General features: G+C 71.6%; 43 protein-coding genes, 1 tRNA gene and 4 pseudogenes (1 of these 48 running past the window's edge). 21 read left to right on the top strand and 27 right to left on the bottom strand.

What is annotated here, in order from left to right:
- Together ACWDUZ_RS05700 and ACWDUZ_RS05695 are read right to left on the bottom strand one after the other, a co-directional pair.
- Positions 1-544, bottom strand: partial view of a DeoR/GlpR family DNA-binding transcription regulator gene (locus tag ACWDUZ_RS05700; RefSeq protein WP_451630519.1) — the 5' portion only. It extends 218 nt beyond the left edge of the window; the window shows 544 of its 762 coding nt (coding positions 1-544); its start codon is at positions 542-544; its stop codon lies beyond the left edge, outside the window.
- Between the two features lie 300 nt (positions 545-844).
- Positions 845-2,377 carry an MFS transporter gene (locus ACWDUZ_RS05695; RefSeq protein WP_451630518.1) on the bottom strand — a complete coding sequence of 511 codons (1,533 nt, stop codon included), beginning with the start codon at positions 2,375-2,377 and terminating at the stop codon, positions 845-847.
- A 63-nt stretch (positions 2,378-2,440) separates the two neighbouring features.
- Here ACWDUZ_RS05695 and ACWDUZ_RS05690 point away from each other — a divergent pair, with 63 nt between their 5' ends.
- Positions 2,441-3,421, top strand: a complete 981-nt coding sequence (locus ACWDUZ_RS05690; RefSeq protein WP_451630517.1) for a helix-turn-helix transcriptional regulator — start codon at positions 2,441-2,443, stop codon at positions 3,419-3,421.
- A gap of 327 nt (positions 3,422-3,748) precedes the next feature.
- On the opposite strand, the pseudogene ACWDUZ_RS05685 reads toward ACWDUZ_RS05690, so the two are convergent.
- The 3 genes and pseudogenes from ACWDUZ_RS05685 to ACWDUZ_RS05675 form a co-directional block, all read right to left on the bottom strand.
- Positions 3,749-4,339, bottom strand: a pseudogene (locus ACWDUZ_RS05685) (TetR/AcrR family transcriptional regulator); the annotation flags it as partial.
- Between the two features lie 673 nt (positions 4,340-5,012).
- Positions 5,013-6,011: a sigma-70 family RNA polymerase sigma factor gene (locus ACWDUZ_RS05680; protein WP_451630516.1), complete on the bottom strand. Its 999-nt coding sequence runs from the start codon at positions 6,009-6,011 to the stop codon at positions 5,013-5,015.
- A gap of 593 nt (positions 6,012-6,604) precedes the next feature.
- On the bottom strand, positions 6,605-7,396 hold the full coding sequence (locus ACWDUZ_RS05675; protein ID WP_451630515.1) for a dioxygenase family protein: 792 nt from the start codon (positions 7,394-7,396) through the stop codon (positions 6,605-6,607).
- A 98-nt stretch (positions 7,397-7,494) separates the two neighbouring features.
- Between ACWDUZ_RS05675 and ACWDUZ_RS05670 the strand changes: the two genes are divergently transcribed.
- The gene (locus ACWDUZ_RS05670) at positions 7,495-8,040 is read left to right on the top strand and encodes a MarR family winged helix-turn-helix transcriptional regulator (protein ID WP_451630514.1); all 546 of its coding nucleotides are present in this window, start codon (positions 7,495-7,497) and stop codon (positions 8,038-8,040) included.
- Between the two features lie 25 nt (positions 8,041-8,065).
- Here ACWDUZ_RS05670 and ACWDUZ_RS05665 read toward each other — a convergent pair whose 3' ends face one another.
- A complete protein-coding gene (locus ACWDUZ_RS05665) occupies positions 8,066-9,628 on the bottom strand; it encodes an MFS transporter (protein WP_451630513.1) in 1,563 nt (520 codons plus the stop codon).
- Positions 9,629-9,830: 202 nt separating this feature from the next.
- Positions 9,831-10,508, bottom strand: a complete 678-nt coding sequence (locus ACWDUZ_RS05660; protein WP_451630512.1) for a TetR/AcrR family transcriptional regulator — start codon at positions 10,506-10,508, stop codon at positions 9,831-9,833.
- 345 nt (positions 10,509-10,853) lie between these two features.
- Here ACWDUZ_RS05660 and ACWDUZ_RS05655 point away from each other — a divergent pair, with 345 nt between their 5' ends.
- The 3 genes from ACWDUZ_RS05655 to ACWDUZ_RS05645 all read left to right on the top strand — a co-directional run bounded on the left by ACWDUZ_RS05655 (position 10,854) and on the right by ACWDUZ_RS05645 (position 14,205).
- A complete protein-coding gene (locus ACWDUZ_RS05655) occupies positions 10,854-12,137 on the top strand; it encodes a M6 family metalloprotease domain-containing protein (protein ID WP_451630511.1) in 1,284 nt (427 codons plus the stop codon).
- Positions 12,138-12,422: 285 nt separating this feature from the next.
- Entirely contained in the window at positions 12,423-14,057 is a 1,635-nt protein-coding gene (locus ACWDUZ_RS05650) for an IclR family transcriptional regulator domain-containing protein (protein ID WP_451630510.1), read from the top strand.
- Positions 14,058-14,132: 75 nt separating this feature from the next.
- A tRNA-Arg gene (locus ACWDUZ_RS05645) sits at positions 14,133-14,205 on the top strand.
- A gap of 90 nt (positions 14,206-14,295) precedes the next feature.
- Here ACWDUZ_RS05645 and ACWDUZ_RS05640 read toward each other — a convergent pair.
- The 4 genes and pseudogenes from ACWDUZ_RS05640 to ACWDUZ_RS05625 all read right to left on the bottom strand — a co-directional run.
- Positions 14,296-14,457, bottom strand: a pseudogene (locus ACWDUZ_RS05640) (tyrosine-type recombinase/integrase); the annotation flags it as partial.
- A 223-nt stretch (positions 14,458-14,680) separates the two neighbouring features.
- Positions 14,681-15,298, bottom strand: a complete 618-nt coding sequence (locus ACWDUZ_RS05635) for a hypothetical protein (protein WP_451630509.1) — start codon at positions 15,296-15,298, stop codon at positions 14,681-14,683.
- A gap of 751 nt (positions 15,299-16,049) precedes the next feature.
- On the bottom strand, positions 16,050-16,586 hold the full coding sequence (locus ACWDUZ_RS05630) for a hypothetical protein (protein WP_451630508.1): 537 nt from the start codon (positions 16,584-16,586) through the stop codon (positions 16,050-16,052).
- A gap of 269 nt (positions 16,587-16,855) precedes the next feature.
- Positions 16,856-17,584 (bottom strand): annotated as a pseudogene (locus ACWDUZ_RS05625) (tyrosine-type recombinase/integrase); the annotation flags it as partial.
- 47 nt (positions 17,585-17,631) lie between these two features.
- Between ACWDUZ_RS05625 and ACWDUZ_RS05620 the strand changes: the two are divergent.
- Positions 17,632-17,940: a hypothetical protein gene (locus ACWDUZ_RS05620; protein WP_451630507.1), complete on the top strand. Its 309-nt coding sequence runs from the start codon at positions 17,632-17,634 to the stop codon at positions 17,938-17,940.
- Between the two features lie 7 nt (positions 17,941-17,947).
- Here the strand turns inward: ACWDUZ_RS05620 and ACWDUZ_RS05615 are convergent, their stop codons facing one another.
- Positions 17,948-19,183 carry an FG-GAP-like repeat-containing protein gene (locus ACWDUZ_RS05615; RefSeq protein ID WP_451630506.1) on the bottom strand — a complete coding sequence of 412 codons (1,236 nt, stop codon included), beginning with the start codon at positions 19,181-19,183 and terminating at the stop codon, positions 17,948-17,950.
- Positions 19,184-20,028: 845 nt separating this feature from the next.
- Complete coding sequence (locus ACWDUZ_RS05610; protein ID WP_451630505.1) at positions 20,029-20,313, bottom strand: hypothetical protein; 285 nt, start codon at positions 20,311-20,313, stop codon at positions 20,029-20,031.
- Positions 20,314-20,473: 160 nt separating this feature from the next.
- Between ACWDUZ_RS05610 and ACWDUZ_RS05605 the strand changes: the two genes are divergently transcribed.
- Positions 20,474-21,133 (top strand): Type 1 glutamine amidotransferase-like domain-containing protein, encoded by a 660-nt coding sequence (locus ACWDUZ_RS05605; protein ID WP_451630504.1) that lies wholly within the window; start codon positions 20,474-20,476, stop codon positions 21,131-21,133.
- 129 nt (positions 21,134-21,262) lie between these two features.
- Here ACWDUZ_RS05605 and ACWDUZ_RS05600 read toward each other — a convergent pair whose 3' ends face one another.
- Positions 21,263-21,613: a hypothetical protein gene (locus tag ACWDUZ_RS05600; RefSeq protein WP_451630503.1), complete on the bottom strand. Its 351-nt coding sequence runs from the start codon at positions 21,611-21,613 to the stop codon at positions 21,263-21,265.
- 366 nt (positions 21,614-21,979) lie between these two features.
- Here ACWDUZ_RS05600 and ACWDUZ_RS05595 point away from each other — a divergent pair, with 366 nt between their 5' ends.
- Together ACWDUZ_RS05595 and ACWDUZ_RS05590 are read left to right on the top strand one after the other, a co-directional pair.
- On the top strand, positions 21,980-22,456 hold the full coding sequence (locus ACWDUZ_RS05595; RefSeq protein ID WP_451630502.1) for a hypothetical protein: 477 nt from the start codon (positions 21,980-21,982) through the stop codon (positions 22,454-22,456).
- Positions 22,457-22,518: 62 nt separating this feature from the next.
- Positions 22,519-23,949 carry a selenium-binding protein SBP56-related protein gene (locus tag ACWDUZ_RS05590; protein ID WP_451630501.1) on the top strand — a complete coding sequence of 477 codons (1,431 nt, stop codon included), beginning with the start codon at positions 22,519-22,521 and terminating at the stop codon, positions 23,947-23,949.
- 583 nt (positions 23,950-24,532) lie between these two features.
- On the opposite strand, the gene ACWDUZ_RS05585 is transcribed toward ACWDUZ_RS05590, so the two are convergent.
- The 4 genes from ACWDUZ_RS05585 to ACWDUZ_RS05570 all read right to left on the bottom strand — a co-directional run bounded on the left by ACWDUZ_RS05585 (position 24,533) and on the right by ACWDUZ_RS05570 (position 27,802).
- Positions 24,533-24,865 carry a DUF952 domain-containing protein gene (locus ACWDUZ_RS05585; RefSeq protein WP_451630500.1) on the bottom strand — a complete coding sequence of 111 codons (333 nt, stop codon included), beginning with the start codon at positions 24,863-24,865 and terminating at the stop codon, positions 24,533-24,535.
- 132 nt (positions 24,866-24,997) lie between these two features.
- Entirely contained in the window at positions 24,998-25,450 is a 453-nt protein-coding gene (locus tag ACWDUZ_RS05580; protein ID WP_451630499.1) for a DUF7144 family membrane protein, read from the bottom strand.
- Between the two features lie 208 nt (positions 25,451-25,658).
- Positions 25,659-26,471: a ferritin-like domain-containing protein gene (locus ACWDUZ_RS05575; RefSeq protein WP_451630498.1), complete on the bottom strand. Its 813-nt coding sequence runs from the start codon at positions 26,469-26,471 to the stop codon at positions 25,659-25,661.
- Between the two features lie 104 nt (positions 26,472-26,575).
- On the bottom strand, positions 26,576-27,802 hold the full coding sequence (locus ACWDUZ_RS05570; RefSeq protein WP_451630497.1) for an MFS transporter: 1,227 nt from the start codon (positions 27,800-27,802) through the stop codon (positions 26,576-26,578).
- 133 nt (positions 27,803-27,935) lie between these two features.
- Between ACWDUZ_RS05570 and ACWDUZ_RS05565 the strand changes: the two genes are divergently transcribed.
- From ACWDUZ_RS05565 to ACWDUZ_RS05555, 3 genes and pseudogenes are all read left to right on the top strand, one after another.
- A complete protein-coding gene (locus ACWDUZ_RS05565; protein WP_451630496.1) occupies positions 27,936-28,925 on the top strand; it encodes an ArsR family transcriptional regulator in 990 nt (329 codons plus the stop codon).
- A 9-nt stretch (positions 28,926-28,934) separates the two neighbouring features.
- Positions 28,935-29,447: a glutathione peroxidase gene (locus ACWDUZ_RS05560; protein ID WP_451630495.1), complete on the top strand. Its 513-nt coding sequence runs from the start codon at positions 28,935-28,937 to the stop codon at positions 29,445-29,447.
- Positions 29,448-30,140, top strand: a pseudogene (locus tag ACWDUZ_RS05555) (MerR family transcriptional regulator); the annotation flags it as partial.
- A gap of 103 nt (positions 30,141-30,243) precedes the next feature.
- Here the strand turns inward: ACWDUZ_RS05555 and ACWDUZ_RS05550 are convergent.
- Together ACWDUZ_RS05550 and ACWDUZ_RS05545 are read right to left on the bottom strand one after the other, a co-directional pair.
- Positions 30,244-32,070 carry an MFS transporter gene (locus ACWDUZ_RS05550; protein ID WP_451630494.1) on the bottom strand — a complete coding sequence of 609 codons (1,827 nt, stop codon included), beginning with the start codon at positions 32,068-32,070 and terminating at the stop codon, positions 30,244-30,246.
- Between the two features lie 177 nt (positions 32,071-32,247).
- Positions 32,248-34,773: a D-alanyl-D-alanine carboxypeptidase gene (locus ACWDUZ_RS05545; RefSeq protein WP_451630493.1), complete on the bottom strand. Its 2,526-nt coding sequence runs from the start codon at positions 34,771-34,773 to the stop codon at positions 32,248-32,250.
- A gap of 184 nt (positions 34,774-34,957) precedes the next feature.
- Between ACWDUZ_RS05545 and ACWDUZ_RS05540 the strand changes: the two genes are divergently transcribed.
- The 4 genes from ACWDUZ_RS05540 to ACWDUZ_RS05525 all read left to right on the top strand — a co-directional run bounded on the left by ACWDUZ_RS05540 (position 34,958) and on the right by ACWDUZ_RS05525 (position 39,431).
- Positions 34,958-35,710 carry a GOLPH3/VPS74 family protein gene (locus tag ACWDUZ_RS05540; protein WP_451630492.1) on the top strand — a complete coding sequence of 251 codons (753 nt, stop codon included), beginning with the start codon at positions 34,958-34,960 and terminating at the stop codon, positions 35,708-35,710.
- A 373-nt stretch (positions 35,711-36,083) separates the two neighbouring features.
- Positions 36,084-36,950, top strand: a complete 867-nt coding sequence (locus ACWDUZ_RS05535) for a helix-turn-helix domain-containing protein (RefSeq protein ID WP_451630491.1) — start codon at positions 36,084-36,086, stop codon at positions 36,948-36,950.
- 230 nt (positions 36,951-37,180) lie between these two features.
- Positions 37,181-37,372, top strand: coding sequence for a DUF397 domain-containing protein (locus ACWDUZ_RS05530; RefSeq protein ID WP_451630490.1), 192 nt, complete (start codon positions 37,181-37,183; stop codon positions 37,370-37,372).
- Positions 37,373-37,847: 475 nt separating this feature from the next.
- Positions 37,848-39,431, top strand: a complete 1,584-nt coding sequence (locus ACWDUZ_RS05525; RefSeq protein ID WP_451630489.1) for a sodium:solute symporter family protein — start codon at positions 37,848-37,850, stop codon at positions 39,429-39,431.
- Positions 39,432-39,436: 5 nt separating this feature from the next.
- Here ACWDUZ_RS05525 and ACWDUZ_RS05520 read toward each other — a convergent pair whose 3' ends face one another.
- The 4 genes from ACWDUZ_RS05520 to ACWDUZ_RS05505 form a co-directional block, all read right to left on the bottom strand.
- The gene (locus ACWDUZ_RS05520; RefSeq protein WP_451630488.1) at positions 39,437-40,582 is read right to left on the bottom strand and encodes an ADP-ribosylglycohydrolase family protein; all 1,146 of its coding nucleotides are present in this window, start codon (positions 40,580-40,582) and stop codon (positions 39,437-39,439) included.
- Between the two features lie 109 nt (positions 40,583-40,691).
- Positions 40,692-43,985: a tetratricopeptide repeat protein gene (locus ACWDUZ_RS05515; protein ID WP_451630487.1), complete on the bottom strand. Its 3,294-nt coding sequence runs from the start codon at positions 43,983-43,985 to the stop codon at positions 40,692-40,694.
- 115 nt (positions 43,986-44,100) lie between these two features.
- On the bottom strand, positions 44,101-44,673 hold the full coding sequence (locus tag ACWDUZ_RS05510; protein WP_451630486.1) for a hypothetical protein: 573 nt from the start codon (positions 44,671-44,673) through the stop codon (positions 44,101-44,103).
- Positions 44,674-44,765: 92 nt separating this feature from the next.
- Positions 44,766-47,351, bottom strand: a complete 2,586-nt coding sequence (locus ACWDUZ_RS05505) for a bifunctional FO biosynthesis protein CofGH (RefSeq protein ID WP_451630485.1) — start codon at positions 47,349-47,351, stop codon at positions 44,766-44,768.
- A gap of 66 nt (positions 47,352-47,417) precedes the next feature.
- Between ACWDUZ_RS05505 and ACWDUZ_RS05500 the strand changes: the two genes are divergently transcribed.
- From ACWDUZ_RS05500 to ACWDUZ_RS05485, 4 genes are all read left to right on the top strand, one after another.
- Complete coding sequence (locus ACWDUZ_RS05500) at positions 47,418-48,965, top strand: CehA/McbA family metallohydrolase (RefSeq protein ID WP_451630484.1); 1,548 nt, start codon at positions 47,418-47,420, stop codon at positions 48,963-48,965.
- A 91-nt stretch (positions 48,966-49,056) separates the two neighbouring features.
- Positions 49,057-51,999: a BTAD domain-containing putative transcriptional regulator gene (locus ACWDUZ_RS05495; RefSeq protein ID WP_451630483.1), complete on the top strand. Its 2,943-nt coding sequence runs from the start codon at positions 49,057-49,059 to the stop codon at positions 51,997-51,999.
- A 203-nt stretch (positions 52,000-52,202) separates the two neighbouring features.
- On the top strand, positions 52,203-52,370 hold the full coding sequence (locus ACWDUZ_RS05490; protein WP_451630711.1) for a hypothetical protein: 168 nt from the start codon (positions 52,203-52,205) through the stop codon (positions 52,368-52,370).
- Entirely contained in the window at positions 52,367-52,603 is a 237-nt protein-coding gene (locus ACWDUZ_RS05485; RefSeq protein WP_451630697.1) for a DUF397 domain-containing protein, read from the top strand. The genes ACWDUZ_RS05490 and ACWDUZ_RS05485 overlap by 4 nt, the downstream gene beginning before the upstream one ends.
- A 21-nt stretch (positions 52,604-52,624) precedes the next feature.
- Here ACWDUZ_RS05485 and ACWDUZ_RS05480 read toward each other — a convergent pair whose 3' ends face one another.
- The 3 genes from ACWDUZ_RS05480 to ACWDUZ_RS05470 all read right to left on the bottom strand — a co-directional run bounded on the left by ACWDUZ_RS05480 (position 52,625) and on the right by ACWDUZ_RS05470 (position 56,818).
- Positions 52,625-53,266, bottom strand: coding sequence for a hypothetical protein (locus ACWDUZ_RS05480; RefSeq protein ID WP_451630482.1), 642 nt, complete (start codon positions 53,264-53,266; stop codon positions 52,625-52,627).
- Between the two features lie 202 nt (positions 53,267-53,468).
- Complete coding sequence (locus ACWDUZ_RS05475) at positions 53,469-55,856, bottom strand: outer membrane protein assembly factor BamB family protein (RefSeq protein ID WP_451630481.1); 2,388 nt, start codon at positions 55,854-55,856, stop codon at positions 53,469-53,471.
- Between the two features lie 233 nt (positions 55,857-56,089).
- Positions 56,090-56,818 (bottom strand): VOC family protein, encoded by a 729-nt coding sequence (locus ACWDUZ_RS05470; RefSeq protein WP_451630480.1) that lies wholly within the window; start codon positions 56,816-56,818, stop codon positions 56,090-56,092.
- A 135-nt stretch (positions 56,819-56,953) separates the two neighbouring features.
- On the opposite strand from ACWDUZ_RS05470, the gene ACWDUZ_RS05465 reads away from it, so the two are divergent.
- Positions 56,954-57,589 (top strand): TetR family transcriptional regulator, encoded by a 636-nt coding sequence (locus ACWDUZ_RS05465; RefSeq protein ID WP_451630696.1) that lies wholly within the window; start codon positions 56,954-56,956, stop codon positions 57,587-57,589.
- The last annotated feature ends 82 nt before the right edge of the window (positions 57,590-57,671 follow it).

Here is a 57,671-nt window from a genome sequence, read left to right as displayed (position 1 = left end):
GACCGTGTTCGGCGGAGTAGCCGTTGGCGGCGACGAACAGCACGTCGGCGCGGATCTCGCCGTAGGCCCGCAGCGCCCAGGCGTCCACGGCGGCCCGCGTACGGTGCCGTACGCGCCCGCCGACCAGGTGGAGCTGGAGGCCGGGGTGGTCGGCGAGGCGGGCCGCGATGGGCAGCGAGTGCGTGACGACGGTGAGCTCGGCGTCCAGGGGCAGGGCGGCGGCCAGGCGGGCCACCGTGGTGCCGGCGTCGAGGATCAGCGTGCCCTCGGTGGGCAGCTCGGCCAGGGCCGCCCTGGCGATGCGGTCCTTCTCGTCGGCCGCGGTGGACTCCCGCTCGGTGAGGTCCGGCTCGAAGTCGAGGCGGCCGGCCGGAATGGCACCGCCGTGCACCCGGCGCAGCAGACCGGCACGGTCCAGGGCCTTCAGGTCGCGGCGGATCGTCTCCGCCGTCACCTGGAACTCCTCGGCGAGCGACACGACGTCCACCCGGCCGCCCTCTCGGGCCAGCCGGAGGATCTCCTGCTGCCGCTCGGGTGCGTACATGTCCGTTTACCTCCGGCCGATGCCCGAACTTGTGGTTTCGGCGTGAGGCTACGCCCGCACATCCGGAAAGTAAACAGGCTCGGGCGTCGGTCGGACGCGATCGGACTTCCGGTCGGTGTCGTCGCTGTCGTCGCCGTGGTCGGCTTGATCGATCAGCCCGTTCCGCCAGGCGACCCGGTCGGCCCGGCCCGTCCGGTCGGCCCGATCAGCCCCCGAACGTGGCTCGGCTCCCGCGGGGGACGGCAAGGAGCCCGGTGCCCCGATCGCTCGATCGGTACCGGGCTCCCCCACCGGATGGGCTCAGCCGACGAGCTCCCGCTCCGCCCGCGACTCCCGGGCCTGCTCCACGGACTGCTCACCGGCGCCTTCCGCATGCTGGGCCGGGCGCTTTGGCAGCGCGGACATCAGGGCGAAGATGACGACCAGCACCGCGGCCACCCAGAGCAGCGCGTGCCGGAAGGCGTCGACGAAGGCCGGGCCGACCTGGGCCGGGGTCAGCCGGTCCCCGATCTCACCGAAGAACACCACCGACACCAGGCCGAGCCCCAGCGCGTTGCCCATCTGCTGCACGGTGTTGATCAGGCCGGAGGCCGAACCGGCGTGCTCGCGGGGCACCTCCGACAGCACCGCGTCCGTCAGCGGGGCGACGATCAGGCCCATGCCGGCGCCCATCACCACCAGCGGAAGCGCCATCTGCCAGGGAGCGATGTCCTGGCCGTACCGCCCGGACTCCCAGACGTAGATCAGCACGCCGGCCGCCATCAGCAGCGCGCCCGCCTGGAGCACCTTCCGGCCGAAGCGCGGGACCAGCTTCTGCACCGACATCCCGGCCGCCACGGACACCGCGATCGAGAACGGCACCCCGGTCAGACCCGCCCGCAGCGGGCTCCAGCCCAGACCGACCTGCATGTACAGCGTCCACACCAGGAAGAACACGCCCAGCGCGATCCCGAAGACGGTCTGCACCGCGATGCCCGCCGCGAAGCTCTTCACCCGGAACAGCGACAGCTCGACCAGCGGGGAGCCGTCCCGCGCCGCCTTCCGGCGCTCGTACGCCACCAGCGCCGCGAAGACCACCAGCGCGCCCGCCATCGACGCATACCCCCACAGCGGCCAGCCCAGTTCGCGGCCCCGGGTCAGCGGGTAGAGCAGCATCAGCAGCCCGAGCGTCACGAGCGCGACCCCGACCAGGTCCAGTTTCAGCGCGCGCGGCGCCTTCGACTCGCTGATGAAGCGGCTGCCGAGCAGGAACGCCACCACGCCGACCGGCAGATTGATCAGGAAGATCGGCCTCCATTCGAGGCCGAACAGGTTCCACTCGGTGAGCAGCGCACCGAGCAGCGGGCCGGAGACCGCGCCCAGGCCGACGATGGCGCCGAACAGGCCGAAGACCTTGCCACGCTCGTGCGCCGGGAACGTGGCGTGCACGATCGACAGCACCTGCGGGACCATCATCGCCGCCATGCCGCCCTGGAGGATCCGGGAGGCGACCAGCATCTCGGGGTTCGCGGCGAAGCCACACAGAGCGGAGGCGAGGGTGAAGCCGCCGATGCCGACGAGGAACAGCCGCTTGCGGCCGTGGATGTCGCCGAGCCGGCCGCCGGTGATCAGGCCGGCCGCGAAGGCGAGCGCGTAACCGGCGGTGATCCACTGGATCTGGCTGAAGGACGCGCCCGCGTCCCGCTGTATCGAGGGGATCGCGATGTTGACGATCGTGACGTCCACGAGGTCCATGAAGGCCGCGGTCATCACGATCGCCAGCGCGAACCAGCGACGGCGGTCGACCGTCTGCGCCACGCTGTCGGAGGTGGTTGTGGTTCCGGAGGAGGTCATGGGCCACAAGCTAGGACCCCTCTAGGTCAGATCATGTCCTAGAGGTGCGGCATCCTCGTATCCATGACGACGGACACTCCGGCCCGGTTGTTCCAGCTTCTCTCGCTGCTTCAGACGCCCCGCGAGTGGCCCGGCGGTGAGCTCGCCGAGCGGCTCGGGGTGTCCCGGCGCACGGTGCGCCGGGACGTCGACCGACTGCGCGAACTGGGCTACCCGGTGCAGGCGACCAGGGGCTCCGACGGCGGGTACCGGCTGGTCGCGGGCAAGGCGATGCCGCCGCTGGTGCTCGACGACGAGGAAGCGGTGGCGATCGCGGTCGGGCTGCGGGCCGGGGCCGGGCATGCGATCGAGGGCGTGGACGAGGCCTCGGTGTGGGCGCTGGCGAAGCTGGAGCAGGTGCTGCCGGCCCGGCTGCGCCACCGCGTCTCCGTCCTCCAGGCCGCGACGACCCCGCTGACCAGCGGTGACGGCGCTAGTGTCGCTCCGGAGACGCTGACCGTCATGGCGTCGGCGATCGCGGGCCGGGAGCGGCTGCGGTTCGCCTACCGGGCCGGCGACGGCACCGCGACGCGCCGGCTGACCGAGCCGTACCGGCTGGTGTCGACCGGGCGGCGCTGGTACCTGGTGGCGTACGACGTGGACCGGGCGGACTGGCGGACGTTCCGCGTCGACCGGGTGAGCGAGCCGTTCGCGACCGGCGCGCGCTTCGACCCGCGCGAGCTGCCGACCGGGAACGCGGCCGAGTACCTGCGGCAGTCGGTGCAGCGGCGGCAGGAGACGTACGCCTTCACGGTGGACTTCGAGGCGTCCGCCGAGGTGGTCGCGGGGCGGCTGCCCGCGTGGCTGGGCACCCCGGAGCCACTGGCGGACGGCGGGTGCCGGCTGCGGGCCACGGTCGGGGACTCGGTCGAGTGGCTGGCGGTCCGGCTGGCCATGCTCGGCCACCCGTTCACGGTGCGGGAGCCGACGGAACTGGTGGAGTGCGTACGGTCGTTGGGAACCCGGCTGACACGGGCGGCGGACGGCGCCCCGCGGCGGACGTGACAGCAGATCAGACGTCTGGACCGGCGGCGGGTCAGCGGTCCGGACCAGCGGCGGTCCGCGGTCTGGACCGGCGGCAGGTCAGACGCCTGGACCGGCGGCAGTGCCGGGGTGCGGGCCGGGGTCGAGGCCCGCGTCCGGGTAGAGGTCGAGGCCCGCGTCCGGGCAGAGGTCGAGGCCCGCGTCCGGGCCGGGGTCGAGGCCCGCGTCCGGGCAGAGGTTGGAGCCCGGGCCGAGGTCTGGCCCGGCGCCGGGTCCGGGATCCGGGTCGGGGCCGGGTCCGGAATCTGGGTCGGGGCCGTTCTCCCAGGCGAAGTCGCGCAGGGCCGCGAGGTTGCGCAGGGCCGGCGCTGCCGGGCCCTCCGGGCCGTTCGCGGACGCGTCTCCGGCGGCCCAGGCCTCCACGGCCACCCGTACGGCGGCGCTCGCGACGGCGGCGGAGAAACGCAGCCCCTGGAGGGTGGCCCCCGCCGCGTCACCGGCCGTGTCATGGGCGGCGGCCTCGGTGCCGTGGTCCCGGGCGCCGGTCCGGGTCGCCAGCACCTCCGCCAGTTCCCGTTCCGCGTCACGGCAGACGTCGGCCCAGATCTTGCGCACCTCCGGGCTGGTCCCGGCCAGGCGGATGAGGGTGCGGACCCACTCCCAGGAGGCGGCCGAGACACCGGTGCCGGGGGTCAGGGTGTGGCGTACCGCGTGCGCCAGGGCCTCGGGCACGGGGAGTTCGGCCGGGGCCACGCGCACCGCGTCCGTCCACCGCCGTGCGCCCGCCGCGTAGAGCGGAGCCACGGCCTCCTCCTTCGTGGCGAAGTAGCGGTAGAAGGTGCGCGGGGCGATGCCGGCGGCCCGGGCGATGTCCTCGGCTCGGGTGGCGCGCAGGCCCTGGGTCACGAAGAGGCGGGCCGCCGCTCGGGCGATCTCCATGCGGGTGGCGGCCTTGCGGCGCTCGGTCAGGGAGGAGGGGGTGCGGGGAGCGGGGGTGGAGCTGAACACGTCGGCAGGCTATGCCCGTGTGGCAGAATCTGCCACTGGGCGGGTCACCCCGGGGTTCAGGTTCGGGGTGCCCCGCCTCTTCGGCGTACCCGCACCCGCTGCCCCGGGACCTGGCCGGGACCCTCACCCAACTGCCGATCAACGCACCCGCCCATCAGCCCTCGCCCCCATCCCCTCGGACAGAAGTAGAGCCGGGCTCCGGCGCCCGGGGGGAGGGCACCGGAGCCCGGCTCAGGGAAGGTCCCGGCGCCGGGGGGGGAGTGCGTCGGGACGTGGCTCATGTGTCAGTACTCATGCGTCCGAACGGGCCGAGCGGCCGACCGGACATTCAAAGCGTTCGAACCGTCAGGGACGTGCGGGCGGGCATGACGTTCAGTCGTGGTCGCCACCGGCCGAGAGGCCTTGTGGCAACCGAACGGCTGTGCTCGGGAGGGTTGTTCCCGGGGCGCATCCCGTTGAAGCGACGGTACACAGCCATGTTTGCGCTGTCTTTCGCCACCGGGCGTACGCGGTCACGCCCGTCTGCGACGAACGCCCCGTCGCACGCCCACCGCTCGTCTCATCGGCCCGTCCGGCACCGCGGCGGCACCGCGCCGCGGCGTCGTCACGCCGCGGCGTCGAAGCCTGTGTCGCGGGCCAGCTTCTTCAGCTCCAGCAGCGCGTGCTTCTCGATCTGGCGGATGCGCTCGCGGGTCAGGCCGTGCTCCTTGCCGACCTCGGTCAGCGTGCGCTCACGGCCGTCCTCGATGCCGTACCGCATCTTGATGATGGACGCCGTGCGCTGGTCGAGGCGGCCGATCAGATCGTCGAGCTCCTCGCTGCGCAGCAGGGTCATCACCGACTGCTCGGGCGACACCGCGGAGGTGTCCTCCAGGAGGTCGCCGAACTGGGTCTCGCCCTCGTCGTCCACCGACATGTTCAGCGAGACCGGGTCGCGGGCCCAGTCGAGCACGTCGGAGACGCGCTCGGGCGTGGCGCCCAGCTCCGCGGCGATCTCCGCGGGCTCCGGGTCGCGCCCGTGCTCCCGGTTGAACTCGCGCTGCACACGGCGGATGCGGCCCAGCTCCTCCACGAGGTGGACGGGGAGCCGGATGGTGCGGGACTGGTCCGCGATCGAGCGCGTGATCGCCTGGCGTATCCACCAGGTGGCGTAGGTCGAGAACTTGAAGCCCTTGCGGTAGTCGAACTTCTCCACCGCGCGCACCAGACCGGCGTTGCCCTCCTGGATCAGGTCCAGGAGCGGCAGGCCGCTGCGCGGGTACCGGCGGGCCACCGCGACGACCAGGCGCAGGTTGGAGCGGATGAAGACGTCCTTGGCCCGCTCGCCCTCGGCCACCAGGGCCTCGAGCTCCTCGCGGGTGGCATCCGTCCGGGACTCCTCGTACCCGTCGAGGATCTGCCGCGCGAACACACCCGCCTCGATGACCTGGGACAGCTCGACCTCCTTGGCGGCGTCGAGCAGCGGTGTGCGCGCGATCTCGTCGAGGTACATGCCGACCAGGTCGCGGTCGGCGATCTCGCCGCCGTGGGCGCGAACACTGCTTGCCGCGTCGGCCGTCTCGCCGGTGGCGGACTGACGACGGGCGACGGCACGGGTTGCCATGCGTGCTCCCTTGCGATGATGGGTCAGCGGGTGGTCCTTGGAACGCTTGGCACTGTCTTCGGAACTCTCCTCGGGTGCCCGGCATCCGATGGGAACAACGACTTGAAACCGGACAGAATTCCCAACCCACCCCCCAATTTTTCTGATCATGCAGTACCCTGCGGCGCCACACCCGCCGAGCGCCTCACCGGCGTGTACGAGCCCCAGGTCAGGGCGGGGTCCAGAAGATCCCCGCGGGTTCCGGAGAGCCCACCGGTCCGCCCCTGCGCGAGGCGCCCGTCACACGGATGCCGCAGTCCGCGGCGCGCCGGCCGCGACCCCGACAGCGGGATCACCGCAGCCCACGCCACTGCCACCGCGTCCGCGCGCCGGCACGTACCGCTCGGCGTCCGCCGCCTGCCGCCCGCCGCGGAGAGCGGCGCCTTCGACGCCCTCCACCCTGATGGACGGCCCGTGGCGGCGGAAGGTTGCCGCAAACCCGGACTCTCAGGAGATTCCCAGACTCTCCACACCATGGTTGTACGCGGGCGGGGCGCGCACGTTTCAGCCATCCCGCGGACAACCTCCGGGTGGAGCGGCGGCGAGCCCTCCTGTCAGCCGAACTGAACCGACCGCTTGGCCATTCCCATCCAGAAGCCGTCGATCACCGACTTCTGCGCGTCCAGCTCACCGCCCGCCTCCGCCGCGCCCATGGTCACGAACAGCGGGGCGAAGTGCTCGGTGCGCGGGTGGGCGTAGCGGCCCGCCGGGGCCTTGTCGAGGAAGTTCAGCAGTCCGTCCCAGTCGCGGGCCTCCAAGGCGCGCCGGCCCCAGTCGTCGAACTCGGACGACCAGCTCGGCACCCCCTTGTCGGCATGGCGCAGCGCGGCCAGGTTGTGGGTGAAGAAGCCGGAGCCGACGATCAGCACGCCCTCGTCGCGCAGCGGCGCGAGTCTGCGCCCGATGTCCATGAGGCGCTCGGGGTCGAGGGTCGGCATGGACACCTGGAGGACGGGGATGTCGGCGGCGGGGAACATCTCGACGAGCGGGACGTAGGCGCCGTGGTCCAGGCCGCGGTCCGGAACGTCCTGCACGGGCACGCCGGGGGCGCGCAGCAGTTTGCGCACGCTCTCGGCGAGCTCGGGGGCGCCGGGGGCGGCGTACGTCACCTCGTAGTAGCGCTCCGGGAAGCCCCAGAAGTCGTAGACCAGGGGGACCGTCTCGGTGGCGCCGAGGGCGAGCGGGGCCTCCTCCCAGTGCGCGGAGACCACGAGGATCGCCTTGGGGCGGGGCAGATCGGCGGACCAGGCGGCGAGCTGGCCGGGCCAGAGGGCGTCGTCGGCGAGCGGCGGGGCGCCATGGCTGAGGTAGAGGGCGGGCATGCGCTCCCGGGCGATGGCGGACATGGCGGCGACTCCCTGTACGTTACTTGAACTCTAAATCTTTCACAGAAGCCTACTCCTTGGTAGTTCAACATTCAAGGAACTCGCCGTAGAGTGAATCCATGAACACGGCACCTTCCCCCGGCTCCGCCCCCGCGTCGGCCCCCGGACAGCCCGTCCCCGCCGCTGCGCGCTGGCTCACGGCCGACGAACAGCACGTCTGGCGTGCCTACCTGCACGCCACCACCCTCCTCGAGGACCATCTCGACCGGCAGTTGCAGCGCGACGCCGGCATGCCGCACATCTACTACGGCCTGCTGGTCAAGCTCGCCGAGGCCCCGCGTCGCCGCCTGCGGATGACCGAGCTGGCCATGGACGCCAAGATCACCCGCTCCCGCCTCTCCCACGCCGTCGCCCGGCTGGAGAAGAACGGCTGGGTGCGCCGCGAGGACTGTTCCTCCGACAAGCGGGGTCAGTTCGCCGTGCTGACCGACGAGGGCCGGGACGTGCTGCGGCGCACCGCGCCGGGCCATGTGGACGCCGTACGCCAGGCGCTGTTCGACCGGCTGACCCCCGAACAGCAGAAGTCCCTCGGCGAGATCATGCAGATCGTCGCCGAGGGACTTCAGCCGAACGAAGCGGGTGCCGACCTGCCCTGGCTCCGCTGAGGGTGCCTGGACAGGGGTGAGGGCGTCAGTGGGCGATGACCGGAACCGTCACCTCGTCCTCGACGTCCTCGCCGGAGGCCGAGCGCGAACCGGAGCCGGCCACCCGGGTGCTGCCCGGCCGGCCCGCGTTGACGAAGGTCAGCGCGATGACACCGGCCACGGCCAGGATGCCGACGGCGAACCAGATCGCGTTGGTGTAGCCGTGCACCAGGCCCTTCAGCTGGACCAGCTGCTGGGCGGGCCGCGCCGCACCGGCCGCCGCGATGTGGTCCTTGACGTAGGCGGCCGTCGCGGAGGACGCGATCGTGTTCAGCAGCGCCGTGCCGATGGCGCCGCCCACCTGCTGCGAGGTGTTGACCATCGCGGAGGCGACACCGGCGTCACGCGGCTGGACACCCTGGGTGGCCAGGGACATGGCCGGCATGAACGCCGTACCCATGCCGAGGCCGAGCAGCAGCATCGCGGGCAGCAGCAGGGCCGGGTAGGAGGAGTCGACCTTCAGCTGGGTCAGCAGCAGCATGCCGACAGCGGCGACCAGGAAGCCGGGACCCATCAGCAGCCGGGCCGGGACCCGGGTCATCAGCCGCGTGCCGATCTGGGTGGAACCGGTGATCATGCCCGCGATCATCGGGAGGAAGGCGAAACCGGTCTTGACCGGCGTGTAGCCCTTCACGATCTGGAGGTAGTAGGTCAGGAAGAGGAACAGGCCGAACATGCCGATGATCGCCAGGCCGAGCGAGAGGTAGATGCCACCCCGGTTGCGCTCGGTGACCACGCGCAGCGGCAGCAGCGGGGCCCGGACCTTGGACTCCACCAGCGCGAACGCGGTGAGCAGCACGACGGACGCGACGAACATGGCGACCGTCAGGGCGTCGCCCCAGCCGTCGGACTCGGCGCGCGTGAAGCCGTACACCAGCGCGACCAGGCCGAGGGTGGACAGGATCACACCGGGGATGTCGAGCGGCGAACGGTTGCGGCCGCCGGCCGGCTCACGGATGACGAAGTAGGCACCGGCCGCGGCGAGCACGGCAAACGGGATGTTCACGAAGAACGTCCAGCGCCAGTCCAGGTACTCGGTGAGGAAGCCGCCCAGGATCAGGCCGACGGCGCCGCCACCACCGGCGATCGCACCGTAGATGCCGAACGCCTTGGCCCGCTCCTTGGCGTCGGTGAAGGTCACCGCGAGCAGGGAGAGCGCGGCCGGCGCCAGCATCGCGCCGAACGCGCCCTGCAGCGCGCGGGCGCCGAACATCATCGCGCCGGTCGTGGCCGCGCCGCCGAGCGCCGAGGCCGCGGCGAAACCGGTCAGACCGATCACGAAGGCGCGCTTGCGGCCCCACAGGTCGGCGATGCGGCCGCCGAAGAGCAGCAGTCCGCCGAAGGCGAGGGCGTAGGCGGTGACGACCCACTGCCGGTTGCCGTCGGAGATGCCCAGGTCGGTCTGGGCGGAGGGCAGGGCGATGTTCACGATGGTCGCGTCGAGGACGACCATCAGCTGGGCGAGCGCGATGAAGACGAGCGCTTTCCAGCGGTTGGCGTCGCCGGACTTCTCCAGGACGCCGGGAGCCTTTGCGGCTGTTTCGGACATGGGGGTACCCACTTCAGGACTTCGTGACGGAAAAAGGGTGGCGTGAGGTGACGGCCCGCCCTCAGGGACGGCCGGAGGCTCGGTATCGGAAAGTCGTTGGCGGAAGGTCGTTGACGAAAAGTCGCTCGGTCGGGAAGTCGTTGACGGAAGGTCGTTCGGCAGAAGGTCGGTTACGAGTGACGACCGGGCGACGGCGCGGAACTCATCGGCCCGCAGGGCCCCGATCACAGGCCTGGCGGAGTTCCTCCAGGCTCGTCGCCGTACCCGGCAGGACGGATCGGGCCGGGGCCCGCAGTCCGTCCAGGAACAGCTGCAGATGACGGTGCACGAAGCGGTCGAGGCTCAGGCAGGCGGTACCGGCCGGCGGACGGCTGAGCTGGGCCGCGGCGACCATCAGGTCACTGACGGTCACGTCGTCGCGCAGCTGCCCGGCCGTCCTGGCCCGGTCCATGAGCTCCTGGATGAGGCGTACGACCCGTTCGCGCGAGGCTTCCAGGTCGGGGTGGTACTTGTCGAAGGTGCTGGTGACCATCGGGCACAGCGCGCTGATCCGCTCGGCGGCGGCGGCGTGCACGAAGCGCGACAGCGCCTCGAAGGCGTCGCCGGTCTCCGCGAGCGCCTGCTCGGCCGCGAGCGCCGTACGCTCCATGACGCAGCAGACGACCTCCCGGACGAGGGCGTCGCGGTCCGGGAAGTTGCGGTACAGCGTGGCGTTGCCGACGCCTGCCCGGCGGGCGATCTCGTCGAGCGGCACGTCGGGCCCGTGCTCGACGAACATCTCGCGGGCGGCGGTGACGATGCGCTCCCGGTTGCGCAGGGCGTCGGCGCGCGGCCGGGTCACCTTGCGCGGTACGGGGTTCGCGGTCGTCGCGGCCTGCACGGCGTGCTCCTCGGGTCGGTGGATGCGGCGATCCGGGGACGTGTTCCCCGTTTCGCGCGGACACAGGTCCAAACGGGGAAACGGTCCCCGGTTATTTCCCACCCCCGAAAAGATTCCAAGTGACCTGCACCACAGCCGTCGGACCCGAATCCCCACTCCACGGCCGGACCGCACCCCCGGCCGAGCGCTCCACCCCTACCACCTGGCTCTGACCGGGCCCATGTCCCACGACCGGACCGCTCCAGCGCGCGCCTGCCGTCCCCGCGACACAGGGTGAGCGAAAGGGTGCAGCCGAGACCGGTGCCTCGGGCGAACCGGTGGCTGCCTGGAGCGAAAGGTCCATGCATGCAGCCGCCGCCCCGCCGCCGGATACGCAAGCGCCGAGCCGTCGCCCTCGCGTCCGTCACCGCACTGACCCTGGCGGTCAGCACCTCGGCGGGCACCGCCCACCTCACCCCGGACGCCCGGGCGACCGGACCCGGCGCCGGTTCCCTGGCCTTCACCCCCGCACTCGCCCCCTGCATGATCAGCGGCCCCACGACCGTACAGATGACGGAAGGCGTGCCGACGGCCCGCGGCTACGCCCGCTCCACCGGCGTCGTACACGCCCTGACCGTGATGATCGACTTCTCGGACGCCCGCGGCGAGGGCAGCGCGCTCGACCGCTTCCACGAGTTCTTCCCGCAGACCCAGGAGTGGTTCCGCACCGCTTCCTACGGCCGCCTCGACTACCGTCCCGAGACCCCGATACCCCGGTGGCTGCGCATGCCCAAGCCCTTCAAGGCGTACGGCATAGAACGCGGCGCCCCCTTCGACCCCGGCTACCGCGATCTCATCAGGGACATCGTGGCGGCGGCCGACCCGGCGGTGGACTTCCGGGACTACGACCTGCTCAACGTGCTGATGACCCCCAACGCCGGCCCCTCCGCCCTGGACACCGTCCTGTCCGTGACCTTCGCCGGCAACACCGAGGCACCGTCCGCCGACGGCATACCCGTAGCGAACGCCTCCTTCGTCTACTCCCGCCAGGACGACGGCTCCGGCTCCTACGACCGCACCGGCTTCCGCGTCCTCCCCCACGAGAACGGCCACGTCTTCGGCCTGCCCGACCTCTACACCCACGAGGGCGGCGGCGCGGTCGGCCACTGGGACATCATGAGCGAGGACTGGGGCGCCAACAACGACCTGCTCGGCTGGCACAAGTGGAAACTGGGCTGGCTGGACGCGAACCAGGTGAGCTGCGCGGCGAAGCGGGGCACGGCCGAGTACACCCTGACCCCGCTGGAGCGCCCGGGCGGCCCCAAACTGGTCTTCATACCCCTGGACGGCGGCACCGTCTACGTCGTCGAGCTGCGCACGCGCGAGGGCAACGACGAGGCGGTGTGCCGGCCGGGCGTCCTGATCTACAAGGTCGACGCGGACGTCGACACCGGCCAGGGCCCCATCACCGTGTACGACGCACACCACGAGTCCGGCGGCTGCACCAGCAGCCCCAACGTCCACGCCGAACTCTCCGACGCCCCCTTCGCCCCCGGCCAGACCTTCAAGGACCCCAAGGTCAAGATCCGCATCGACGTGGCCGCGGCGGACCTGAAAGGGAACTACCAGATCCGGGTGACCCGGCAGTGACGCCTCCAGCCCCGGGAACGGGGACGCCATGAGCGAACCTGTCACAGACGTACGTGAGGCGGCCTCGCAGCCGAACGTGAGGCGGCCTCGCAGCCGTACGTGAGGCGGCCTCACGGACGCCCGCCGGGACGGGACCAGCTGCAGGCACCCGCCGGAACGGGACCAGCCGGAACCACCGCAGGCACCCGCCGGGACTACCGTAGGCGTCCTGCATCCGCCGCACCCGCGGCACCGCCGCACCGCCGCTACCCTCGGCACCGCCGTCCCGGAGAACCGACCGAACCGATGCCCGCACCCCCGCACACGACGCCAGACCCCCAGCGGACCGCAGTGCCGGAGCCTGCCGGGGACGCCCCCGCCGAGGCGGTCACGCCGCTGATCCGGGGAGTCGCTGTGCTCCGGCGGCTGACGGAGGCCGGCGGGACGCTGAGCCCGAGCGGCCTGGAACGCGCCACGGGCCTGGCCCGTTCCACGGTGGACCGCATCACGGCGACGCTCGCCCGCATGGGATACGTACGCCTGGAGGGCCGTGACGGCAGGGACGTCGTCCTCACCCCGCGCCTGATGGAACTGGGCAACGCCTACCTGGCCGCCCTCCGCCTGCCCGCGCTGCTCGACGCGCGCGCCGACGCCCTCGCCGACGAACTGGACGAGTCGGTGTCACTGGCGGTCGGCGACCGGGACGGCATCCGATTCATCCACCAGGCGACCAGGCGCCGCGCGATGTCCCTGAGCTTCCGCATCGGGGACCTGCTGCCGGCCGAACGCACGGCTCCCGGCCCGCTGTTCGCGACCGAGTGGACACGGCAGGAGTGGCGGAACTGGCGGGAGCGCCGCGCGAGGGACCCGCAGGACACAGGCTTCCCGGCGATCCCGCCGAGGCGGCACACGGCGCCGGACGACTTCGCCGAGCGCACCGCGCGAGCGGCGCGCGAGGGCTGGTCGCTGGACGACCAGTTGATCGAGCCGGGCCTGGTGGCGGTCTCGGTGCCGGTGCGGGACCCGGCGACGGGCCGGATCGCGTGCGTGGCGAGCGTGGTGAGCCACACCAGCCGCCACTCGGCGGACGACCTGCGTACGACCCTGCTGCCGCGCCTGCGGGAGACGGTGGCGGCGATGGAGCACGACCTCCGGCAACCGCCGCCTCCGCGGCCCACGCCGATCCCCTCGGACCTGGCGACCTGGACGGCGGCGTCGAAACAGGAACTGGGCCGGGAGTTCGTGGAATCTCTGGCCCGCGGCCTGACGGTCCTGACCGCCTTCGGCGAGGACAGACCGGCGCTGACCCTGACGGAGGCGGCGAAGGCGACGGGCCTGGCGAGGGCCACGGCACGCAGAGCGCTGATCACCTACGAGCACCTGGGCCTGGTGAGGCACGCACCGGACACCCACACCTTCACCCTCACCCCCCGGGTCCTCTCCCTGGGCTTCCCGCCCCTGTCCCGCACCTCGCTCGCCCGCATCGCCCAGCCCCACCTGGAGGACCTGGCGGCCGAGGTCCAGGAGTCGGCGTCCCTCGCGGTCCTGACCCCCTCCGCCGAGGAGATCCAGTACACGGCCCGAGCCGCCGCGACCCGCATCATGAGCGTGGACATCACGGTCGGCACCCGCCTCCCGGCCCACGCCACGGCCCTGGGCCGGGCCTTGCTGACCAACGCACCGGACACACCGGGCGACGCGTCACCCCGCCCCTACTCCCTGGTCGACGCCGAACTGGAAGCGGGCCTGCGCGCGATCGCCGTCCCGATCCGCGACCGCACGGGCCACACGGTCGCCGCGGCCGACATCGCCACCCACGCCGCCCGCCACACCCCCGAGGAGTGCGTCGACCTCCTCCTCCCACCCCTGCGCGAAACGGCCGCCCGCATAGAAGCAGACCTCCACACGGCCTCCCGCTTCACCCGCGTACCCCCGACCTGACCAGCCCCGAACGGGGACCTTCCCCCGCCGGACCCCTCATCCGCTACGCTAGTCGCGGATCTCACGGAGATCCCCGCCTTCGTAGCTCAGGGGATAGAGCACCGCTCTCCTAAAGCGGGTGTCGCAGGTTCGAATCCTGCCGGGGGCACACGATGAAGGGCCAGTTCAGAGGCTTGATCCTCTCGAACTGGCCCTTCGCTGTGATCACGGCCGTGCCACTCCCGTGCCACAAAGTCCGCTAAGAGTCCGCATCGCCCCGTTCCTTGCGGATCATCGAGCCGAGTCGATCGGCGATCTCGCGATCACGGCCGTTGCCCATGTGCTGATAGATCAGCGCGGCGCGGGGGGTGCTGTGACCCATCCTGGTCATCAGTTCACGGAGACTGGCACCGGACGCAGCAAGCACCCGTCGTCGCTTCGCTCCTCCGGGCGGGCGCGGGCAATCGGCCGCGCCCACGCTCATGCCTCCGTCCCGCTCGGCGCCGCCGGCCGCCCGCTCCCGCCCAAGAGGCACGCACACGGAGCATGAGGTCAGAGCACGTCGTGGCTGGGGCGGTCGGCTCCGCCCGCCAGGTTGCGCGCCATGACGACAACGAAGTGAGTACCCAGTTTTCGATCTAAGGTCAGGGTTCGTAGCAAGGCTCGACGCCGATCGGGAAGCCGTAGATCCCTGGGGCGTTGACGGCGCTGTCCGGGATGTCGAGGGGGCAGATGCTCCAGTTCCGGGCGATTTGCATTACATGGTCTTCTCGGGGCATGGCGGCCAACCAGGCGTCCCATTCGGGTTCCTGCCAGCTCTGCCATCCCTCTTCAAGCCGGCGGTACCCCACGCCGAGTTCGCCTTCGATATCCGTGGGATCGCCGATGTGCAGGGGGACGGCGGCGTCACCGTAGTAGTAGGCGCGAGTGAGCTTGCCGTTGGTAGCGCGGGCCCAGCCGTGGTGGTCACCGATCCGGTCGGTCGTGAAGAGCTGGACCTCGCCGAGTTTCGCGCTCAGTTGGCGGATCCAGTCGGGGAAACGCGGGTCTGATGCCTCGAAGGCCCCAGGCATGTGGATGCGGCCGTGGGCCAGGGTCCAGGACACGGCCGGCCGGGCGACGAACACGCCCTGCCGGTAGGCAGCGCTGGTGCCGCCTGTCCAGTCCACGATCCGTCGGTGTCGCAGGCCAAGGGCGTCGGCGACCTCCTCCGGCACGGCATCCTGCACAGCGAGCCACGATGTCTTGTAGCCGATGCCCATGATCCCTCCCACCGGGGTGACTCAGTCATCATCGCAGGCGGTGCCGACATCCCTTTGGGCCGTCTTGGGGCCGCGGAAGGGCGATCAACGATGACCAACGTTGACAACCGTCAACAGCTCGACAGCAGATCAGAACGTTGATCAAACGGAGAACCTCAGGTCAGCTAGGAGCCCCATCACTTCCAGAAGAACTGATCGAGTGCCGCATGCGCCCTTGACTCGGTCATTGAAACTCCCGGCCAAAGTCGCTACGCCGACCGCTCTGTAGAGTCCTGGCAGGGGGTTCAGTGACTGACAAAGACTCGGTACAGAGCAGGCTTCAGGAGGCCAGTAGCCGTTTTGGGTGGACACTCATGGTGATCCTCCTGTTGATCACCGTCGTAGCACTCGCCCTCATGGGCGTCCTGAGCCTCCTGCTCCCGCTGCTTCTCCTCCTGGGCGGCACCATGAATCATTGATCGAGCCGTAGGCGTTGACGCGATCTTCCACACGGAGTTGCCAGAGTGAGCGCACTTGTCAAGGCCGCGTCCTGCAGCTGACACCAACAGGAGCGGACAGCAGCGGTCAGCGCCGAAGCTCAGCGAACGATCAGCCGAGAACACCGGCCGGTTGACCGACGTCGACGACTCCCCGTGATCGACCTGATAAGGATGAGGCCACAGGTTCAAATCCCTGTCAGCCACACCAGCGAAAACGCCCCCAACCGATCATGGTTTGGGGGCCACGCAACGGTTCGGCGCTACCGGCCCAGTCACATGAACCGGAGCAGCACCATCAGGACAATCGGCATGGGAACCACAGCACGTACCACGCGCCACCGGACGTCCTCGCGCATGACCCGTGCCAGGAACGCGAGTGGGTACGGAGCCGCCAGCGGAATCGCCGAGATCAGCCCTACGGTCGGCGACACGTGATTACCGAAGACCAATATCGCCCGCAGGGCGACCCACCCGGCCGTCCCGGCCGTAAGGACCTGAATCGTGAGCCACGAGCGGTGGGTCCGTCCTGTGGTCACGCGGGAATCGGCAATCGTCTCGCGGACGATCATGACGCCCGTCCACGCGAAGAGCGTTCCGACGGCCAGGATGATGAGCAGTCCCAGCGCGGCAAGTCCACCGTCGCCGAGGATCGAGTCCGGGTGCCAGAAGATCTCGATGAAGACCCAGTCAGGAACGCCCAGAATCATGCCTGCAGCCCATATGGAGAGGATCTCCTTGCCCAGACGGTCAGACCACCAGCCTTGCAGGGCCCGCCCCCATAGCGTGATCTTGCGCAGGCTCTCGCCCATATCCCGGCTCTCCCCAGTCTGCTCGGCAGTCTAGGCCGACCTCAGAGAGCGTGGCATACGCCGGGGCACCACCAGCTATGCGCCCCCGGCCAGAAGCCGTCGCCGTATGAGCGCTGGACCGTCCCTGGGCGCACGAGGTCAGCCGACGCCGACCAACAACGGTGGTAGGGCTCGCCGGTGGGTCAGGCTGCGCCCAGCAAAACGGCCGTGCCAGACAAGTGCCGGATCGTGTGGGGAACCACGGGGAATGATGGGGACCAGGCCGCCCGTCAGCCAGGCCCCGCGCACGCTCCGCCGCAGTTCAGCCAGGCAACCTCCCACCGAGAACCCAAGCTTCCCAAGCTGCGAGCGCGAGTTCGATTCTCGTCACCCGCTCCAGGAAGAAGGCCCAGGTCAGAAACCCGGGCCTCGTCGGAGTGCTGGTAGATCAGCGCGGCTTTCTCGGAGGACTGCCCGGCGCGCATCATCGTGTCCTTGAGAGTGGCACCGGACGGCGTGGACAGCGTGTGCCCCGTGTGGCGGAGGTCGTAGAACCGGAAGCCCTCGGGCATACCGACGACCTCCCGCGCCCTTCGCCACTTCCGCCCGAAGGTGCTGCGCCGAAACGGAGCCCCCTTCTCGCCGACGAAGATCAGCCCGTCCGGCCCCGGCTCGGCGTAGCTCTCCAGGTGCCAGCGGAGCTCCCGGCGGAGGAACGCGGGAAGAATCACAGTCCGGGTACCTGCCTCGGTTTTGGTGTCGCCCTGGACTCGCCGCCCGTTCATCCGTTCCGGCTCGGCAAGACGGACGCGGATGCGCAGGTTGTCGAGGTCGACATCCCGACGACGGAGGCCGGCCAGTTCCTCCGGACGCATCGGACCCTACGCGCCGAGGTAGACCATGAGCCGCCACCGCATCCCCACGGCGTCGGCCAACGCGTCGCCCTGGGCGACGATCGCGATGCGCCGCTCAGCCGCCCTCTCCTTTCCCGCGCCCTTGATCCGACACGGGTTGTCACGACGAGACCACAGCCCCCGCCGGTGAACTGCGCGACCGGATCCAGCACTTGGCCGCCGCCCTGGCCGAGACCGAAGCGCGACTCGCGGACCTGGCCACCACCCAAAGGGTCATCGCCGAACTCGCACCGGGTTCAGGCCAACCCGCACCGCCCGAGACGAACACCGCCTACCAGGCCATCGTGAACACCTTCAACCAGCACCCCGACCAAGAGTTCCAAGCCCGTGAGCTGCACGAGCTCCTCGGCACGCCCACCGACGAGAGCATCGTCAACGTCACCCGCAGCCGTCTCGAACGCCTCGCCCGCCAAGGCTTCCTCACCCAGCCCGGACGAGGCTCCTACCGGAAACGGACGTGACGTCCACTCAGAAGGCACCGTTGAGGAGGTGCCAGTCGTCGGCTCCTTCTTCGCCCGGGTACAGCCCGCCGGTTCCGCGACCCCGATAGGTGAGCATGCAGCCGACACCCCTGCAGCTTTCGCCGATGTAGGTGCTCTTCGTGGTGGTCACGAGGTCGAGGAGGCCGTCGCCGCTGACGTCGCCCAGGCCCAGGAGGTTGTCCATGACGTTCCAGCCGCCGGTGCCGATCAGCACGCGGGACCCGAGATATCCGGCCTTGCCAGGGTAGAGCCACAGCTTCCCGGTGGAGGCCTCGCGGCCGATCAGGTCGGCACGGCCGTCACCGTTCATGTCGCCCGCCCCGACCAGGCCGTTCATGCCGTTCCAGCCGCCGGTGCCCACCAGCTTGCGCGAGCCCAGGCCGCCTGTCGAGGTGCCCGGGTACAGCCACAGCTTTCCCGTGGACTTCTCGACGGCCAGCAGGTCCGCGCGGCCGTCGCCGGAGAGGTCCCCGAACGCGACCAGCCGGCCCATGGCGTTCCAGCCGCCGGTGCCGATGAGCTTGCGTGCACCGAGGCCGCCGGTGCCCGTGCCGGGGTACAGCCACAGCTTCCCGGTGGACGCCTCGCGGGCGATCACGTCTTCGCGGCCGTCACGGCTGAAGTCACCGTGCCGGACGAGGGCGCTCATGGCGTTCCAGCCGCCGGTGCCGACCAGTTGCCCGGTGTTGTCGCCGCGCAGGAACCACAGACGGCCCGCCCTGTCCCGGACGAGGACATCGGCTCGGCGGTCGGCGTTCAGGTCACCGAAGCCGGCCGCCTGGGGAGCGGCCCACGAGTACCACCGTGGGTAGGCTTCGTAGTTGCACTCTCGCTCGGTACGGACGAACCGCACCGAGCTGACGTAGCCGTCCCCCTTGTAGTCGGCGCCGTTGCCCCACTCGGTACCAGCGAGGTCGGGCCTCCACACCTGGACGAAGCCGGTCTTGCCGTAGTTCGGGTCGTCGTGCAGGCAGACGTACCTGGACGAATGGTTTACGACCGCCTTGAACGAGTTGTCCCAATCCCCGAGCGTCGCCCTGTCGATGCTCGTCTTGAACATGGTGCCTGTGCGGTCGTAGTTCTTCCAGGCACAGAAATAGCCCGACGGGCAGTCGCTGACCGCGGCCTGCGCGGGTGCCGCGCCCGCGCCGAGCAGCCCAAGCGAGGTGAGCCCCAATGTCGTGGCCAGCGCGGCCAGGCGCCGAAGCAGTGATATGCGCATGTCTTCCCTCCCTGAAGCGGCACGGAAAGATCTCGACGCGCCACGAGAGGAAGATATCTTGCCCCTGGGATCACGTCATCGCGCGGGTTTGTACTCGCCGAGCCCGGCCGCCCCGCAGCGGGAGGCCGGGCTCGGCAAGGTGCGCGGGCCCGGCTCAGCCGAAGGCCTTCACCGTGCTCCAGTCCACGGACAGAACGGCTTTCGCAGCCTGATTCGTGTTGGTCCGCGGCCACTACAAACGACGCGGACACAGCCCCTGACCTGGCCATCGGTCACGGTAAGCACCATTACAGTACTAAGAGTCCAGGCGGCCCGACCCATTGCGCTGGGATACCAGCGCACCACAACCGCACCAGATCCAGCGGGGAACAGCGGGGAACCACGGTGAAAGCAACCGGGCCCGGCGAACCTGGATCACAGCCGTTCGTCCGGGTCAGTGCACGAACCCGCCTCAAATGCTCGCAGCTTCCCAAGCTGATGGTCTGCCGCCGGTGATCAGTCAATTCCGCCCCTGCCGCGCCTGATCTCAACATGTGGGCTCTGATCTTAGGACCGATTCCGCCGGGGTGTGCCACACACGTGTCCTGCCCATAGTTCGCATCGAAGGTGCCCAAGGCACGGTCGCGTGGCCGTGCCACTCTCGTGCCAGAACGGACGGGGACTCACGGGGAACCGTGGTCCGCAAGGACCTGCTCAGAGGCACTTCAAGCCGCACCACGCAGCTGGTGAGTTCGTAGTCGTCGCAGCCGGGTCGCCGAGTCGTGCCGGCCCGCACGATCTGGCCGACGCCCAAGGACAGCAGGCTCTCGTCGATACAAACCATGGGGTGCACGGGCAACACCCTGTCATTCGCTCCCCCATTCCGTGTCCGGTGTCCGGCCCGCGAGCCGTTCTGTGGCCGTTGCCGGCGCAGGGCCGAACAGACGGACCTCCTCCGCATTCCACACCCCGCTCTTGTCCGGCCCCCGATAGCCCGCCTCAGTGACGATCACCGTTCCTGCCGGGCCGATGACGACCGTCGCCCCACCGAACGTGAGGCGCTCGGTGTCTTCAGCATCACCGACCAGCGCAAAGGCCTGCGCCTCGCCGGTCAGCACACCCAGCGGCAACGCAGGAACCTGCTCAACCATGCCGGTACCTTCCCCGGCCTCCGCAACTGCCGGCGGGCAGCCCCAGCAGACCGGCTGTCAGGCACGCCGCGGTGAATCGGTTGCCTGAACCGCGATGAATTCAGGCACGTTCACAAGTCTTCACGTACATCCACCTTCCGCGCGTGACTTTGGAGGCTCCTTGAAGCTCTTGCTGACGTCAGGCGGCGTCACGAATCCGAGCATCCGGTCGGCACTCGTGCAGCTTCTCGGCAAGCCGATCTCCCAGTGCCATGCCCTCTGCGTCCCGACAGCGCAGTGGGGTCACCCGATGTGCGGTCCGACATCGGTGCGGGGCCTCGTGGCCGCCGAGCCCACGTGGCAGCACCTGTCGGGCCTGGGCTGGGCGTCACTCGGTGTCCTCGAACTCACCGCACTGCCCACCATCGGCGCCGAGCGATACGTCCCCTGGATCCGGGAGACCGACGTGCTCCTGGTCGACGGCGGCGACGCGACCTATCTGTGCCACTGGATGCGGGAGTCCGGGCTGGCCGATCTGCTGCCGTCGCTCCCTGACACGGTCTGGGTGGGAGTGAGTGCCGGAAGCATGGTGATGACACCCCGGATCGGAGCGTATTTCGTCGAGTGGCCCTCCGCACCGGACGACCGCACCCTGGGAGTCGTCGACTTCTCGATCTTCCCGCACCTGAACGCTTTCCCGCAGAACACCCTGGCCGACGCGGAGCGATGGGCCGTCGACATCGGCGTCCCGGCCTACGCCATCGACGAGCAGACGGCCATCAAGGTCGTCGACGGCTCCGTCGAGGTGGTTTCCGAAGGGCAGTGGACGAAGTTCGGGTGATGGTCGCCCGGTGAGCGCCTGCAGCAGCGATCCGGACCTGATCGTCAGTGACACCGCCGGCAACGGCATCGAGGTGGGTGTAGCAACGGACCTGCTCAACGGCACTGTGCGACCGTCAGTGCTGTGGACTCAGCCTGGCGGGCCTTGCGATCTCACCGCGTCGAAGAGGGGCCAACCGTCCAACTCCACGATCCCTGTGGTGGGAAACAGCCCGCGGACCAAGGCCTGGTCGAGCAACGCGCGCACGCTGCCCGGCTCGTGGAGATTCAGGTACTCCCGGTCAGAGAGGCGCACCACCGCGCCCTCGTCGAAGTAGCCGTCGGCGATGGCACGGTCGGATGCCGGCTGAAACAGCAGACGTAGGCAGGCCCGGTTCCCGGCACGCCACAGGGTCAGCGTGCTGCTGCACCCGGCATAGCCCTGCGCCCGATCGTGCCGGTGCCCGAAGGACCACCCGTACACCGTGCCGCCCACCACCATGCGGCGGACCCTGCGCCTGCTCCCCATGACGGCACTCTAGAGCGGTTGCAGCGAGGCCTGCCGCGTTCGTGGGGCTCGGCAGCCGGCGCGGCTGACGGGTGTACCGCACGTCAGGACGCGGAGGAGGTCGCGGCCGTCCCCGGCGCACAGGCTGATCACCTTCAGCAGCCCGCCGGGGCGGCGTTCGGGGCAGCCCGGATCTGTGCTTGAACGGTCCGCAGCCGCCGTGCCGTCCACGAGTGCGCTGCGTCGTACCTGTCATTCCAGGCGCTCCAGTCCATTGCCGCACCCTACGGCTGACCACAAGCCGCAGACGATCAAATATCGAGCCCGGTATGACCACCAACCGTCGCTTTGCACAGAGCGGTGGATCAGAAGGTCAGCGTGGCGTGCGAGCATCCGCGCCTGCTCAGGCGCCTGCTCGCGATGGCTGTGCAGAAGGTCGGCAGCAGCCAGTCGCGTGTTCTGTTCGACGGCAGCCCGGTCATCCGGCCAGTCTTCCCAGTTGCTCCACAGCCCGCAGGGAAGGTGCTGGGCAGCGTTGCCGCCCCTGCCGCACCTCAGGTCCAGAATGCGGCCGCCTGTGCCGGCCTCAGGAGTTCCGAGCCGGGGGCCATGGGCGGGTTGTCACGTCCAGTCGGACGAGGTCGTCTCGCCGCGGGCGTTCGACGATCGGGTCCGGGCCGCTACCGTGCGTATGTGTCCCGGGTGATCCCTGTGTCGGTCACGGCCATCAGCCGCGCTGCCGCCTTGGCAGCGGTCCAGGGCTGTGAAACGCTCGATTTACGGCATATCGACCTGCCGTGTCCGTTCCTCGTCCGCACGTCGATCCCGATCGAATGAGCCCGCCTCTGTGGCGGCAGTCCATCCGGTACCAGGCTCCCGTTCGGGAGTAAGGAACAGCCATGAGGAACACCGATCACGTTCACGATCGCGACGGCCACAGTGACCCCACCCTGTACCGCACCCCCGCGGATGCCGTGGCCGCACCCCCGGAGCAGCTCGCCTACGTCGTCGGATTCGACCCGGCCGCACAGCGCGCGGACGCGTTGTTCACCGTCGGCACCGATCCCGAGTCCCCCGCGTACGGCCGTGTGATCTCGCAAGCCGAGCTGCCCGGCCTGGGGGACGAGCTGCACCACTTCGGGTGGAACGCCTGCTCCAGCGCGCTGGCGCACGCCGGTCATCACCACGCTGCTCGCCGGTACCTCATCGTCCCGGGGCTGCGCTCGTCCCGGCTGCACGTGTTCGACACCACCCCTGATCCCTCCCGTCCCCGCCTGGTCAAGGTGGTCGCGCCCGAGGAGCTGGCCGCCAAGGCCGGGTATTCACGCCCGCACACACTGCACTGCGGTCCCGACGGGGTCTTCCTGTCGTGCCTGGGCGGCGCGGACGGTGCGGACGGGCCCGGCGGGGTCGCGCTCCTGGACCACGAGAGCTTCGACGTCCTGCGTGCCTGGGAGAGCGACCGCGGGCCGCAGTGGCTCGCCTACGACGTGTGGTGGCATCTGCGCCAGAACATCGCGGTGACGAGTGAGTGGGGCACCCCTTCGATGATCGAGCACGGCCTTGTCCCCGAACTGCTGCTGGGCCGCCGATACGGCCACTCCCTGCACTTCTGGGAGCTCGACTCCGGCCGGCACCTGCAGCGCGTCGATCTGGGGGACGAGAACCAGATGGTGCTGGAACTGCGCCCCGCGCACGACCCCGAGGCGACGTGGGGGTTCGCCGGCACCGTGGTCGACGTGGAGGACCTGTCCGCATCGGTGTGGTTGTGGAATCGGGAGGGCGAGGACTTCGTGGTCCGCAAGGTGATCACCGTCCCCGCCGAGCCCGTGCGGACGGAGGACCTGCCTAAGGCGCTGCAGCCGTTCGGTGCCGTGCCCCCGTTGATCACCGACATCGACCTGTCCGTGGACGATCAGTGGCTGTACGTGTCCGCGTGGGGGACCGGCGACCTGCTCCAGTACGACGTGAGCGACCCGTTCCATCCGAGGCGGACCGCGGCCGTGCGCTTGGGCGGCATCGTCGGCGGGCAGCCGCACCCCGCGGACCCGGACGTCCCGCTGACGGGCGGATCGCAGATGGTCGAGCTCAGCCGCGACGGGCGGCGCGTGTACCTGACCAACTCGCTGTACGCCGCCTGGGACGAACAGATCTACCCCGCCGGCATCGACCCGTGGATGATCAAACTCGACGCGGACACCTCGCACGGGGGGCTCTCGGTCGACCGCCGCTTCTTCCCGCACGGCACGGACTTCGCCGGCCTGCGCGTGCACCAGATTCGTTTGCAGGGCGGCGACGCCTCCTCGGATTCGTACTGCTACCGCCGCTGACGGAGCTGTCGGACGCATGCCAGAGGTGTGCGGAGCCGGGGGCTACGACAGTCTCCTGCCGGCCATCAGGTCGTCTCGACGGCGGGAGCGAGCCGGGCGATCCAGCGCTCTTTCTCGTCCGGTTCCACGATCCGGTCGAGGCGGAGGGTCGAGTTATGTGCTCGAACACGCGCCCATCGCCCAGGCCGTAGGTGCCGTTCGGCGGGTGCAGCACGAGGACACGGATGCCGTCGAGGGGTTGTATGTCGGCCGGCCTGCCGTCCGGGCTGATGTGGTTCCTCGGCCGTCGAAGAGGCGGAAACATCGGATCGCCGGGTCGTCGCGGCCGAGGTGGGGGTCGCCGCTGGTCGCTGCCTCGACCCAGGAGGGTGCGGGGCGATCCCCGGCGACCATGCCTCGTCCGGGATCCCCTACGAGCCGGTCCGCCAAGAGGATGTGCGACTGGCCGTTGTCCCCGACAGCACCCCTCGTGAGGGCGTGACCCCGGCGTGCGCCACGGTCGATGACGACCAGCGGCTCGTCGTCGAGGACGTCGGCCGGCGCGCCGGCCCGTTCCCCGAGCGACGGCGCCCTCCCTGTTTTCTCACCCCCAGGACTCGACGGCCACCACCGCCTCGACGGGCACGGCCCCGTACACGTGCGGGAACTCCTCGCCGTCCGGGGGCATGGCCTCGTACTTCAGCGGGACATCGAGCCGGGCCGGGTCCACGACCAGCACCACCAACTCGTCGGGACCCTCGTAGTCGCCGTAGAGGAAGGCCGCGATGCGCGGGAGTTGGTCGCGGGTGGAGAAGTGGACGAACCCCTCCTGCTGGAGTGTGCGGCCACGGGTGGACATCTCGTAGGTGCCGGACTCACGGGCGGCCTCCCACAGGGTGCGCTCGGTGATGTGGACGATGCGCTGAGGTTTCGGCATGCGGCCACGCTACGGACCTGCCGACCCGTGAGGCGACCCTGGACACCCCGCCGTCCGCTCGCTGAACGCCTCCCGCGTCGCCCTGGCATCGGTCCGGCACAGGTGGCCTCTACGACTGCGCGGTGCCCGGAGTCACAAGGCCTCCGAGCGTGAGGAGCGGTGGGCGGTCAGGGCCCAGATGACCCAGACGTCCAGGGCGATGGAGATGATGGCCCACAGGGGGAGGTGGGGGAGCCAGAGAAAGTTGGCGACCAGGCTGAGGGAAGCCATGAACACGCCCAGTACGCGGGCCCACAGTGCGTCCGTGAGGAGGCCGAGGCCGGTGATGACGGCGATCGCGCCCAGGATCACGAGGACCCAGCCCCATCCGGTCAGATTGAACCGGTAGACGTAGTTGTTGATGCGGGCGTAGATGTCGTCGGACGCGACGGCGGAGATGCCCTTGAGTATGTTCAGCAGGCCGTCCACCAGGAGTACGACTCCGGCGAACACCGTGCCGCCGGCCGCCCACGGGCTGGGGGCGCCCTTCGCGCCGGCATGGGCGTCAGGGGGAAGGTGTTGGGGCGTTGTCGGCTGCTGCGTCATGGTGTCGTCCTCCCTCGGGTCGGATGCGTCCACCGTGTGCGCGGAAGGATCACGTCACCAGCGGGAGGCGACCGGACGGGTGAACTTCGGCGTCCCTGTCGGCGTGGCATCCGCGCCAGGACGGCGTGCCGTGCCGGCGCGGTGTGGCACGTGTCAGGGCTCGTTGGGGCACGTCCCGGCCGTCGCCGGGTCAGGGCGGCGCCCCGTGTCAGACCGCGCTGCCGGCCGTGTCCGGGCGGGGGGTCAGTACCGCCCGGGTCACCGTGGCGGACGAGCCGACGACGTCGGTCAGGAATCGCAGGCGGCCGACGCCCAGTCGGCGCAGGGCCCGGCCGTGGTCGGCGACGACGACGAGGCAGACCGCCGACAGCAGAAGCCGCCACAGCAGCATCACCGGACGGCGCAAGGGGCGCGGCAACGACACGAGGGAGACGTGCAGGCGCTCGCAGTGGAAGGGGACGTGGCGCTCCTCGTCGGCCAGGATCCGGCCCGCCACGTCCGAGGTGAGTGCGTCGGTGGTGCCGTCGCGCAGGGCCCGGTAGTAGCGCAGCGCGACCACTTCCGCGATCAGCAGCACCAGCAGTTCCAGCCGCAGGCCCATCAGGCGCCGCAGCCGCACGAAGACCGTGTCGCTCCAGTGGCCGGTCAGCGTCGGGGTGCCGCCCGCGGCCAGGAGGCGGGCGAGCAGACGAGCGTGGTTCTGTTCCTCGGCGACGAACAGCCGCACCGCCCGCGCGTAGTCGCCGTCCCCGGCCTCGTCCGCCTTCGCGACCAGGTTGGCGCCGTCGCCGTCCTCCCCCACCTGGAAGCGCTGCACGCTCGCCCACACCGCCGGGTGCAGGGTGGCGCCCCGGTTCCAGTCCGGATCGCCCTGGGCGCGTCTTCGGTCGCGTTCGTCCTCGAACCGGCGTACCCACTTGCCGAAATCGCTCGCCTGCACGTGGTCTCGTTTCTCTTCGGGGCCGGGGTCGGGGCCCGAGGGGGCCAGGGGGCCGAGGGGGCCGAGGGGCGCATCCGGCATGACCCCACGTGCACATCAGACGTCTCCCCGCGCCTCGCCGGTTTCCTGCGGTGGCCGCCGGCCTCCTGCGGCCCCCTTTCAGGCGTCTACGGCACTCGCGACGCCTACGGCACCTGCGGCGCCGGCCGGGGTGCCGTGACCTTCGCCCGGCGTGCGGCGCCGACCAGCGACAGGGTCACCCCGGCCGACGCCAGCGCCATCACCGTCATCGCCACCGCGGGCGAGGTGAGTTGAGCCACCGAGCCCGCCAGTGACGCGCTCACGCCCTGGAGGGTGAGCATGCCCGCGGAGTGCAACCCGAGGGCGTGGCCGCTCAGTTCGCCGGGGGTCAGCTTCATCAGCCGCTCCTGCTGGACCAGGCTCGCGCCGAAGCCGGCGGAGGCCAGCGCCACCAGGCAGGCCGCCACCGGCACCGGCGGGTGGAGGGCGAAGAGCAGATACGGCCCGGCCAGCAGCAACAGCAGAGGGGTGGCCGCCCGGCGGCGTACGGCGGGCGGCAGCAGGCGGCCCACCGTCAGGTCGCCCGCCAGCATCCCCAGGGCCGCGCAGGCGAACAGCGTGCCGGCCGCGCTCGGGGCGTACGACACGTACAGCGACTCGCAGCCGACGACCAAACCGTTGGGGAGCCACAGGCCCAGGTACGTCAGCCGGCGCGAACGATCGGACCACAGGCGGGCGTTGGTGCGCCAGGTCGCCGAGACGGACGGGCGGCCCGAGGAGCGGGGCGGGCGGCGGCTCAGGCCCAGGCGGACGACGGCCGCCGCCACCGCGAACAGCACCGCCGCGAGCAGCAGCGAGACGCGCGGTGACAGCATCGCCACCAGCACGCCGCCCGTCGCGTATCCGGTGATCTGCATGATGCCGCTCATCATGTTGAACACCGAGCGGCCGAGCAGATAGCCGTCGCCACCGCCGTCCCCGCCCCCGTCGACGCCGGTGCCGGAAAGCACCTCGTTCAGCAAGCCCCACCGCACCCCGCCGCCCAAGGACGCGACCAGCCCCTGGGCGAGGACGACGGCGAAGATCGCCCACATCGGCAGGCCGGGCAGCGCCGGCACCGCCGTACCGGCCGCGAAGACGAGGGCGATGCCCGCCAGTGCCCGGCGCGGCGGCAGCCGGTCCGCGCCCGAGAGGAAGAGGGTCGCGCCCAGCACCTGGGCGATCGAGGGACCGAACATGCTCATCGCGGACAGCAGCGGCGACTCCGTGGCCCGGTACACCAGTGTGCCGAGCGCCAGTCCGCTCACCGTCTGGGCCACGGTCTGGGCGGCGGCGGACAGGAAGAGCGGGGTGAACTCCGGGGTGCGGAACAGGTCCTGGTAGCTGCGCATGCGCCGGAGTCTCGGACCGGCCGGCACCGGTCGTTATTGTTTCGCGCACGCGCGAAAGGCTGGTGGTCGCTTCGCGCATCGGCGAAAGGTACGAAGCCGTCCGGAAGACGGGAGCCGCCCGGAGGGAGGACGTGTGGGCTGGTGGCAGGTGAACGCCGACACGCTCGCCGGGAGCCGGTTCGTGCTCTCGCCGCTCGCCGAGACCTTCGCGAGCCTGAAACTGCTGCACGCGGGCGTGGGCGGGCATCCGGGCGAGCAGGCCTGGCTGCGTAGCCATCTGCCGGCCTTCCGGCAGCACCTCGCGGCCGATCCGGTGACCGCGCTGCTGGTGCGGGCCGGCCTCGGCCGTGACTGGATCGCCGACTTCCTCACGCCCACGCCACGGGACGACGAGAGCTTCGAGGACGGGGTCGCCCGGGTGCGCGCGGCCCATCCGGCCGAGGCCCGCGCGCATCTGCGGATGTCGCTCGCCGGGCCGCTGCCGGCCGCGCTGGAGCGGGACGACCTGCCCGAGCGCGCGGCCCGGCTCCTGGAGTACGTCTGGACGGACGCCGTACGGCCCTACTGGACCCGGCGGCGGCGCGTTCTGGAGGCCGACGTCGTCGCGCGGACCGCGCAGGTGAGCCGGGGCGGCTGGGCGGCCGTCCTGGACGCGCTGCGGCCGGGAACGCGCTGGCTGGGCGAGAACCGGCTCCAGGTCAACGCGCACGAGTACCCGCCGCGCGAGATCTCCGGCGCCCAGCTGGTCTTCGTTCCGGTCACCCCGCAGACCGGCTGGGTCTCGTGGGAGGAGTCCGACCGCCGGTACGCCGTCGTCTACGGGTGCTCGGGCGTCCTCGCCGGCAGCGAGGTCGGGCGGGCCGCCGTCCCGGCGGGCCTGGGCGCACTGCTCGGGCGCGCCCGAGCCCAGGTGCTGGTCCTGCTCGACACCCCGCTGAGCACCACCCAGCTGACCGCCGTGACCGGCCAGGCCCTGGGTTCGGTGGGCCGCCATCTGAAGGTCCTGCTGGACGCGGGGCTGGTGGAACGACGCAGGGCCGGCCGTTCGGTGCTGTACTCCCGCACGGGGCCGGGGCAGGTCCTTGTCGAGGCGGCCGGCCGCCCGGACCACCGCCGGGGTTAGCATCCGCCCATGACGACTGCAGACAGCAACGGCGCCGCTCCGCTGGACGTGGAGATCGGCGCCCTTCAGGGCGGCTCCGCCGACCTCGGCCAGTACGCGGGACAGGCCGTCCTCATCGTGAACGTCGCCTCCCGGTGCGGGCTGACCCCCCAGTACGCGGGCCTCGAACGCCTGCACGAGAAGTACGCGGCCCGGGGCTTCACCGTGCTCGGGGTGCCGTGCAACCAGTTCATGGGGCAGGAGCCGGGCAGCGCCGAGGAGATCGCCGAGTTCTGCTCGGCCACGTACGGCGTCACCTTCCCGATGACCGAGAAGGTCGAGGTCAACGGCGACGGCCGGCACCCGCTCTACGACCGCCTGACCGGCTTCCCGGACGCCGACGGGCACAGCGGCGACATCCGCTGGAACTTCGAGAAGTTCCTGCTCGGACGGGACGGCCGGGTCGTCGCCCGTTTCTCCCCGCAGACCGAGCCAGAGGCGGCCGAGATCGTCGCGGCCGTCGAGGCCCAGCTGGCCGGCTGAGCCCGGCTGGTGGCCCTGCTGCGTCAGCTGGACATGCCGCTGGCCCGGGTCGCCGAGGTGGTCACCGCCGACGGACCCGAGGCCGCCGGACGGCTCGCCGCGTACTGGGCGGCCGTGGAGGCGCGCGTGGCCGGGCAGCGGACTCTCTCCCGGTACCTCCGTGGACGGCTGTCGGGGAGGAGCTCCGAGATGTACGGGAAGTTCGTGGTCGAGACGGTGGACGTGCCCCAGCAGGTGGTGATCACCGAGACCCGGCACACGCTGGCGGACGAGCTGCCCGCGTGGATCGGGGCGTCGCTGACCCGCCTGGAAGGCGCGGCACGCGCGTGCGGGGGCGTCACCGCGCCCCCGTTCGTCGTCTACCACGCCGAGGTGTCCATGGAGAGCGACGGCCCCGCCGAGTCCTGCGTGCCCGTCGCGGACGAGAAGGCCGCCCGGGAGTGGGCCGAGGCGCACGGACGGTCCTGGGAGACGAAGGTGCGGGTGGAACCGGCGCAGCGGCTGGCGTACACCCGGATCACCAAGGCGCAGGTCGCGCATCCGCAGATCCTGGCCGCGTTCGGGGCCGTGGAGCAGTGGATCGCCGAGCAGGGGCTGCGTCAGGCCGGGCCCTGCCGGGAGGTGTACTTCGCGGACTGGGAGGCGGCGGGGCCCGAGGACCCGGTGTGTGACGTGGCGTTCCCGGTGAGATGAGGTGTGCGGCGCGGCCGTGCGGCGCGGGTCTCGCTCGCCGAGCCGCCGGGTTCGCCGGGCGCGCCGTGGGGCGGCGGCGTGGCCGCTCCCGGCCGCGCCGCCGTCACTTCATTTCGTCCGGGCACGGTGTGCCCCGGGGGAGCTGGTACGGGGCCGCCAGGCGGTAGGTGCCCGCCTGCGGCGCGAGCAGTGTCGTCCACGTGTCGCCCTCGACGTCCTCCGGGGCCTCGGCGAGGCAGCCGTTGATGTTGTCGTAGGTCTTCGGGGTGCCCGGTGCGCGGTGCTTGGACGCCTCGGTCTCCTGGGGGGCCTTCAGACTCTTGCCGTGCTCGTCGACGAGGCTGAGCCACGGCGAGTACGGGATGCGGATGAGGATGCGGCCCGGGTGGCGCACCTCGATGGTCAGCTCGCCCTGCTCGGCCCGGTCGACGACCGCGTCGGGCTCGGCGAGCGGCTTGGGGTCGGTCACCTTGAACAGCTGCCAGTTGGCGTCGCCCCAGATCTGCTGCAGATACGGCATGCCCCGCTGCACCAGGGCGCGCTCACGGTGCCCGCCGTCACCGTCGGGTTCGCCCTTGGGCAGCACCACGTAGTGCACGGCCCAGCGCCGGAGCCAGTCGTGGTAGTTGGCCGAGTTGAGCGTGTCGTCGTAGAAGAGCGGGTTGCGCTGCATGTCGGCCTGGCGGTTCCAGCCGCGGGCCAGGTTGACGTACGGCGCCAGCGCGGAGGCTTCGCGGTGGGAGCTGGCCGGGACCACCTCCACGCGCCCCTTCTCCGCGCCGACCTTCTGCAACTGGTTGACCAGCGGCGCCAGCTCGCGCGACCAGGACGCGGCGGGTGCCGTGTGGACGATGTCGTCGACCGACTTGAAGCCGATCCAGCCGACGAAGCCGACCAGGGCCAGCACGACCGTGTACCACTCGCGCGAGCGCGGGACCTTGAAGGGCAGCACCGCCACCAGCACCATCCCGGCGAACAGCATCGCCAGCCGGGTGATGTTGGAGCCGATCTGGGAGCTGATCAGCCACACCCCGACGACCGACAGGGCGTAGACCCAGGAGGTGATCCGGACCGTCTTCCACTGCCGGGGGACCAGGACGGCGGCGAGCACCGCGTAGACCAGCGGCAGGATCATCGAGCCGAACGCCATGGGCTGGGTGCCGGAGAAGGGGAACAGCAGCGCCGAGACGGCCACCACGGCGCTCGGCGCCAGACCGAGCGCCCAGGCACCCGGACGGCGCTTCTGAAGGAACAGGGCCACCGCGACCAGGCCCACGAACAGGCCCGCGACCGGCGAGGCCATGGTCGCGAGCGCCGCCAGTGGGGCGGCCACCAGCGCCTTCGCCCAGCGTTTGTGGCGCCGGCGGTACGGCCAGCAGAACACGGCGGCCAGCGCGCCCAGCGCGAACATCGTGCCCAGGCCGAACGTCACCCGGCCCGACACCGCGTTGCACAGTAGCCCGAAGACCCCGGCCAGCGCCGCCCACAGGGGGTTCCTGACCGCGCGGCTGCGGATCAGGACCAGGGTCAGCAGGCCCGCGGAGACCGTGCCCGCGATCATCATCGTGGTGCGGACGCCGAGCACCGACATCAGATACGGCGACACCACGCTGTACGACACCGGGTGCATGCCGCCGTACCAGGCGAGGTTGTACGCGGAGTCCGGGTGCCGGCCGACGAACTCGGCCCACGCGTCCTGTGCCGCGAGGTCACCGCCGCTGTTCGCGAACGTGAAGAACCAGATGATGTGCAGCACTCCGGCCAGGCCGGTGACCGACAGGGCGGGATGCCGCAGCATCCGCTCTCGCAGCGCCGACACCGCGGCCCGGGCCCGGTCGCGGCCGGCGTCAGTCGTGGACGAACCTATTCGCGGGCCGGCTCCCGGTCCCCGCTCGGCGTCGTCGGCGCGTGTCGGCTCCGCAGTGGCCACCTGAAGGCACTCCCCGTGTCCCGTCTCCTGTTCGCGGCCGCGCCATGCGACCGGCGACGTGCCCCGATTCGTGACGCTAGCACGCACCCCGCCCGGGAGCTCCCGGGCGGGGCTCCCCGACGGGGTGCGGGCCGCGCCGGCGTCCGGCGCGCCGGCCGGGGCGATCAGCCGGGGCGATCAGCCGACGCGGGTCAGCTTGTCCGCGAAGCCGGGCTCGGCGAGGTCCCTCTGGAGTGCCACGGGGACCCGTACCGCTCCCTGTGCGCCGTCACCGACGGTGAGCGTGCCCACCCTGGTGCCGGCCTTCGCGGAGTGCGGCAGGTGCCCGACGGTCAGGGACAGCTCGACCTTCGAGCCGGCCCAGCCGACCGCCGTGGCGTCCTTGGTGATCACGACCGGGGTGCGGCCGCCGAGCTGGTCGTCGACGTACCCGACGACATCGCCCTTCTTCAGGATCTTCGCCGAGGTCAGCGCCTCCCTGGCGGCCTGAAGAGCGGTCTTGCTGACCGCGTTGACGGTGTCCAGGATCGACGGCTTGTGCTGGCCGAGGATCGCGCCGACCACGGTGACCGTCTGGCCGCCGACCTCCTTGCGTGCGGCGAAAAGCAGGTTGCCGCCGGCCGCGGTGGTGGTGCCGGTCTTGATGCCGATCGCGCCCATCGTGTACGGCAGCGTGTTGTAGTTGGTCCAGTTGTGCCCGGAGGGGTCCGTCCAGCTGGCCGCACTGGTGATGGCCACCAGAGCCGGGATCTTCACGACCGCGTTGCCGAGCTTCACCTGGTCCCGGGCGGTGGAGACGGTGGTCTTGGTCAGGCCCGAGGGATCGGTGTACGTCGTCCCGGTCATCCCGAGTTCCTTCGCGGTGTCGTTCATCTTCTTGACGAACGCCGCCTCGGAGCCCGCGTCCCAACGCGCCAGCAGCCGCGCGATGTTGTTCGCGGAGGGGATCATGACCGCGGACAGGGCCTGCTTCTCGGTGAGGAAGTCGCCGGCCTTGACGGTGTTGAGCGTGGACTCGCCGCCGCTCTTGTCGTAGCCGCCCTCCTTCTCCGCCGTCGGGTCGATCTCGATCTTCGGGCCTTCCTGACCCGGCTTCAGCGGATGGTCCCTCAGGATGATGTACGCGGTCATGGTCTTGGCGACCGAGCCGATCGCCACCGGCGTCTGCTCGCCGAAGTGGTCCATCGTGCCGACGCCCTCGACGTCCATCCAGCCCTGGCCCTCGCTCGGCCAGGGCAGGTGCAGCTGGTCGCCGCCGAAGGTGTACGAGTCCTTCGCGGTCAGCTCGAGGGTGGGCGCGGGCAGCGGGCGTACGGCCTGCACGATCGCAAAGGCGATCGCGAGAAGCACGACCAGAGGCGTCCAGATCTTCACCCGGCGCGCCATGGTGCGCAGCGGCGTCTCCGGCGGCGGCGGAGTGTTCGTCAGCTCGGCCAACAGGTCCAGCGGCGGCTTGGGCGGCAGGGGCTGCTGGGTGGTGCGCTCCGGACCGGACGACGCGACAGGGGGCTGGGCCCCGGGCCGCGACTGCGACTGCGACTGCGACTGCGGATACGGATGCGCGGGACCGGGTGCCGGCTGCGGTTTCGGCTGCGACGGCGGCTGCTGCTGCTTCGGCTGTTGCTTCGGCTGCGGCCTGCGGATCTCCGGAGCGTCGAGCGGCTTGAGCGCGACGAACCTGCTCGTGCGTTCGGCGTCGGACTCGTCGGCCTCGAGGTCCGGCTTCCGTTCACCGCTCTTCTCGCCGGCCGTCGCGGCGGGCTCGGCGTCGGCCTTCACGTCCTTCTTCCCGCCGCCCAGCTTGAGCATGGTGGTGGGCTGGTCGACGGCGGGCTTGAGCCGGGGCGCCTTGAAGACGGCGGTGGGCTGGTCGACGGGGGGCTCGGGGTCGCTCTCGGGCTCGTCGTCGGGCGCGGGCGCGTCCTTGGGCTCGTCGTCGGGCGCGGGCGCGTCCTTGGGCTCGTCGTCGGGCGCGGGCGCGTCGTCGCTCCGCGCCGCGTCGTCGACGGCTTCGGCTTCGGCTTCGGCTTCGGCTTCGGCTTCGGCTTCGGCTTCGGAAGCGTTCTCGGTGGGCCCGGCCGTGGGCTTCCGGGCCGTCTCCTGCGACTTTTCGGCGTCGCCCGTGCGCTTCCCGGCGTCCGCGGAGCCCACCCACGCGGCCACGGCCGCGCGCAGACGGGCATCGCCCTCCGCGCCGGCCCGCTCGCCGGCGTCCGCGCCGCCCTCGCCGCTGTCGTCGGCCTTCTCCGAGACCGCCGCCTCGTCGTCCCGGACCTCGGAGTCGGCCTCGACGTGGGCCTCCGCCTCGGCATCGGCCTCCGCCCCGGCATCGGCGGAATCGGTCGAGTCCTCGACCTCCTCCATCTTGTCGGCCGATTCAGGCATTTCGTGCGATACGTGCTTTACCGCCTCTTCGCCCTTCTCCGTCTTATCGGACTTATCGTCCTTACCGGCCTTCGCCGACGCCTCCTCGGCATCCCTCACCAGATCCCGTACGGAGAGCACCCGCGTGGCCGTATCCACGCCACCGCGGCTCTCGGACGCACCGGGCTCTCCCGCCGGCGCGAGCCGGGGATCGCGAACATCGCGCGCCTCGCCCTTGGCCTCGGGAACCGGACCCGCGCTCCCCGACGTCGGTTCTGCCGACGACTCGCGCTGCTTCGACTTGTCGGGGGACTCGCCCGCCACCGATGCCTCCTCCATGTGCCGCACGTCCCGTGTGCCGTACCGCTGTCCGAACCATGTACCAGTGTCCTGTGTACGGGCCAAACCCACGCGGAAGACGAGAACGACATACCTACTGGTTCCACTACGAACCGGTCACGCACCCTCGACAGACCAATGTGAGAGGGGTCACCCTGTCATTCATCCACGCGGGGAGGCATGGATGGGCAGGAGCCGCAGAACAATTCCGGAGGAGCTTCTGCTGCTGGCACTGGACCCGGCAACGGGTACCACTGCGCAGCCGCAGTCGCTCGACCTCGGTCTGGCCGGAGCACAGCTAGTGGAGCTGGCGCTGGCCGGACGGATAGCCCCAGACGGGGATCGTATCGCCGTGGTGGTGCCACGGCCGACAGGAGATCCGACTCTGGACTGCGCGTTGGAGTTGCTGCGAAGGCGCGGCGCTCCGGTACGGGCCGTCCACTGGATCGGCGGGCCGCGTCTCGGGCTCCGCCAGACCTACCTCTCGCATCTGGAGCGGTGCGGCATGGTGGCCGCCGTGCCGGGTCAGATGTGCGGGGTGCTGCCGACCACTCGCTACCAGGCGACGGACACCGCGATCAGCCGCGAGATCAGGGCCCGGCTGGATTCCGCGATCCGCACCGGCGTACCGCCGGACCCACGGACGGCGGCGCTCGCCGCGCTGGCGCACGCGGTCGGCCTCGGCAAGCACCTGTACCCGGGCAACGAGGGCCGCTCGTCCCGTTCCCGGTTGCGGGACCTGATCCGGCACGACCCCATGGGCGGCCTCGTCGCGCACGCGGTGATGGACGTCCAGAACGGTGTGGCGGCACAGCCGCGCCGCAGCCCGGGACCGTCGGGCCGTCAGGCCGCCGGAGCCAGGCCCGCACCGGAACCGGCACGGGGCGTTCCGATGCAGCCGCGCCGCGGGTCCATGGCGCGCGTCGTGGCCCACTGAGACCGCACGCACACCAGGGCACACGGTTCGCGGCACGGCAGCACGGCGCGCACCGGCACGGCAGGGCGCGGACCGCAGCGCAGGAACGCCGCACCGCACGTCCCCAGACCCGGTTCGGGAGCCGCTGGTCCGAGCGGGGCGTCGAGAGCGTACGGCCTCGACGCCCCGCTCGACCGCTCGACCGGCCCGCTCATGGACCCGCTCCACGGGCCCGCCCGACCGCTCACCGGGCGCCCGCCGAGCGCACCGGAGTCCGAACCGGCCCGCGGCCGCCGCATATCCGGCGTTTCCCAGCGGTAGAAAGCACCTTGGTGGCAGTCTGCTCAGCAGCAGATACGCAAAGTAGAGGCATGCAGCCGGAGGTGCACGTCCCGTGGCGTCCAATGTCAATCCCACCGTCAGGCGGCGCCGGCTGGGCCAGGAGCTGCGCAGGCTCCGCGAGCTCAAGGGCATGACGGCCGAGGAGGTGGCGGAGCGACTGCTGGTGTCGCAGTCGAAGATCAGCCGTCTGGAGAACGGCCGGCGCAGCATCAGTCAGCGCGACGTCCGCGACCTGTGCGGGGTCTACGAGGTGGAGGACCACCGGATCGTGGACTCGCTGATGCAGATGGCCAAGGACTCGCGTCAGCAGGGCTGGTGGCACTCGTTCGGCGACATCCCCTACAGCGTCTACATCGGCCTGGAGACGGACGCGGCGAGCCTGCGGGTGTACGACCCCCAGGTCGTCCCCGGCCTGCTCCAGACGCGTCAGTACGCGGAGGCCCTGATCGCCGGGGCGCTTCCGGAGACGGCGCCCGCCGACATCGACAAACGGGTCCAGGTCCGGATGCGTCGGCAGGAACGAATCTCCGCCACGGAGAACCCGCTGCGCCTGTGGACGGTCCTCGACGAGGCCACCCTGCGCCGGGTGGTCGGCAACCGCTCGCTGATGCGGGAGCAGTTGGAGCACCTGGTCGAGCAGTCGCAGCTGCCGCACGTGACCGTGCAGGTCATCCCCTTCGACATGGGCGCGCACCCGGGCCTCAACGGCCAGTACGCCATCCTGGAGTTCCCCGACGCGGCCGACTCCAGCGTGGTCTACATCGAGGGCGTCACGAGCGACCTGTATCTGGAGAAGGCGAACGACGTCCAGAAGTACAGCGTCATGTACGAGCACCTGCGGGCGCAGGCCCTGAACGTGGAGCAGTCGCGGCAGTTCATCGCCGACATCGCGAAGGACTACGCGGAGTACGTGGGTTGAGGGCACACGCTGAGAGGCGGGCACCGTACACCCTCACTGCCCGTGCAGGGAAGACCCGCTGAAATATGCCATCCGGTCGAGTGAACGGCCGCGTCGGCCGCGGAGTGTGGCGGGTAGCGTCGATCACGCCATCGAGCAACACCGTTGGCGCAAACCGCGCTGTGGGTTCCTGCCGAACGCGTCGTGCGGTGACAGCAACTCAACCACTCCACAGGCAATCCGGAGCAGAAATGGCAATTCGTCAGGGCGCCACGGAGACGTGGACCAAGTCCTCGTACTCCACGGGCAACGGCGCATGCGTCGAGGTCAAGTCACCGATGGTCGCGGCCATGGCGGTCCGGGACTCCAAGGTCCCCGAGGGCCCGGTACTCGGCTTCCCGGCCGACGCGTGGAACTCCTTCGTGGCATCGATCAAGGCGTGACCGGGAGGATCTCCCCGATCCTCCCTCCGGCGCCGCGACCGGCAGACCGACAACCGAATCAGCACGGCCGGCGCTCCAGACACACCGGGCGCCTCGCCCGGGGCCCCCTCGACCAGTTCGCCGTCCTTGCCGAGGGGGCTCTGCGCGTTTTCGCGCAGCCCTCGGCTCCCCCTCGCGCCTGACATCCCCTCCCGCGTGACCTCCCCTCCCGCGTGACCTCGCCTCCGGCCCGTCCTCCCCTCCCACCCGGTTTCCGCTTCACGCCCCGCCATCCACCCCATCGGTTCATGTAGATGAACCAAGGTCAACAGTCAGAACCTTTTTACTCGCTCTTGACCTTACCCTTCCTTGTCGTGCCCGCGTAAACCCACCCACGATGAGCGGGCACTTCGCGGCCTTCCTCGCCCCTACCCCGTTCAGGCGAAGTGCCAACCAGCTGAGCGGAGTTCACAAGGCGGACCCTGGAAGGGGGCACATGAACGGTCTCGACTGGGCCGTGCTCATCGGCTACTTCGGCGTGATGGTCGCGATCGGCCTCTGGTCGCACAAGCGGGTGGGCGACGTCAGCGACTTCTTCACCGCGGGCGGCAAGATGCCCTGGTGGCTGTCCGGCATCTCGCACCACATGTCCGGCTACAGCGCGGTGATGTTCACCGGCTACGCCGGCATCGCCTACACCTACGGGGTCACCTCCTTCGTCACCTGGTCGTTCCCGATCGCGCTGGGCGTCGCCATCGGCTCGAAACTGTTCGCGCCGCGGATCAACCGGCTGCGCTCGCGGCTGCATGTGGCCTCGCCGCTGGAGTACCTGAAGAACCGCTACAACCTCTCCACCCAGCAGGCGCTCGCCTGGTCCGGCATGCTGTTGAAGATCGTGGACGTGGGCGCCAAGTGGGCCGCGATCGCGACCCTGCTGTCCGTGTTCACCGGGGTGAGCCTCAACCAGGGCATCGTCATCACCGGCGCGATCACCGCCGTGTACTGCACCATCGGCGGCCTGTGGGCGGACGCGCTGACCGAACTCGGCCAGTTCGTCATCCAGTTGCTGGCCGGCCTGTCGATGTTCGTGGCGGTGGTCCTGAAGCTGAACGACAAGGGCATCGGCCTCTTCGGCGCCTGGGACGAGCCGGCCCTGCACGGCCACGGAAAGCCCCTGGTCGGCCCCTACGGCACCGTCTTCCTGCTGGCGTTCCTGTTCATCAAGCTCTTCGAGTACAACGGCGGCATGCTCAACCAGGCCCAGCGGTACATGGCGACGGGCAGCGCCCACCAGGCCGAACGCTCGGCCCGGCTGTCCGCGGTCCTGTGGCTGGTCTGGCCGGTCGTCCTCTTCTTCCCCATGTGGGTGTCCCCGCTGCTGGTGCACGCGCAGAAGCCGGACGGCTCCGACTCCTACGCCCTGATGACCGAGCAGCTCCTTCCGCACGGCCTGCTGGGCCTGGTCATCGTGGGCTTCTTCTCGCACACGATGGCCATGTGCTCCTCCGACGCCAACGCCATCGCGGCCGTCTTCACCCGGGACGTGGCCCCGGTGCTGTCGCGGCGGGCGCGGGCCTGGGGGGAACGCAGCGGCCTGGTCGCCGCCCGGGTGACGACCGTGGTCTTCCTCGGTCTGTCGATGGCGGTCGCCACCCAGGTCGACTCGCCCACCTTCAAGGACATCATCACGGTCGTCATCAAGTGGGTCGCGGGCCTGATGGGTCCGATCGCCATCCCGATGATGCTCGGCCTGCTCCGCCCGTTCCGCCGCTCCGGCCCGACGGCCGCGCTGACCAGTTGGGCCGCCGGACTGCTGGCCTTCTGGCTGGTGAACTACCCGATCAACTGGAGCGTCGACGGCGGCGTACCGCTCCAGTACCAGGTGTCGGTGCCGCTCGCGGTGTCCCTGGTCCTCTACATCGTCATCGGCTACATCAGGCCGGAGGACACCCCCGAACGGCTCGCGATCATCGAGCGGGTCAACACCGACGGGGACGGCGACGGCACCTCGGCGGGCGCGGTGGCCGTCCCGGCGCAGGCCGGCGCGGGTGACGACGTGGTGGGCACCCAGCCGTCGTAGGACCCTCAGGCCCCGTGCCGCCCGAGGACTTCCGAGGCCCCGCGCGGATACCTGGCCAGCCAGCCCGGAGCCGACCCCGCGGGCCCGTGCAGCGCGGGCCCCTGGGTCATCTCCATCGCGAAGTCGTCCGCGAGGACCAGCAGGGTGGGACGGCCCTCCAGCTCGGCCAGCCAGGCCGGCGGGAGGGCCGTCTCGCCGTGCAGGGCACCGAGCAGCCCGCCGGTGAGGGCGCCCGCGGCGCCCGAGGGACCGCTCTGGTTCACCGCGAGGCACAACCCGTGCCGCACGTCCTCGCCGACGAGCGCGCAGTACACCGCGACGGCCAGCAGCCCCTCCGCCGTACCCGCCCCCGCCAGCTCCTCGACCCGGGCCGGCGTGGGCATGCCCTGCCGCACCGCGCCCAGCGCGCCCTGGAGGGCGGCCGACACCGGCTCGTGCCCGGGCCGTACGGCGAGCAGCGCCAGCGCCTTCTGCACGGCGCCGTCGAGCCCGTCACCGCGGGCGAGCGCATGCACGATCACGGCGTACGCCCCCGCCGTGAGACAGGCGGTGGGATGTCCGTGGGTCTGTGCGGCGCACTCCACGGCCAGCTGCACCACCAGCTGCGGCTCCCACCCGACGAGCAGTCCGAAGGGCGCGGACCGGGCGGCCGCCTCGGGCCCGGCCTCCTCCGGATTCCTGGGGACGTCCAAGGTGCCCATGGTGTCGTCCCCCAGCCCGACCAGCAGCGCCCGCGCCGGGTCCCTCCGGGCGTACAGCCACTCCTCGCGGGCCAGCCATCCGTCGTCCTTGCGGCGCTCGTCGGGCCCCCAGTCCCACTGGGTCGCCGCCCACCGCAGATAGGCCCGGTGCAGGTCGGTCGGCGGATGCCAGGCACCGGTGTCGCGCCGCACCTGCGCCCGGATCAGTCCGTCGACGGAGAAGAGCGTGAGCTGGGTGACGTGCGTGACAGCACCGCGCCGCCCGTGCGCGGGCACCAGGTCCACGACCCCCTCGGGGCCGTGCGCCTCCCGGATCGCCTCGAGGCCCAGCCCGTCCACCGGGGACCCGAGCGTGTCGCCCAGGGCCACCCCGAGCAGCGTGCCCCGCACCCGGCTCCGGAAGTCCTGCTGCTCGCCGCGCCCCCAGACGGCACCGGACGTCGCGGTCACCCCGACCTCCCTCACGGAACCGTGCGTACGTACGACGCTCGGCACTGTAGTCGAACGGCAAGGGGCCGTTCGAGTGACGGAGGCCGCATCCGGCCGGGGCCCTCGCCGGTCATCTCGCGTAACGGGCCCGCACGGCGTCACGGGCCGCAGCGACCGCCGCCAGGCGGGGGGCGATGCGGTGGCGCTCGGCGTCGGGGCCGTGCAGCAGGTCCCGGAGGGCGTGGCCGAGCTCCGTGAGGTCGGTCCACGCCGGGCCGTCGGCCAGCACCTCGGTCAGGGCCCGGTCGGCCTGTGCCCAGTCGCCCAGCCCCCAGCCCGCCAGGCACCGGCCCATGGTCCGCTGCCCGAGGTCCAGCCCGGAGTCCGGCAGCGACCGCGACAGCTCCCGCCACAGGGGCGCGGCGGCCCGCACACCGTCGAACCTGCTGACCGTCAGGGCCAGCTGATACGTACCGGCCAGCGGGTACGCCGACGCGCGCAGCCGTTCCGCGTGCCGCCGGGCCGCCGCCGGCCGGCCGGTGTTCCGGTACGCCTCCGCCCACAGGTGGTCCAGGGGGTCGTCGTCCGGGGACGCCGACCGGCCGGCCTCGGTCAGCCGGGTCAGCGCCTCCGTCCACCGGTCGCAGTGGATCAGCAACTCGGTCGCGGCCTCCCGCGCCCACGCCACCTCCGACTCCAGTACGACACACCGCTCCAGGTCGGCCATGGCCTGTTCGGTCCGTCCGGTCGCCAGGCAGGCGCGGGCACGCTGCGCGTACGCCCACCCGAGGTCCGGGGCGAGGACCAGCGCCCGGTCCAGGAGCCGGATTGCCTCGGCGTGGTCGGACCGCGCGAGGCGGGTCGCGCCGAGACCGGCGAGCGCGCGGGCGTCCCCCGGCTCGTCCGCCAGCAGTCTCCGGTAGAGCGCTTCGGCCTCGTCGTGCCGGTCCGCCGCCCAGTACAGGTCGGCCAGTTCGCGCCCGATCCAGTCGGCCTCGGGATCCGCGTCGACCGCGCGCCGCAGATCCTCGAACATGCCCTCCCAGTCGCCCAGCCGACGCCGCGCCCGGGCCCGCATCGCCAGCGCCCACGAATAGCCGGGGGCCAGCTCCACGGCGCGGGTGAGGTCGGCCAGCGCGGCCTCGGTCCGGTCGAGTTCCAGGAGGGCGGCGCCCCTGCTCGCCAGCGCGGACTCGTGGCCGGGGTCGAGCGCCAGGGCGCGGCCGAGTTCGGTGACGGCCTCCTCGTCCCGGTCGGCGAGCCGGTAGGCGTCCCCGCGTTCGGAGGCGACCCAGGCCGAGTCGGGTGCGAGGCCGGCCGCCCGGTCCAGGTCGGCGAACGCCTCGTCCCATTCCTCCCGGGCCCGGCGCAGCCGAGCCCTCCTCACCAGCGCCCACAGGTAGTCCTCGTCGAGGCTCAGCGCCTGGTCGAAGTCGGCGAGCGCGGCGTCGTACTGCCCGAGGGCGTGCCTGCACGCCGCCCGGGAGGCCAGCGAGTACGCGTCGGTCGGGTCGAGGGCGCAGGCCCGGTCGCAGGCGTGGAGCGCCTCCTCGAACCGGCCCAGGAGGCGCAGCGCCTCCCCTCGCTCGGCGATGATCCACGCCGTGTCGGGAGCCAGCTCGTCGGCGCGGTCGAAGGCGGCCAGCGCTCCCGGGAAGTCGGCCAGCAGCACCAGGGTGGCGCCCCTGCCGTAGTGGGCCAGGACGAGTTCCGCATCCAGCTCGACCGCCCGGTCGTACTCGGCCAGTGCCCGCCGGTGCTCACCGTCGTAGCGCAGTTCCCTGCCCCGCACCGCGTGGGCCACGGCCCGCCCGCGAGCGCCCAGACCGGGCCGCGCCAGCAGCAGGTCCATGGCACTGAGCAGCCCGGACGTCTCGTCGGACAGGGCCTCCCCCAGGCGGCGTCCCCACTCCTCCAGGACGGGACTGTCCGTGACGTCCCCCGCGTCCTGGAGCATCCGCGCCCATCGGCCGCCGAGCACACGGTCCTCGCGGCAGGCCAGGACCAGGTTCCGCAGCGCCTCACCGAGTGCCGTGAGCCGTCGGGCGCACAGCAGGTGGTACGTCTCCTCCAGGCGCAGCTCGCGCCAGTTCTCCTGTTCCCACCGCTCGTCGGGCCGCAGATCCCGCCCCGCCTGGGCACGCCAGCCGGCGAAGACCTCCGCCAGCCGTTCGTGCCGTTCCGCCCAGCCGCGCGGGGAGAGCCGCCGCTGCAACCGCAGCATCGGTGCGCGGACGAGGTCGTGGTAGCGCAGTCCGTCGCCCCGCTCGCTGACGAACGGCATGCCGCGCAACCATGCGAAGAGGGGTGCGGCCTCCTCCCCGGAGCAGTCCACGGCCGCCCGGAAGACGTCCGCGTCCAGCCGCCGGGGCAGCGCACCGGCGAGAGCCGCCGCCCGCCGTACGGGGTCCTGTTCCCACTTCAGGAAGCGTTCCACGGCCGTCGCGCTCGGGTCGCCCACGTCCTCGCGGCCGGTGGGACGGGCCTCGGCGAGCGTGGAGACGAGGACCGGCAGTCCTCCGGTGAGGCGGATCACCTCCTCGACGACCGGTTCCGCCACGACGCCCTTGCCGGCGAGGAGACCTCGCGCCTCGGCGTCCGTGAACGGCCCGAGGGGCACCTCCTGGACGAAGTCGGCGAAGCCGCTCCAGCGGGCGGGGTCCAGGCGGTGCTGACCGGCGGTGACCACGACGACGTTCGCGGGCAGCGACCCGGCGTACCGGTCCGTCGCCATCATGTCGTGCAGCCATCCGTCCAGGAACGGGGCCGTCACCTCGTACGTGTCCAGGACCAGGACGACCCACGGGACCTGGGCGGCGATGTCCGTGAGCTCGTCCAGCAGCACGGGGGTGAGGCTCTGCTCGGGTGACAGAACGAGCTGCACGTCGTCCTGGCTCCGAAAGCGCGCGCTCAGGCCGGCCCTCAACCGGTCCGCTCCCTGGGCGAGCTGGGCGGCGTCGACCGCCCCGACGAAGGGGCCGGCGCCGGGCAGCAGTCCGATGCCCGCCAGGCCCAGCCGTACCGCCGTCGTGCTCGCCGCGGACGGGCCCTCGGCCTGCGGTGCCGGCCCGGCCACCGCGGCCTCGGCCTCGTGCCGGCGTTCCCGGTGGGCGGCCAGCAGCCGTTCCAGTTCCTTGCACCGAAAGCCGCGGGCGGCGAACTGGCGGCCGATCGCCGCCATCGTCTCCGGCACACCGCCGACGCTCTCGTCCACGTACGCCGTCAGGGCCCCGCGCTCCCGGGCGATCTGCTCCAACTCCCTGACCAGGAAGGTCTTCCCTACCCCGGCGTCGCCGTGCACATGGAACAGGAACCGGTGACGCTCGTCCTCGGGCGGAAGGTCGAAGTTGTCCCGGAAGGCCGCCCGCTCGGTGTTCCGTCCCACGAACCCGGTGCGTCTGCGCTGCCGGATCAGCTCCTGCATGGACCGCCGCGCCTGCGCCATCCCCGTACGCCCCTCCCGTAGCCCGGCTCCGCCGTTCCCCGGTCATTGTGGCGCAGCGCCGCGTGGTGGGCGGGCCGGTGAGGGTGACGCGCCGCTACCGGACGACCACGACCCTCGTGCCCTTGGACGCGAACGCCCACAGCGCGGCCCCGTCGGCCTTGGTCGTGCGGATGCCGCCCGTCTTGGCGCCGGAGGCGGGGGGCGGGGGCGAGGAGCCGTCCACGGCGTTGCTGAAGGCGATGAAGACGCCCGACTTGCCCGCGAAGTACGTGATGTGCTCGATGCGCACCCCGTCGGAGCCGGTGGTGGCGGCCACCCGCTTCGAGATCGCGTAGGCGCCGGGGTCCGGGCTGACCGTGCCCGGCCAGACCGCGAAGGTGCGGGCCGGCTTGTCGCTCGCGTCGACCAGCCACGCCCGCTTCCGCCCCAGCGAGTACACGATGCGGCGGCCCGTTCCGGAGGCGGCGGGAACCGCCGGGGGCGCGGTGTGCTTGGGGGGAGCGGCGGCCGGGGGGTGCGCGCCCGCCGAGGCCGAGGCGCGCGGGTGCGCGGCCGTGGCCAGCGGGTGCGGGCCCTGGTCGGCCTGTACCGCCAGCGCCGCGACCACGGCGACCGCTCCCGCGGTCAGGCCGCCGACCCAGGCCCACGAGGGTATTCGGGCAGGCATGGGCACGCATCTCCTCGGCTACTCGGCTACTCGCCCCCGCAACAGCCGGATCATCGTACTGTGGGCGGCCTCCCCCATCGGTGCGGCGCCGTTCAGTCCAGCACCGGAAGCAGTTCCGGCAGGTGGCCGTCGGAGGCCGCCGCCGCGCGCTGCCGCTCCTCGGGGACCTCACCGTACGTGGTCGTCCGCGGCTTCGCGGGCCGGCCGGCCGCCGCGGCCACCGCCACCAGGTCCTTGACCGACTTGTACGAGCCGTAGGAGGAGCCCGCCATGCGGGAGATCGTCTCCTCCATCAGCGTGCCGCCCAGGTCGTTCGCGCCGGAGCGGAGCATCTCCGCCGCACCCTCCGTGCCCAGTTTCACCCAGCTCGTCTGGATGTTCGGGATGTGCGGGTGCAGCAGCAGCCGGGCCATCGCCGTCACCGCCCGGTTGTCCCGCGTGCTGGGGCCGGGACGGGCGATGCCCGCCAGGTAGACCGGGGCGTTGGTGTGGATGAACGGCAGGGTCACGAACTCGGTGAAGCCGCCCGTCTCCTGCTGCATCCGGGACAGGGTCCGCAGGTGTCCGAGCCAGTGACGGGGCTGGTCGACGTGGCCGTACATCATCGTCGAGGAGGACCTGATGCCCAGGTCGTGCGCGGTCGTCACCACCTCGATCCAGGTGGCCGTCGGCAGCTTGCCCTTGGTCAGCACCCAGCGGACCTCGTCGTCGAGGATCTCCGCCGCCGTGCCGGGGATGGTGTCCAGGCCCGCGGCCTTCGCCTCCGTCAGCCACTCGCGGATCGACATGCCGGTGCGGGTCGCGCCGTTCACCACCTCCATCGGCGAGAACGCGTGCACATGCATCCCGGGGACGCGCTCCTTCACCGCCCTGGCGATGTCGAAGTACGCCGTGCCGGGCAGGTCCGGGTGGATGCCGCCCTGCATGCAGACCTCCACGGCGCCCACGTCCCAGGCCTGCTGCGCCCGGTCCGCGACCTGCTCCAGGGACAGGGTGTACGCGTCGGCGTCCGTCCGGCGCTGCGCGAAGGCGCAGAAACGGCAGCCGGTGTAGCAGACGTTGGTGAAGTTGATGTTGCGCGTGACGATGTACGTCACGTCGTCGCCCACCGCCGACTTCCGTACGTCGTCCGCGACCCGGCACAGGGCGTCCAGCGCCGGGCCGTCCGCGTGCAGCAGCGCCAGCGCCTCGGCGTCGGTCAGCCGCGTCGGGTCGTCGGCCGCGGTGCGCAGCGCCTGCCGTACGTCCGTGTCGATGCGCTCCGGCACCATGCCGGGGGCCGCCTCCTCGCGCAGGGCGTCCCAGTTCCCGTAGACCTCGTCGAAGTCGTCCCGGCGGTCGGCGGTGCGGCCCAGGGTGTCGATGGTGCGGTGCAGGTCGGTGCGGCCGCTCGCGGTGAAGGCCTCGTCCGGTTCCTGCCAGGGGCGGCCCTCGACGGTCGCGTCCTCGCGGGCCAGGCCCGTCTCCGGGTCCGCCAGGGCGCTCACGTGCGGGCGCAGCCTCGGGTCGAGCCAGGGTTCGCCGCGCGTGACGAACTCGGGGTAGACGCAGAGACGTTCACGCAGGGTGAACCCCGCGGCGGCCGAGCGCTCGCGCAGGAGGTCGATCTGCGGCCAGGGGCGCTCCGGGTTGACGTGGTCGATGGTGAGCGGCGAGACACCGCCCCAGTCGTCGATGCCGGCGCCGATGAGGCGCTCGTACTCCGCGTCCACCAGGTTGGGCGGGGCCTGGAGGCAGGCGCTCGGGCCCATGATGTGCCGGGCGACGGCGACCGTGGCGACGAGGTCGTCCAGTTCCGCGTCCGGCATGCCGCGCATCGCGGTGTCCGGCTTGGCGCGGAAGTTCTGGATGATCAGTTCCTGGATGCCGTGGTGGGCGCGGGCGACCTTGCGGAGGGCGAAGAGGGACTCCGCGCGCTCCTCGTGCGTCTCGCCGATGCCGATCAGGATCCCGGAGGTGAACGGCACGGACGAGCGGCCGGCGTCCTGGAGCACCCGCAGCCGTACGGCGGGTTCCTTGTCCGGGGAGCCGTGGTGAGGGCCGCCGGGCTCGGACCACAGGCGGGTCGCGGTCGTCTCCAGCATCATGCCCATGCTCGGCGCGACGGGCTTGAGCCGCTGGAAGTCCGTCCAGGTCATGACGCCGGGGTTGAGGTGGGGCAGGAGCCCCGTCTCCTCCAGGATGCGGATGGAGACCGCGCGGACGTAGGCGATGGTGTCGTCGTAGCCGTGCGCGTCGAGCCACTCGCGCGCCTCGGGCCAGCGGTCCTCCGGCTTGTCGCCGAGGGTGATCAGCGCTTCCTTGCAGCCGAGTTCGGCGCCCCGGCGGGCGATGTCCAGCACCTCGTCGGGGGACATGAACATCCCGTGCCCGGCGCGGCGCAGCTTGCCGGGCACGGTGGCGAAGGTGCAGTAGTGGCACTTGTCCCGGCACAGCCGGGTCAGCGGGACGAAGACGCTCTTGGAGTAGGTGATGACGCCGGGACGCCCGGCGGCCTCGAGCCCCGCGTCCCGCACCCGGGCGGCGGAGGCGGCCAGGTCGTCGAGGTGCTCACCGCGGGCCTGCAGCAGCACGGCCGCCTCGGACACGTCGAGGGCGACGCCGTCCCGGGCCCGCCTGAGGGCGCGACGCAGCGAGTTCTCGGTGGGTCCGGTTCCGGGGGGCGCGGAAGTCGTCATCCTCCGAGCATACGATCGTGGTGATCGACGGCCCGGTGTCCGCCGCCCGGCGGACGCGCTCCGCTCATGACGGGTGCCGTCGGGGCGCCTACGTTGGACAGCGTGACCTTCGCGAGTGGCGCCCCGGCCGCGGACGGCGAGCGGCGGACCCGGACGATCCGCGGCACGCTGCCGGCCGGCTCACCGGACTATGTGTACGTTCCCGTCGAAGTGCCGCCCGGTGTCCGGGAGATCCGGGTCACCTACGCCTACGACAGGCCGTCCGTCCCGGCCGGCACCCCCGGCAACGCCCTGGACATCGGCATCTTCGACGCGCGCGGCACGGGGCTCGGCGGCCGTGGCTTCCGCGGCTGGTCGGGCGGGGCGCGTGCGGAGTTCTTCGTCCGCGCGGACGACGCCACCCCCGGCTACCTGCCCGGGCCGCTCACCGCGGGCACCTGGCACATCGCGCTCGGCCCCTACACGGTGGCGCCGCAGGGCCTGTCGTACGAGATCACCGTCACGCTCACCCACGGCGAGCCCGGCCGGACCCCCCGCCCGGTGTACCCGCCCGCCCGGGCCGGGGGCCGGGGCCGGGCCTGGTACCGGGGCGACTGCCACCTCCACTCCTGCCACTCCGACGGCCGCCGCACCCCCGCCGAGATCGCGGCGCAGGCACGGGCCGCCGGGCTGGACTTCATCAACACGTCCGACCACAACACGACCTCCTCCCATCCGCACTGGGCCGGCCAGGCGGGCGACGACCTGCTGATCCTGCTCGGCGAGGAGGTGACGACACGGAACGGCCACGTACTGGCCCTCGGCACGGACCCCGGCACGTTCGTGGACTGGCGCTACCGGGCCCGCGAGAACCGCTTCGGCCGTTTCGCCCAGGACATCCGCCGGGCCGGTGGCCTGGTCGTCCCCGCCCATCCGCACGCCGACTGCGTCGGCTGCGCGTGGAAGTCCGGTTTCGGCGAGGCGGACGCGGTGGAGGTGTGGAACGGCCCGTTCACCCCCGACGACGAGATGGCGCTGGCGGCGTGGGACGCGATGCTGGTGGCGTCCGCGGGGAACAGCGGGCGGTGGCTTCCGGCGATGGGCAACAGCGACGCCCACCGGCCTCCGGACGCCGTGGGCACCCCCCAGACGGTCGTCCTGGCCGACGACCTGACCCGGGAGGCGATCCAGGAGGGCATCCGCGCGGGCCGCTCGTACGTCGCCGAGTCCCGGCACGTGTCGCTCACCTTCACCGTGAGCGGCGGCCGGGGCGAGCCCGCGGGCATCGGGGAGCGGCTGCGGCTGCCCGAGGACGCCCCGGTGACGGTCCGCCTGGAGGCCTCGGGTGTCCCGCGCTGCACGGCCCGTCTGGTGACCGACCAGGGCGTGCTGCTGACCAGCGACCCGTTCCCGGTCTCCGGCTCCGGGGCGGTCGAGTGGCGGACCACACCGGCGCACGCGGCGTACGTCCGGGCGGAGTTGCGGCACGAGACCGCGGCGGGGCCGCTGCCGGGCGTGATGGCGGCCTTCACGAACCCGGTCTTCCTGGGGCCGGAGCCGCATCGGGAGCGGCGACAGGCGGGAACGCGGGAGGTGTTGTGTGCACCGTGTGATGCCGCGCCCGTCGACCTGTGATCGCCGTCTCCCACAGCTGACGCATCTGCCATGAACAAGGCAAACTGGCCTCTTGGTTGTGGAAGGTTCGTCAGGGGGCCAGGGGGCAACGATGGACGGTGTACCGCGAGTGCCTGAACAGCGGGGTCCCGGGGAATCGGCGACGCTGCGGTTCGGCGTACTCGGGCCGGTGCGCGCCTGGCGCGGAGTGGAACCGCTGGCCACCGGATCGCCCCAGCAGCGCGCGCTGCTCGCGGCGCTGCTGCTGCGCGAGGGACGTACGGCCACGGCGTCGGAGCTGATCGACGCGCTGTGGGGCGAGGAACCGCCCTCGCAGGCGCTGGCGGCGCTGCGGACGTACGCTTCCCGGCTGCGCAAGGTGCTGGACCCCGGGGTCCTGGCCAGCGAGTCGGGCGGCTACGCGATACGGGGCCTGCCCGAGGGCGCCCTGGACGTGGCGGTGGCGCAGGAGTTGGCCGCGGAGGCGGACAAGGCCCGCGCGACGGGTGATCTGCGCCATGCGCGGGCGACGCTCGAACGCGCGCTGGCCCTGTGGGACGGCGAGACACTGGCGGGAGTGCCGGGCCCGTACGCCGAGACACAGCGCACCCGCCTGGAGGAGTGGCGTCTGCAACTCCTCGAATCCCGCCTGGACATGGACCTGGAGCAGGGCTGCCACGCGGAGGCGGTCTCCGAACTCACGGCCCTGACCGCGACCCACCCGCTCCGCGAGCGCCTGCGAGAGTTGCTGATGCTCGCGCTCTACCGCAGCGGCCGGCAGGCGGAGGCGCTGGCGGTGTACGCCGACACGCGCCGGCTGCTGGCCGACGAACTGGGCGTGGATCCGCGCCCCGAACTGCGCGAACTCCAGCAGCGGATCCTCCGGGCCGACCCGGCGCTGGCCGAACCCTCCGCGCCGGCCCCGCGGCCGTCCGCCACACCGGTACGGCCCGCTCAACTCCCCGCCACCGTCCCCGACTTCACAGGCCGATCCGCTTTCGTCGTCGAGCTGAGCGACATCCTGGCCTCGGCGGAGGGCCGCGTGATGGCGGTCTCCGCGCTGGCCGGCATCGGCGGAGTGGGGAAGACGACCCTGGCGGTGCACGTGGCGCACCAGGCGCGGAGCGCCTTCCCGGACGGCCAGTTGTACGTCGATCTCCAGGGCGCCGGGGCGCGCGCGGCCGAACCGGAGACGGTCCTGGGCTCCTTCCTGCGCGCCCTGGGCACGGCGGACTCGGCGATCCCGGACTCCCTGGAGGAACGGGCGGCCCTGTACCGCTCGGTCCTGGACGGCCGCAGGGTCCTCGTCCTGCTGGACAACGCGCGGGACGCCGCCCAGGTCAGACCCCTGCTGCCGGGCACGGCGGGCTGCGCCGCCCTGATCACCTCCCGCGTCCGCATGGTCGACCTCGCGGGCGCCCACCTGATCGACCTGGACGTGATGAGCCCGGAGGAGGCCCTGTCGCTCTTCACCAAGATCGTCGGCGAGGAGCGGGTGGCGTCGGAACGGAAGGCGGCCCTGGACGTGGTGGCGGCCTGCGGCTTCCTCCCCCTCGCGATCCGCATCGCGGCGTCCCGCCTGGCCTCGAGGAGGACCTGGACGGTCTCGGTCCTGGCGGCGAAGCTGGCCGACGAGCGCCGTCGCCTGGACGAACTCCAGGCGGGCGACCTGGCGGTCAAGGCCACCTTCGAACTGGGCTACGGCCAGCTGGAACCGGCCCAGGCCCGCGCCTTCCGCCTGCTGGGCCTGGCGGACGGCCCGGACATCTCCCTGGCGGCGGCAGCGGCGGTCCTGGACCTGCCCGTGGAGGAGACCGAGGACCTGCTGGAGTCCCTGGTGGACACGTCCCTGCTGGAGTCCGCGGCGCCCGGGCGGTACCGGTTCCACGACCTGGTCCGCCTCTACGCGCGTGCGTGCGCGGAGCGCGACGAACACCCGCCGAGCGAGCGGGAGGCCGCGATGTCGCGGTTGCTGGACTTTTACCTGGCCACGGCGGCACGGGTGTACGCGATGGAGCGGCCGGGGGACCGGGTCGTGGACCACCTGCAGCCGACCGAGTACCCGGGGCTCGCGTTCGACGACCGGCACACGGCCCAGGACTGGCTGTACGCGGAGGCGGTTTCCCTGCTCGCGTGCGTGCGCCAGTTCGCGGGACCGGCCACCCTGCTGCGCGCCATCGACCTCCTGTGGGTCGCCGTCGACCTGACCGAGTCCGGCGCGAACTCACGCGAGTACGATGCCGCCGCCCTCGCCCTGCTCGACGCGGCACGGGCGTGCGGGGACCGGCACGCGGAGGTACGGGCCGCGGTGGTCCTGGCCAACGCCCACCAGCTGTCGGGGCGTTTCACGGAAGCGGACGACGCGGCCCGCCAGGCCCTGGAGCTGGGAGAAGCGCCGGACCACCCGCTGGCCCGTTGCTGGGCCGAGAACTGCCGGGGCGCCATGGCCTTCTACCAGCGGCGGTACGAGGACGCCGAGAAGCATTTCAAACAGGCGCTCACCGACTTCCGGGACTGCGGTGACCGGGCCGGCGAAGCCAGCGTCCTGTGCAACCTGTCCCGCATCCATGTGGTGACCGGGCGCCCCACGACCGCCGTGGAACTGGCCCAGCAGGGTGTCGACATGTACGAGGCCCTGGGCCACACCGTGAAGAGCGCGAACGGGCGATACGCCCTCGGCATGGCGCTCACCCAGAACGGATTGCACGCCGAGGCGACGGAGCGGCTGCAGGAGGCGCTCCAGGTCTTTCGGGAAAGCCGCCAGCGGCTGTGGGAGGGCATGACGCTGTTCCGGCTCGCGGAACTCGACGTCGAGACCCAACGGCACGCCCAGGCATCGGCCAACGCCGAGACCGCGCTGACCGTGCTGCGCGGGATCGGTGGTGAGTGGCGCCGCGGGAACGTCCTCACCGTTCTGGGCCGGGCCCTGGACGGGACCGGGCAGTCCGGGCGGGCCCAGGTCTGCTGGCAGGACGCCCTCTCCATCTACGAGGCGCTCGGCTCTCCCGAGGCGGAGACGGTCCGCGCGCTGCTGGTACCGGCCGCCGCCCTGTGAGCCCGCCGCGACGTTCATCGTTCGTTTATCGCCGGGCGTCATTCTCTTGTCGTGGAGCCGTCGTGTCGGGGGGCAGACGGATCGCCGGTGAGGGCGCCCCGCCAACGATCTAGTGTGGGGCGACCAGTTGTTCGCCCGGCCGTCCATCGGGGGAACGGCCGGGCGAACCACACTTCAGTTCAGCGCCCAGGAAGGAAAGCACCTTGAGCGACGCCAAGAAGGACGAGTCGGTCGTAGAGCCGGACAACATCCACATCACCGACACCAAGGACGACGGCACCGTCACGCCGGACAACATCCACATCACCGACACCAAGGACGACGGCACGGTCACGCCGGACAACATCCACATCACGTCCGAGCCCGCCTGACCACAGGCCGACGGGGGAATCCGGCCGCGACGGCGCCGAGGGGGAGCCGTCGCGGCCGATCGGCGTGGTACGGCCCGGCGAAGGGCAGCTACAGCAATGCCCGCGGCGGAGACTGCGTCGATGTCGCCCCCGGCATCGTCCCCGTCCTCGGCTCCGAGCGAGCCGAGGACGGCCCGGTCCTCCTCTTCGCGACGGCCACCTGGGCCGCCTTCCTCCCCGCGGTCAAGCACTGACAGACAGGCGGACCCGGTTGTTCAGGAGCCGAGTTGAGCTTCCTCGTCCGCCTCGCAGTGGTCGACCGCGGGGAGGAAGTTCGTGCCGAGCGGTACCCGCGTGGTCGCCTTGCCCTTGGCCGGTACGGAGACTTCGGAGGACGTGTCGCTCACCAGGAAGGCGCCGTCGGCGTCGTAGAAGGTGACCCAGGCCAGGAACGTGGCGGTGCGGTTGTTCGGGTTGGTGATCTCGACCGTCGCGTACGGCCTCTTCTCGGTCGCGCAGCTGATCAGCTTCACGGTCCCCGATTTCAGCGCGGTGCCACTGCTCCCGCCGGAGGGCGTGGAGGTGGGGCGGTGGGTCCGGCGGCGGTCGTAGGAGCCGCCGCTCGTGCCGCCGCTCGTGCTGCTGCCGTAAGTGTCGTCGTAGGAGTCGCCGGACGGGTCGCCATAGGAGTCGCCGGACGAGTCGCCATAGGGGTCGTCGTACGAGTCGTCGTAGGACGATCCGCCGCCCGATGTCGTCGACGACGAGCTGTCGTGGTCCTGGTGGGAGCTGCTGCAACCGCCGCCCCCGCCGCCGCTGTGGTGGCTGTGGCCGTGGCCCCGGGAGAAGCCCGTGAGTGCCAGCACCACGATCGCCAGTACCGCCGTGAACCTGAGTCTGCGCCCCCGTACCTGCATGCGATCACCATATCGGCGCACCGGATCTTCCGTCGGCCCTCGCATGGCGGGTGGATGCCACAGACGGTAGCGTCCTGTGCGTGGACGGTGACGAGGCAAGCCGTTCACCTGGACCGACGGCCGCCGTCCGAGCCCCTTCCGTGAACCCGTGCGACGGCCGTCACCCCACATCCACACGGAAGTTCCACATTCCGCAGCGGGCTCAGGCCGTGCGCGCCGTGCCCGTCCCCTTCTCCGCGTCGAGGGCGTACACGCACCGGTCCTTGCTGCACGCGTAGACGACGCCGTCCCGGACCACCGGGGAGCCGGTGATCTCGCCGCCGGTCGCCAGCTTCCAGCGCAGGCGGCCGTCGTCGGCCTTGAGGGTGTAGAGGAGGTGGTCGGTGGAGCCGAAGTGGATACGGCCGTCGGCGACCGCCGGGGAGCCGACGATCTCGCCGCCGGCCTGGAAGCGCCACTTGGGCGTCCCGGTCACCGCGTCCAGGGTGTAGAGGCCCTTGCCGCTGCCGACGTGCACATGGCCGGCCGCGACCAGAACCGGTTCGACGGAGGCGCGGGACTCGGTGGCGATGCGCCAGCGGTCGCGGCCGTCGGTGGCGTCGAGGGCGTAGACCGTGCCGAGGTAGTCGGCCAGGTAGACCCCGCCGCCGGTCACGGCGGGGCCCGGGGCGAAGGCCGGGGGGCAGAGGAAGACCGCGGGGGCCTCGAAGTGCCAGCGGACGTGGCCGCCGGCCACGTCGATGGCCAGGACCCGGGTGCCGGCCGAGACGTAGACGTAGCCGTCCGGGGCGGGGGTGACGCGCACCGGCACCCCGCCGCAGGAGGCCGCGTCGCCGATGGGGTAGGACCAGCGCTCCTCGCCGGTGCGGGCCTCCAGGGCGCGCAGGCGGGCGTCCTGCCAGACGTAGACCGTGCCGTCGTGGACGGCGGGGCCGGCCTCGGCCGACTCGAAGTCGGTCTGGCAGCCGGTGATCTCCCACAGCTTCTGGCCGCCGGCGGCCTCATAGGCCTGGACGCCGCCGCCGCGGGTCCCGGTGACGACGGTGCCCCGGTCGGCCCGCAGCGAGTACACCCAGGCGTCCGTCTGGAGGCGCCAGAGGTCCGTGCCCTCGCGGGCGTCCAGAGCGAAGAGGGTGGGGCCGTCGGAGGCGTGGATACGGCCGTCCGCCACGGCCATCGACCAGGCGACGTCACGGGTCTTGAAGCTGCGGCGGCCGGTGGCCACGTCCAGGGCGTGCACCTCGAAGGAGGTGACGTAGACGAGGTCGCCGGCGACGGCCGGGGTGCCCCAGACGTCGTTGGACATGCGGAAGCGCCAGGGGCGCCAGCCGGTCGCGGCCTCCGAAGGCGCGGACGGTGACGGCGAGACCGGCGATACGGCGGGGTCGGCGCCGTTGACGCCGTGGTGGGCGCCGTGCTGCCTGGTCCAGGAGGCCGCCAGGGCCGCTTCCGGCGGGGATGCCTTGACGGCCGCGGCGGCGCGGACGTCGGCGACGCGCGGACCGGGCCCGATGGGCACCTGCGCGCCGGCCAGCCGCACGGGACCGGAGTCGGGCGCGCCGACCGGGGCGGGCACGGCCGGCAGGGGCGGCACATGGGGCGACGGGACGACCGGGTCGTGCGAGGGCGGAGGCGGCGGCGCCTGGGGCCGGACGGTGCCGCGCGGGCCGGCCGCGGTGGGCTGCGGTGCCGGGCGGCCGCCGCGCCGGGACTCGATGAGCCCGACCGCCCGCTCGGGCAGCCAGGCCGAGGCGGTGCCGCTGTCGTCGGTGCCGGAGCCGAACAGGTGGGGGGCGAGCTGGGCCTGGAGGTCGGCCGGGGTGGGGCGGGCCGTGGCCTCCATCTGCATGCACGACTCGATGAGCGGACGCAGCTCGTCCGGGAGTCCTTCCAGGTCGGGGCCCTCGCGCAACAGCATGAAGACCGTCTCGACGGGGTTGGCGCCGTGGAAGGGGGCGTGGCCGGTGGCGGCGAAGACGAGCGTGGAGCCGAGCGAGAAGACGTCGCTGGCGCCGGTGACGCTGCGGGAGTCCTTGGCCTGCTCGGGAGACATGTACGCGGGCGTGCCGACGGCGACGTTCGTCATGGTCAGCCGCGTGTTCGAGACGCCGGACGCGATACCGAAGTCGATCACGCGGGGCCCGTCCTCGACCACGAGCACGTTGGACGGCTTCAGGTCGCGGTGGACGAGCCCGGCGCCGTGGATGGACTGAAGCGCCTCGGCCACACCCGCCGCCAGCCAGCGCACGGCCTGCACCGGGAGCGGCCCGCACTCGGTCACTATCTCCTCGAGGGAGGGCGCCGGGACGTAGGCGGTGGCCAGCCAGGGCACGGCGGCGCGCGGGTCGGCGTCGACGACCGCGGCCGTGTAGAAGCCGGAGACCGCCCGCGCGGCCTCGACCTCGCGGGTGAAGCGCACCCGGAACAACTGGTCCTCGGCCAGCTCGGTACGGACCGTCTTGATCGCCACCCGCCGGCCGGACGCCGAGCGCGCGAGATAGACCAGCCCCATGCCGCCGGCCCCCAGCCGTCCCAGCACCTCGAACGGCCCGATCCGCCGCGGATCGTGCTGCGTCAGCTGATCCACCACTTGCCTGCCACCTCCCCGTACGAGCCGCGCCACCTCCGTGTGCACGCGGCCCCCGTGCAGCGTCTCACCACCGCACCGCCGCGGCGGCACGCACCCCGATTCTTCCTGGCCGGGGCGCTGGTTGCGAACCCGGCGACAAAACGGGATGTCTCGCCGCAAACCATTCAAAACTCAACCACACACCGACTGCCTCCCGCCGCCGAGACGCCGGTTACCGCCCGGTATGCCACCGCTCACCTCTCCAGTACGGCCAAGGACGCCCCCTGATTGTCGGCCACCACGGCCACGGTCCCGTAGGACGTCTCGAAGGGTGACACCTGCGTCCGGCCGCCCAGCCGCGCGACCGCGTCCAGGGCGGCACCGAGACCGGCGACCCGGAAGTGGACGAGGAAGTGGGGCGGCATCTCGGCGGGGAAGACCTCCCCGACCGCCGCGCGGCCGAAGTCCGGGCGGGCGTCCGCGCCGAACAGGGCCTCGTGGAAGAGGCCGCCGTAGAAGGTGTCGGCGGCCTCGGTGTCGCGGGTGTACAGCTGGACCCAGTCGAACGCGCCCGGCTGGTGCCGCCTGCCGAAGCCCTGTCGCCGGCCGGGCTGCCACAGGCCGAACACGGCGCCCTCCGGGTCGGCGGCCAGAGTGGTCGTGCCCGCCCGGCCGACCCTCCAGGGGCCGCCGACCACCTGGCCGCCCGCCACCCGGATACGTTCGCCCAGCGCCCCGGCGTCCGGGGTGAAGAAGTACACCGTCCAGACCGTGGGCATCCGGCCGTCCGTCTTCGGCGTGAGCGCCGCGACCGGCTCCCCGCCCACCCGGGCCGGGACGGAGTCGCCGTACGTCTCCCCCACCCCGAAGGTCCACCCGAAGAGCTCACCGTAGAACCGCTTTCCCGCCTCCACGTCGGGCAGCTGCGCGTCCGCCCAGCACGGGACGCCCTCTGCGTATCCGGATGCCCTGTTTTCGGCCATGTCCTCAACGTAACGGGATCGCTCGCACCCCGCAGACCAGGCACACCAGCCCCTCCGCACCCCCCGCACCCCATTTGCAGTCGGCCGAATCGCGCTCCCATCACCCCTCGGTAAGCTGACGACATGACAGGACAAGTGCGTACCGTCGACGGCCGTGTGGCCGGGCGCCGCGGGCAGGCGACCCGGCAGAAGCTGCTCGACTGCCTCAGTGAGATGCTCAGCTCATCCCCGTACCGGGACGTCAAAGTGATCGACGTCGCCCGGAAGGCGGGCACTTCGCCCGCCACCTTCTACCAGTACTTCCCGGACGTCGAGGGCGCCGTCCTGGAGATCGCCGATCAAATGGCCAGTGAGAGCGCCGCCTTGACGGAGGTGCTCCAGGGCCGTTCCTGGGTCGGAAAGGCCGGCTGGCAGACGGCACAGGAACTGGTGGAGGAGTTCCTGGACTTCTGGCGCCGCAACGACGCGATCCTGCGCGTCGTCGACCTCGGGGCGGCCGAGGGCGACAAGCGTTTCTACAAGCTCCGTATGAAGATCCTGAACTCGGTGAACAATTCTCTTGCGGATTCGATTGCCGAACTCCAGTCCAAAGGCAAGGTCGACAAGGACGTGAACCCGGCCGCGATCGCCGGCTCGCTCGTCGCGATGCTCGCGGCGGTCGCCTCCCATCAGAAGGGCTTCACCTCCTGGGGCGTGAAGCAGGCCGAACTGAAGCCGAATCTTGCGCTGTTGGTCCACCTGGGCGTCACCGGGAAGAAGCCGACGAGATAGCCACACCTCGGCCCGGACTCCCACGAGGACACGTCCAGGCCCCCAAGTCCTGTCAGGCGGGCGGCGGTCCACTCCGGTGGAC

The organism is Streptomyces sp. NPDC003393 (assembly GCF_053589015.1).
The sequence above is the reverse complement of the archived record's forward strand: the minus strand, read 5'-3'. Positions and strand labels throughout refer to the sequence as shown.

Excerpts from the sequence above, each read along its gene's own strand:
- ACWDUZ_RS05530 (WP_451630490.1), top strand. The coding sequence starts at position 37,181 with ATGGCAATTCGTCAGGGCGCCACGGAGACGTGGACCAAGTCCTCGTAC.
- ACWDUZ_RS05510 (WP_451630486.1), bottom strand. The coding sequence starts at position 44,673 with ATGCCTGCCCGAATACCCTCGTGGGCCTGGGTCGGCGGCCTGACCGCG.
- ACWDUZ_RS05600 (WP_451630503.1), bottom strand. The coding sequence starts at position 21,613 with ATGGTGGTGGGCGGCACGGTGTACGGGTGGTCCTTCGGGCACCGGCAC.
- ACWDUZ_RS05540 (WP_451630492.1), top strand. The coding sequence starts at position 34,958 with ATGGGCAGGAGCCGCAGAACAATTCCGGAGGAGCTTCTGCTGCTGGCA.
- ACWDUZ_RS05515 (WP_451630487.1), bottom strand. The coding sequence starts at position 43,985 with ATGCAGGAGCTGATCCGGCAGCGCAGACGCACCGGGTTCGTGGGACGG.
- ACWDUZ_RS05670 (WP_451630514.1), top strand. The coding sequence starts at position 7,495 with ATGAACACGGCACCTTCCCCCGGCTCCGCCCCCGCGTCGGCCCCCGGA.
- ACWDUZ_RS05680 (WP_451630516.1), bottom strand. The coding sequence starts at position 6,011 with ATGGCAACCCGTGCCGTCGCCCGTCGTCAGTCCGCCACCGGCGAGACG.
- ACWDUZ_RS05575 (WP_451630498.1), bottom strand. The coding sequence starts at position 26,471 with ATGCCGGATGCGCCCCTCGGCCCCCTCGGCCCCCTGGCCCCCTCGGGC.
- ACWDUZ_RS05615 (WP_451630506.1), bottom strand. The coding sequence starts at position 19,183 with ATGCGCATATCACTGCTTCGGCGCCTGGCCGCGCTGGCCACGACATTG.
- ACWDUZ_RS05655 (WP_451630511.1), top strand. The coding sequence starts at position 10,854 with ATGCAGCCGCCGCCCCGCCGCCGGATACGCAAGCGCCGAGCCGTCGCC.
- ACWDUZ_RS05695 (WP_451630518.1), bottom strand. The coding sequence starts at position 2,377 with ATGACCTCCTCCGGAACCACAACCACCTCCGACAGCGTGGCGCAGACG.
- ACWDUZ_RS05480 (WP_451630482.1), bottom strand. The coding sequence starts at position 53,266 with ATGCAGGTACGGGGGCGCAGACTCAGGTTCACGGCGGTACTGGCGATC.
- ACWDUZ_RS05635 (WP_451630509.1), bottom strand. The coding sequence starts at position 15,298 with ATGGGCATCGGCTACAAGACATCGTGGCTCGCTGTGCAGGATGCCGTG.
- ACWDUZ_RS05675 (WP_451630515.1), bottom strand. The coding sequence starts at position 7,396 with ATGTCCGCCATCGCCCGGGAGCGCATGCCCGCCCTCTACCTCAGCCAT.
- ACWDUZ_RS05505 (WP_451630485.1), bottom strand. The coding sequence starts at position 47,351 with ATGACGACTTCCGCGCCCCCCGGAACCGGACCCACCGAGAACTCGCTG.
- ACWDUZ_RS05585 (WP_451630500.1), bottom strand. The coding sequence starts at position 24,865 with ATGCCGAAACCTCAGCGCATCGTCCACATCACCGAGCGCACCCTGTGG.
- ACWDUZ_RS05630 (WP_451630508.1), bottom strand. The coding sequence starts at position 16,586 with ATGGGCGAGAGCCTGCGCAAGATCACGCTATGGGGGCGGGCCCTGCAA.
- ACWDUZ_RS05470 (WP_451630480.1), bottom strand. The coding sequence starts at position 56,818 with ATGGCCGAAAACAGGGCATCCGGATACGCAGAGGGCGTCCCGTGCTGG.
- ACWDUZ_RS05545 (WP_451630493.1), bottom strand. The coding sequence starts at position 34,773 with ATGGAGGAGGCATCGGTGGCGGGCGAGTCCCCCGACAAGTCGAAGCAG.
- ACWDUZ_RS05495 (WP_451630483.1), top strand. The coding sequence starts at position 49,057 with ATGGACGGTGTACCGCGAGTGCCTGAACAGCGGGGTCCCGGGGAATCG.
- ACWDUZ_RS05665 (WP_451630513.1), bottom strand. The coding sequence starts at position 9,628 with ATGTCCGAAACAGCCGCAAAGGCTCCCGGCGTCCTGGAGAAGTCCGGC.
- ACWDUZ_RS05560 (WP_451630495.1), top strand. The coding sequence starts at position 28,935 with ATGACGACTGCAGACAGCAACGGCGCCGCTCCGCTGGACGTGGAGATC.
- ACWDUZ_RS05580 (WP_451630499.1), bottom strand. The coding sequence starts at position 25,450 with ATGACGCAGCAGCCGACAACGCCCCAACACCTTCCCCCTGACGCCCAT.
- ACWDUZ_RS05525 (WP_451630489.1), top strand. The coding sequence starts at position 37,848 with ATGAACGGTCTCGACTGGGCCGTGCTCATCGGCTACTTCGGCGTGATG.
- ACWDUZ_RS05690 (WP_451630517.1), top strand. The coding sequence starts at position 2,441 with ATGACGACGGACACTCCGGCCCGGTTGTTCCAGCTTCTCTCGCTGCTT.
- ACWDUZ_RS05650 (WP_451630510.1), top strand. The coding sequence starts at position 12,423 with ATGCCCGCACCCCCGCACACGACGCCAGACCCCCAGCGGACCGCAGTG.
- ACWDUZ_RS05570 (WP_451630497.1), bottom strand. The coding sequence starts at position 27,802 with ATGCGCAGCTACCAGGACCTGTTCCGCACCCCGGAGTTCACCCCGCTC.
- ACWDUZ_RS05610 (WP_451630505.1), bottom strand. The coding sequence starts at position 20,313 with ATGGTTGAGCAGGTTCCTGCGTTGCCGCTGGGTGTGCTGACCGGCGAG.
- ACWDUZ_RS05590 (WP_451630501.1), top strand. The coding sequence starts at position 22,519 with ATGAGGAACACCGATCACGTTCACGATCGCGACGGCCACAGTGACCCC.
- ACWDUZ_RS05500 (WP_451630484.1), top strand. The coding sequence starts at position 47,418 with ATGACGGGTGCCGTCGGGGCGCCTACGTTGGACAGCGTGACCTTCGCG.